Below are 57,671 nucleotides of genomic sequence, written 5' to 3'. Positions count from 1 at the left end.
ATGCTCAAGGGACGCACCCAAAAGCCGTAATCGCCATACAGGGCTTGATAGAAGACCACTTCCTCTTCGGTTTCCGAATGCTGCGCAACAGCGAATACGCGGTACTGCGGACCTTTGTAATGTTCATAGAGCCCAGGTTGTATCGGCATGGTTTGGCCCTCACTCAAATCTTTTCAAAATAAAAACAAAAATAAATTCAGAAAAACAAAAACCGGGGCACTTGGCCCCGGCTTCCGTCAACGGAACGCTTAAACGCGTTCGAAGACGGTGGAGATGCCTTGGCCGAGACCAATGCACATGGTAGCCACCCCGAAGGTGCCGCCATTTTGCTTCATCACGTTCAACAGCGTGCCGGAGATACGGGCACCGGAGCAACCGAACGGGTGACCCAGGGCGATTGCGCCGCCGTGCAGGTTAACCTTCTCGTTCATCTTGTCGAGCACTTTCAGATCTTTCAGCACTGGCAGGGCCTGTGCAGCGAAAGCTTCGTTGAGCTCAAAGAAGTCGATATCGTTAATACCAAGACCCGCGCGCTTCAGTGCTTTTTGTGTAGCCGGTACTGGACCATAGCCCATGATTGCCGGATCCACACCTGCCACTGCCATCGAACGAATCACGGCCATAGGCTGGATACCCAGATCCTGTGCACGCTGCGCCGACATCACGATCATGCACGAAGCACCGTCGGTGATCTGCGACGAGGTACCGGCTGTCACGGTGCCGCCCTTCGGGTTAAACGCTGGCTTAAGAGCCGCCAGGCTTTCCAGGGTGGTTTCCGGACGAATGGTCTCGTCGTAGTCGAACAGTTTCAGGAAACCGTTCTCGTCGTAGCCCTGCATCGGGATGATTTCGTCTTTGAACTTGCCCTCCAGCGTCGCTTTATGAGCGAGCTGGTGGGAGCGCACGCCGAAAGCGTCTTGTTGTTCGCGAGTGATGCCGTGCATTTTGCCCAGCATTTCAGCGGTCAGGCCCATCATGCCCGAGGCTTTCGCCGCGTACAGGGACATGTGCGGGTTCGGATCGACACCGTGCATCATGCTCACGTGGCCCATGTGCTCGACGCCGCCGACGACGAACACGTCACCGTTGCCGGTCATGATCGCTTGCGCAGCAGTGTGCAGTGCGCTCATCGACGAGCCACACAGACGGCTGACGGTCTGACCGGCTGCCGTGTGCGGGATCTGAGTCATCAGGGACGCCATGCGAGCGATGTTCCAGCCCTGCTCCAGGGTCTGGTTTACACAGCCCCAGATCACGTCTTCGACTTCGTTCGGGTCGACCTTGACGTTGCGTTCCAGCAATTTGCTGATCAGGTGCGCCGACATGTCTTCGGCGCGGGTGTTGCGGTGCATGCCGCCCTTGGAGCGGCCCATCGGAGTACGACCGAAGTCGACAATCACGACGTCTCTAGGATTCAAGCTCATAAGTTCACTCTCACTCTAGTTGGGGGCGCTTAACCGAAGAAGCTCTGGCCGTTTTTGGCCATTTCACGCAGCTTCGCGGTCGGGTGGTACAGCGCGCCCAAATCAGCGTACTGGTCAGCCAGGGCAACGAACTCGGCAACACCGATCGAATCGATGTAGCGCAGTGCACCGCCACGGAATGGAGGGAAACCAATACCGTAGACCAGACCCATGTCGGCTTCGGCAGCGGTTTCAACAATGCCGTCTTCCAGGCAACGCACGGTTTCCAGGCACAACGGGATCATCATCCAGTTGATGATGTCTTCGTCGGAGACTTCGCGCTGCTCGTAAACGATCGGCTTGAGCACTTCCAGTACCGAAGGGTCGGCGACTTTCTTCTGCTTGCCGCGCTTGTCGGTCTCGTAAGCGTAGAAGCCCTTGCCATTCTTCTGGCCCAGGCGCTTGGCTTCGTAGAGCACGTCGACAGCGGAACGGCGGTCGTCTTTCATGCGGTCCGGGAAGCCTTCAGCCATGACGTCACGACCGTGGTGACCGGTGTCGATGCCGACCACGTCCATCAGGTATGCCGGGCCCATCGGCCAGCCGAATTTTTCCATGATCTTGTCGATACGGACGAAGTCCACACCGGCGCTGACCAGCTTGGCGAAACCGCCGAAGTACGGGAAGAGTACGCGGTTGACCAGGAAGCCCGGGCAGTCATTGACGACGATCGGGTTCTTGCCCATTTTCTTGGCGTAGGCAACGGTGGTGGCAACGGCCACTTCGCTGGACTTCTCGCCACGAATCACTTCAACCAGCGGCATCATGTGCACCGGGTTGAAGAAGTGCATGCCGACGAAGTTTTCCGGACGCTTGAGGGCTTTGGCCAGCAAGGTGATGGAAATGGTCGAGGTGTTGGACGCGAGGATGGTGTCCTCTTTGACCTTGTCTTCCACTTCGGCCAGAACAGCTTGCTTGACCTTAGGGTTTTCGACGACGGCTTCAACCACCAGATCCACGTGACCGAAATCACCGTAGGACAGGGTCGGACGAATGCCGTTTAGCACTTCAGCCATTTTCGCGGCGGTCATGCGGCCTTTATCAACGCGACCGACCAGCAGCTTGGCGGCTTCAGCCAGGCCTTGCTCGATACCGTGCTCGTTGATGTCCTTCATCAGGATCGGCGTACCTTTGGAAGCCGACTGATAAGCGATACCGCCACCCATGATGCCAGCGCCCAACACGGCAGCCTGCTTCACGTCTTTAGCGATTTCGTCGTAGGCCTTGGCCTTTTTCTTCAGTTCCTGATCGTTCAGGAACAGACCGATCAAGCTCTGCGCGGCAGAGGTCTTGGCCAGCTTCACGAAACCGGCGGCTTCGACTTCCAGCGCTTTGTCACGACCGAAGTTCGCGGCTTTCTGGATGGTCTTGATCGCTTCAACCGGTGCTGGGTAGTTCGGGCCAGCCTGACCGGCCACGAAACCTTTGGCGGTTTCGAAAGCCATCATCTGTTCAATGGCGTTCAGCTTCAGCTTTTCCAGCTTCGGTTGACGCTTGGCTTTGTAATCAAACTCGCCGGAAATGGCGCGCTTGATCAGTTCCAGAGCGGCTTCCTGCAGCTTTTCAGGAGCAACCACTGCATCGACCGCACCGACTTTCAGCGCGTCTTCAGGACGGTTTTCCTTGCCGGCGGCAATCCACTCGATGGCGTTGTCGGCACCGATGAGGCGCGGCAGACGCACGGTACCGCCGAAGCCCGGGTAGATGCCCAGTTTGACTTCAGGCAGACCAATCTTGGCGTTGGTGGACATGACGCGGTAGTCCGCCGCCAGGCACATTTCCAGACCGCCACCCAGGGCGATGCCGTTGATTGCCGCGACAGTCGGGACGTTGAGATCTTCGAAATCGCTGAAAATCTTGTTGGCTTCCAGATTGCCAGCAACGAGCTCGGCATCAGGCAGCTTGAAGTTCTCGACAAATTCGGTGATGTCGGCGCCGACGATGAACACGTCCTTGCCACTGCTGACGATCACGCCCTTGATCGAAGCATCTGCCTTGATGGTGTCTACAGCCTGACGCAGTTCGTTCAGGGTTAGACGGTTGAACTTGTTGACGGACTCACCCTTGAGGTCGAATTTCAATTCGACGATGTCACTTTCAAGAGCCTTAACCGTGATGGCTTTACCTTCGTAAATCATCAACTGATCTCCACGATATGGAAGCTGAACAGTACACGTCGGACGCAGGCGAATGGTTCGGCAGGACGTTTAACGTCAATGCTACGCCAATCCACCCGGCACACCCTCCAACGCGATAGTCGGGATTCTGTAGGAGCGGTCTGTAATACAAACGCTCAATTCATACGCCCGTTTGATTTGGGTACGCCACCTTCACGGAATTTCCGACAATTGTCAATCGCCCAAAACACGGGTTGAAACGCGACTTTGCGGTCACTTCCGTACTGCGAAGATCTACAACACACGAATGGATCCGAGATCATTCATAGAATCAATTGTTAGAAAATTCGCCCTAATTCGCTGCAGCCCGCGTTTAACAAGCTACGCTGGCACGAACCCGAAGAAAAAATGTGAACGTTTTGGGCGAACGCCCAACGTAAGAACAGACCTACAGCGAATTACCGGCCTGCCTGGCCAACCCCAGCCCGATGATGATGTCGGGCTTTTTATTGCTTGTCTGTCGGACCTATCGCGCCATTGCAGCGCGAAATATCCTCATGTTACGCCAGCGCTTTCAGCACTGCGTCAATGTCTTGCAACACCGTCGCCTCGCCCTTCTCGCCCCAATACAGAGTAATCATCTGCTTGTCCGCCTCAACCTTGTAGACGTTGGCTGGCAACTTTTCGAAATGATTGAGCAGCGTCCGATCCTCGCAAATCTCCTGCCACTGATTCACCCACTCACCCGGCGACTTTTGCCAGTAACTCCAGCACGCAGGCTGATTGCCACGGCGCGGTCGATGGTACTGCGCGCAGGGGCTCGGCGGCTCCTGACTTAACCAATGCGGCCACTCTTGAGGCGCCAATTGCATGGCCAGGCCGATACGTCGTGCCTCCATGCGCAGTGCCATTCGCCCGCTCTGACCACGAGACGGTCGCAACCATGCCAGCGGGCTCAGCACCACCAGCAGGATTGACACCACTATCCAGACCGTCATATCTGTACTCCCGATTCTTGATGAGCGCTTTGGGTCACTTTGAAACCATTGCGCTTGAAACCAGCCATACTTAACAATATTGCAACCCTCAGGAGGAGCACCTCATGCCCTACAACCATATTCTGGTCGCTGTAGATCTAACCGAAGAGTGCGACCCTGTAATCCACCGCGCTCGCGAGCTGTCGGTGAGCAACGGAGCGAAGTTGTCCCTGGTGCACATTGTCGAGCCGATGGCCATGGCCTTTGGCGGCGACGTCCCCATGGATCTGTCACAACTGCAACAACAGCAGTTCGATCAGGCCAAGGAGCGCCTTGACCGGTTGATCGTGAAATATCCGGAACTCTCCAAGGAATACAGTCACCTGACCTACGGCCAGCCCCGCCAGGAGATCCATCACCTGGCCAAGGAACAGACTTGCGACCTGATCGTGGTGGGCAGCCATGGTCGACACGGCCTGGCATTGCTGCTGGGCTCGACCGCCAATGACGTGCTGCACGGCGCGCCTTGCGATGTGCTCGCGGTGCACCTGATCAAACGCTAAACCCTTGAGAGAGCGAGCCTGCTGGCGATGGGGCCCTTTCAGTCGATATCAATGTTGACTGAAAAGCCGCCATCGCGAGCAGGCTCGCTCCCACATTGGATCTATTGCAGCCTTTAGATAGCATTCCATACGAAAAGCCCGGCGTTCATCACTGAACGCCGGGCTTTTTTATAGCAGGATCAATCAGGCATCCAGCTCGGCCCAACGCTCGACCATCACGTCGAGTTCAGCCTGCAACTGCTCCAACTGAGCAATCACTGCAGCCGTCTCGGCAGCAGGACGCTGATAGAAGCCGGCATCAGCCATTTGTGCTTCAACCACAGCAATCTGCTGTTCCATGGCTTCGATCTGACCCGGTAACATTTCCAGCTCACGCTGCAACTTGTAGCTGAGCTTCTTCTTTGCCACTGGCGCTTCGACAGCCGCAGCCACTGGTGCAGCTTCAGCAGTCACCACTGCGGAGGTCAGGTCGGCTTTGCCGGACTTACTCTCGGTCACACCCAGCAGGCGCGGCGAGCCGCCTTGACGCAACCAGTCCTGATAACCACCGACGTATTCGCGAACCTTGCCTTCACCTTCGAAGACCAGAGTGCTGGTGACCACGTTGTCGAGGAATGCCCGGTCGTGGCTGACCATCAGCACGGTGCCGTTGAAAGTCAGCAGAACCTCTTCCAGCAGTTCGAGGGTTTCGACGTCGAGATCGTTGGTCGGTTCGTCGAGGACCAGCAGGTTGGCCGGCTTGCTGAACAGTTTGGCCAGCAACAGGCGGGCACGCTCACCACCGGACAGCGCCTTGACCGGCGTGCGGGCACGTTGCGGGCTGAACAGGAAGTCGCCGAGGTAGCTCAGCACGTGACGGCTCTGACCATCGATATCGATGAAGTCGCGACCTTCGGCGACGTTGTCGATCACGGTCTTTTCCAGGTCCAGCTGATGGCGCAACTGGTCGAAGTAGGCCACGTCGATGCGCGTCCCCTCTTCCACTGTGCCGCTGGTTGGCTGCAGGCCACTGAGCATCAGCTTCAGCAGCGTGGTTTTGCCGGTACCGTTGGCGCCAAGCAGACCGATACGGTCGCCGCGCGTCAGGACCATCGAGAAATCCTTGATCAGGAACGGGCCACCCGGGTGAGCGAAGCTCACGTTCTCGAGAACCATAACCTGTTTGCCGGATTTGTCAGCGGTGTCCAGCTGAATGTTGGCCTTGCCAGTACGCTCACGACGCTCGCTACGCTCAACGCGCAATGCTTTCAATGCACGAACACGGCCTTCGTTACGGGTGCGACGGGCCTTGATGCCTTGGCGGATCCAGACTTCTTCCTGGGCCAGCTTCTTGTCGAACAGCGCGTTGGCGGTTTCTTCAGCGGCCAGCGACGCTTCCTTGTGCACGAGGAAACTGGCGTAGTCGCCGTTCCAGTCGATCAGGCCACCGCGATCCAGTTCGAGGATGCGGGTCGCGAGGTTCTGCAGGAATGAACGGTCGTGCGTGATGAACAGCACGGCGCCCTGGAAATCCTTCAGCGCTTCTTCGAGCCAGGCGATTGCACCGATGTCCAGGTGGTTGGTCGGTTCGTCGAGTAGCAGCAGGTCCGGTTCGGAAACCAGCGCCTGAGCCAACAGGACGCGACGACGCCAGCCGCCGGACAATTCGGCGAGGGTCTTGTCGGCCGGCAACTGCAGACGGCTCAAGGTGCTGTCGACCAGTTGTTGCAAACGCCAGCCATCGCGGGCTTCGAGGTCGTGCTGGACGTGCATCAGCTTGTCCAGGTCGGCGTCGGTGACGATGTTCTGGCTCAGGTGGTGATATTGCGCGAGCAACTCGCCCACACCGTCCAGGCCTTCGGCAACCACGTCGAACACGGTCCGCTCGTCGGCTACCGGCAATTCTTGCGGCAATTCGCCAATCTTGAGGCCGGGTGCGCGCCAAACGGAGCCTTCATCGGGCTTCTGGTCGCCCTTGACGAGCTTCATCATGCTGGACTTGCCAGTGCCATTGCGGCCGATGATGCACACCCGCTCACCACGGGCGATCTGCCAGGACACCTTGTCCAACAACGGCATAGCGCCGAAAGCAAGGGACACATCGCTGAATTTGAGCAGGGTCATGAGCTTCTCCAAAAACCGGGCGCGCATTCTACCTGACTTGAGGCTTCAGAAGGCCGGCAATTTCACTCTCGAAGCACTCTGCATAACAAATGTTGCGAACTTATGCCGGAGGGCCTGCAAAGCTTTCGCCCGTTGCTGGCAAAAGGCTAAGCTACAGATTATTCAGTGCGGGCATTGCCCTGCTTTTCATGATTTCTCTGCCCGGATGTCTCATGCGCAGTCGCCTTTTCAGTCTTTTATCTTGTCTGCTTCTTACTGCCACAGCCGTGCAATCAGCCCAGGCGGTGGACCTGTCCACCCAACGCCAGTATTACGATGAAGCCAAGCGTGCCTTGGCCAAGGGCGATTCCGGTCCTTATTTTCGCTATAGCCAGGCCCTCAGTGACTACCCGCTGGAACCGTACCTGGCCTATGACGAGTTGACCGCTCGCCTGAAAACCGCCAGCAATGCCGAAATCGAGAAGTTCCTCGCCGAACACGGTGACCTGCCGCAAGCCAACTGGATGAAATTGCGCTGGCTGCGCTGGCTGTCCGAGCGAGGCGACTGGGCGACCTTCGTCAGGTATTACGACCCCAAGCTCAATTTCACCGAACTGGACTGCCTGAATGCGCAGTACCAGATCACCCACAACCAGAAAGCCGAGGGTTATGCCAACGCCAACAAATTGTGGCTGACCGGCAAATCCCAGCCGGAAGCGTGCGACGCGTTGTTCGGACTGTGGGCTGCCGAAGGTCAACTGACCGAGCAAAAACGTTGGGAGCGCACCAAGCTCGCCGCCCAGGCGCGCAATTATCCGCTGGCCAACAGCCTCGTGAACGGCCTGACCACCCTCGCGCCGCGCGGCCGGTTGCTGATTGATGTGGCGCAAAAACCGGAATTGCTTAACCAGCCTTCGCGCTTCACTCCGGCTGACGAACCGATGTCCGACGTGGTCAGCCTCGGCCTGCGCCGCCTGGCCAAACAGGACCCGGACAAGGCCATGGCCCTGCTCGACGGCTATGCCAGCAGCATGCACTTCTCCCGCGATGAAAAAGTGGCGATCGCCCGGGAAATCGGCCTGACCCTCGCACGACGCTTCGACAGCCGCGCACTGGATGTGATGACCAAGTACGACCCGGAACTGCGCGACAACACGGTGTCCGAATGGCGTCTGCGGTTGTTGTTGCGCCTGGGCCGTTGGGACGATGCCAATCAGCTGACCCGGCGCGTGCCGCAGGAACTCGCGACTACCAATCGCTGGCGGTATTGGCAGGCCCGCAGCCTTGAACTGGCCCAGCCACAGAACGCGGAAGTGCAAACACTTTATAAAAACCTTGCTCGCGAGCGTGACTTCTATGGTTTCCTCGCGGCTGATCGTTCGCAGTCCCCGTATTCGCTGAACAATAAACCGTTGGTGTTGAGCCAGGCGCTGATCAACAAAGTGCGCAACACACCGGGCGTTCGTCGCGCCCTGGAATTCCACGCACGAGGGCAGGTCGTCGATGGTCGCCGTGAGTGGTATCACGTCAGTCGACACTTCAGCCGTGACGAAATGGTTGCCCAGGCAAAACTGGCGTATGACCTGAGATGGTATTTCCCGGCGATCCGCACCATCAGCCAGGCACAATACTGGGACGATCTGGACATCCGCTTCCCGATGGCCTACCGCGAACCGCTGGTCCGTGAAGCCAAAATCCGCGGCCTGCATCCAAGCTGGGTGTTCGCCATCACTCGCCAGGAAAGCGCCTTCATGGCCGACGCACGCTCCGGCGTCGGCGCCACCGGCCTGATGCAATTGATGCCCGCCACCGCCAAGGAAACCGCGCGCAAGTTCAGTATTCCGCTGGCCTCGCCGCAGCAAGTGCTGGATCCGGAAAAAAACATTCAGCTTGGCGCCGCGTACCTGAGCCAGGTCCACGCCCAGTTCAACGGCAACCGCGTCCTCGCCTCCGCCGCCTACAACGCCGGCCCGGGCCGCGTACGCCAGTGGCTGCGTGGCGCGGACCACCTGAGCTTCGATGTCTGGGTGGAAAGCATCCCGTTCGACGAAACCCGTCAGTATGTGCAGAACGTGCTGTCTTATTCGGTGATTTACGGACAGAAGCTCAATTCGCCACAGCCGCTGGTGGATTGGCATGAGCGGTATTTTGATGATCAGTGATCGGTAATGTCGGGTAGGAGATGTCGGACGAGGTCGCATTTAAAATATCGCAGCCTCGTTTCACTCGACAGCTCCTACATAGCGTTTACAAATGGAGACCGAGTTCGGCCTTGCCATCACTAAACTGCAATGCCGCCAGCCTCGCGTACAGCGCATTGCTCGCAATCAATGCCTGATGCGTCCCCACTGCCACTAACTTTCCCTGATCCATCACCGCGATCCGGTCCGCGTTTTTCACAGTGGCCAATCGGTGGGCGATGACCAGTGTGGTGCGGTTTTTCATCAGGCTTGGCAGGGCTTGCTGGATCAGATGTTCGCTCTGTGCGTCGAGGGCGCTGGTGGCTTCGTCGAGTAACAGGATCGGTGCGTCCACCAACAACGCCCGGGCGATGGCCAGGCGTTGGCGCTGACCGCCGGACAGACCGAGGCCACCGTCGCCCAGATGCGTCTGGTAACCGTTGGGCATTTGCTCGATGAAGTCGTGGGCGTAGGCGATTTTTGCGGCGTCTTGAACCTGGGCCAAGGTAGCGCTCGGGTTGCCGTAACGGATGTTCTCTTCAATGCTGCCGAAAAACAGCGCCGGGTTTTGCGAGACCAATGCGAAGCAGCGGCGCAGATCAAGCGGATCAAGCTGAGTCAGCGGCACACCATCCAGCAGAATCTGTCCGGCGGCAGGGTCGTAAAAGCGCAGCAGCAAGTCATAAACGGTGGATTTACCGGCCCCGGACGGTCCCACCAGCGCGAGGGTTTCCCCCGCATTAATGGTCAGACTCAAGCCGTCGACGGCGAAGCTTTCCGGCCGTGAGGGGTAGGAAAAACGTACGTCTTGCAGAACCAGATCGCCCCTCACCCGCTCTGGCAAGGTCACCAGACCGATGGTCGGCGGCTGGATGATGTTTGCCGAGCGCAGCAATTCGGCAATCCGCTCGGCCGCGCCCGCTGCTCGCTGCAACTCGCCGATCACTTCGCTCAGAGTGCCGAAGGCGCTGCCGACGATCAGGCTGTAGAAGACAAACGCCGCCAGTTCACCCGCCGAGATCCGCCCGGCGATCACATCCATGCCACCGACCCACAGCATGACACCCACTGCGCCCAGGACTAGCACGATCACCAGCGTGATCAGCCAGGCGCGCTGGAAGATGCGTTTACGCGCGGTGTTGAACGCGTCTTCCACCGTCACGGCGAAACGCTGCTCGTCCTGAACCTGATGGTTATAGGCCTGCACGGTTTTGATCTGGCTGAGGGTTTCGGAGACGTAGCTGCCGATATCAGCGATCCGGTCCTGACTCAGGCGCGACAGGTTGCGCACCCGGCGCCCGAAAATCAGGATCGGGGCGACGACCAATGGCAAGGCGACGACCACGATGCTGGTGAGCTTCGGATTGGTGATAAACAGCAGCACAATCCCGCCGATAACCATCAGCAAATTGCGCAAAAACAGCGACAACGAAGAGCCTATTACCGATTGCAACAACGTTGTATCGGCGGTCAGTCGCGACTGGATCTCGGAGCTGCGATTGTTTTCGTAGAAGCCAGGATGTAGATAAACCAGGTGGTTGAACACTTTTCGGCGGATGTCTGCGACCACGCGCTCGCCGATCCACGACACTAGATAAAAACGCGCGAAGGTGCCGATCGCCAGCCCCACCACCAGCCCCATGAACAAGCCGATGGACTGATTGAGCAAGTGCGGTGACTGGGTCATGAACCCCTGATCCACCACCAGGCGTATACCCTGCCCCATCGACAAGGTAATGCCGGCGGTGACAATCAGCGCGAGCAAGGCGCCAAAGGCTGGCCAGCGATAGGGCGCAAGAAAACGCAGGGTCATGCGGATCGCGCGGCGGTGACGGGCAGAGAGCATCGCAGTTTTCCAGGTACACCATTGATAGGGCCAGCCTACACCGTCCGACACTGAATCCTGTAAATCACAATGAGTCAGGTTAATTATCACCGCGATGACTAGTCTCTAGACGCTTTTGGTCTAAAGTCCGGGTGGCAAGGTTTATAAATTTCTGTTGGACTGAAGTGGCCGCTTGGGAAAGATCGCAGGGAGTTGTCATAGCCCGGTCACCTGGCGGTTTTAAACTAGGCGCACACCTGATGAGGAGACAGGCCATGTCCTTGCAAAACAGCAGCGAAGACAAGATTCAAGTGATCCGCACACAGCCCAACCAGTCTCTGGGTTGCTCGATTATCGATGCCGAAGGGCGCGAAGTACCGATCACTGAAGATATGATCCAGAAAGCGTGCAGCGAACTGGACAAGCGATTGGTCAAGCCTGCCGAACAAGAGTGATATAGCCAACGTCTTCTTGACCCGGCCCTGGTGGGCCGGGTTTTTTATGGGCGCTTATCCGGAAATTGCGGTGAAGCTATCGCTGGCAATCCAGGCTCCTACAGGGTTTTGAGTCGTCCACCTATTTGGCGGGCGACTCAAAACCTGTGGGAGCCTGGCTTGCCAGCGATTGGGGCCGACTCGGTCTTTATACAGCCGAAGCCCCCAACGCCATCACTATCTGATGCAGCTCAGCCGACTCCCCCTCAATCCGCACCTGCAACCCATCAATCTCCCGCCGCTGCGGATAATGTTTGCGCAGCGCATCAAACGCCGCACGCTGCTCGCTCACATTGCCTACCAGGCTGCGCCGGAAATCGGCATCGTCACGGCGCGGGTCGTACACGCCGCGGCACAACATGGCCAACGCCCACGCCGGATCAGTCTGCGCATGCAGGGTCACGTGCGACAGCCAAGGTGCCGGCAGCAAATCGCTGAGGCTGACCTCGGCCGGACGCCCGAGAAAATCGCAACACGCCTGATAAATTTGCGCCGTTCCACGCTGCCGCCCTTCAAGGCTGTACCCGGCAATGTGCGGCGTCGCCAACACACACAATTCAGCCAGCGCCACGTCGACCTCAGGCTCGCCTTCCCAGACGTCGAGCACCGCTTGCAGGTCTTCGCGCTCAAGCAGCACCTCACGCAAGGCAGAGTTATCCACCACTGGACCACGACTGGCATTGATCAGCCACGAGCCAGGCTTGAGCTGGTTCAAGCGTTTTTTATCGAACAGGTGCCAGGTCGACTGCGCGCCGTGTTTCTTCAACGGGGTGTGCAGACTGATCACGTCGCATTGCTCAATGATCTGTTCGAGACTGACGAAATCACCGCCTTCTGCCGCCTGCCGGGGTGGATCACACACCAGCACTTTCCAGCCCAGACCCTGCAGGACTTTAACCAGACGACCGCCGACTTCGCCGACACCGACCACGCCGTACGTGCGTTGAGTCAGGTCAGTGCCTTCGATTTCAGCCAGGGTCAACAGACTGCCGAGCACGTAATCGACCACACCCCGTGCATTGCAGCCGGGTGCACTGGACCAGGTGATACCGGCCTGTTTGAAGTAATCCAGCTCCAGGTGATCAGTGCCGATGGTGCAAGTGCCGACAAAGCGTACGTTACTGCCTTCGAGCAAGGCACGATTGACATTGGTCACTGAGCGGACCAGCAGCACATCGGCTTGCTCGACGGTGGCGCGGTCGATGGAGCGCCCCGGCACCCGGCGAATTTCGCCGATTCCTGAGAAGAAGGCATCGAGCAGCGGGATATTTTCGTCGGCAACAATCAGCATGGAAGGCTCCTTTGGGGGACCGGCAGTTTAGGCGTAGATGCCTGTAGTGAGCCAGCAAGCATTGCGCATCCTTGTAGCAGCTGGCGAAGCCTGCGTCCGGCTGCGCAGCAGTCGTGAAATCAGACGATGCGGTGTTTCAGGAAGACCATAAACTCAGGTTTTACGACTGCTTCGCAGTCGGACGCAGGCTTCGCCAGCTGCTACAAGGGAATGTCGCAACGTTGGAAATATGATTACAAATCCCTAACACAGGATTTTTCCTGACCACGGCGTCAGCGCGTAGAATGCGTCGCCTTGCGCATTAACACCTTTGGACGTTTCGCCTTTGAATTCCGTGACTGACCGCCCTGCCGCTATCGCCCTCACCCGCCCGGCCCGGCTGCGCCTTGAGCTGAAAAACCTGTTCGCCCTGGCGCTGCCGATCACGATCGCGCAATTGGCCACCACCGCCATGGGCTTCGTCGACGCGGTGATGGCGGGCCGGGTCGGGCCTCGCGATCTGGCCGCGGTCGCGCTGGGCAACTCCATCTGGGTGCCGGTGTTTCTGCTGATGACCGGCACCTTGCTGGCTACCACCCCAAAAGTCGCCCAGCGTTTTGGCGCCGGTACCCACAGTGAAATCGGCCCGATTGTGCGTCAGGCACTGTGGCTGGCCCTGGTGGTGGGGTTGATGGCGACCGGCATGCTGTTTAGCGCCGAGCCAATCCTGCACTTCATGAAAGTCGATCCCGAACTGATCGGACCCTGCATGCAGTACCTGCACGGCATTGCCAGCGGGTTGCCCGCCGTCGCCCTCTACCATGTGTTGCGCTGTTTCAGCGATGGCCTGGGCCGTACCCGCCCGGCGATGGTGCTTGGCCTGTGCGGGCTGGCGCTGAACATCCCACTGAATTACATCTTCATCTATGGCCACTTCGGCGTACCCGCCATGGGCGGTGTTGGCTGCGGCTGGGCCACGGCGATTGTGATGTGGGTGATGGCATTGGGCATGGCCGGCTGGGAACGCTGGGCGCCGGCTTATCAATCGAGCCAGTTGTTCAGCCGTTTTGACTGGCCGCAATGGTCGGTGATCAAACGCTTGCTGGGCATCGGCCTGCCGATCGGCATCGCCGTGTTTGCCGAGTCGAGTATCTTTGCGGTGATCGCCCTGCTGATCGGCAGCCTCGGTGCCACGGTGGTGGCCGGGCATCAGATTGCCCTGAACTTCAGTTCGCTGGTGTTCATGATTCCCTATTCCCTCGGCATGGCTGTGACCGTGCGAGTCGGCCAGGCCCTCGGTCGTCAGGAGCCGCGCGAGGCACGTTTCGCCGCCGGTGTCGGCATGGGCACGGCGCTGGCCTATGCCTGCCTTTCCGCGAGCCTGATGCTGATGCTGCGTGAGCCTATTGCAGCGATCTATACGGCTGACCCGACGGTGATTCGAGTGGCCGCGATGCTGATCGTGTACTCGGCGCTGTTCCAGTTTTCCGATGCCATCCAAGTGACGGCGGCCGGTGCATTGCGCGGTTACCAAGACACACGAGTAACGATGATCCTGACGCTGTTCGCCTACTGGGGGATTGGTTTGCCGGTGGGTTACGCGTTGGGCCTGACCGATTGGTTCGGCGCCCCAAGTGGCCCGAGCGGGCTGTGGCAAGGCTTGATCGTGGGCTTGAGCTGCGCGGCGCTGATGCTGTCGATCCGCCTGGCGCGCAGTGCACGCAAGCGGATCCGCATCAGTCAATCGGCGGGTTAAGCGAGTTTCTTGCGGATCCAGTACAGGTAGGTGCCCGCCTCTTCGTGCTGCGCCACCAGTTCGTGGTCAAGGAATACGCAGAACTTGGGAATGTCGCGACGGGTCGACGGGTCGGTCGCGATCACCTTGAGCAGGCCGCCAGGCACCAGGTCACGGATGTGCTGGTGCAGCATCATCACCGGTTCCGGGCAGTTGAGGCCGGTGGCGTCGAGGGTGCCGTCTACCGGCGTATCAAGCATTTCACTCATGATTAACTCCTGAAACTGGCCGGCAATGCCGGGTGTTCGTTCAACTGTGGCTGATCGTTCCCACGCTCTGCGTGGGAATGCCGCCGGGGACGCTCCGCGTTCCGCCTTTGGATGTGACGCGGAGCGTCACGGGATGCATTCCCACGCAGAGCGTGGGAACGATCAGTAACATTGGTCCGCGCAAGTCAGCGGGATTTCGGTTTTTTCACGTCCAGTCGGCGCAGGTGGCAGGTTACTTCTTCCCGGTCGTGATACAGCTGTTTACAGCCGATCTCAACCCGAATCCCGCGCTCCTTGAAGCCGTCGGCGATGCGCTCCAGCAAACGTTTCACTTCGGCGTAACGCTGTTTCATCGGCAGTTTGAGGTTGACCACCGCTTCTCGACAATGGCCCTCGCCAATCCACTCTTCCAGCATCGCGGCGTTACGCGCTGGCTTTTCGACGATGTCGCAGACCATCCAGTCCACCGGCTGCCGTGGCTTGAAGGTGAAACCGTCAGCCATCAAGTGTTGCACCAAACCGGTGTCCATCAGGCTTTCGGCCATCGGCCCGTTATCAATCGCCGTCACCAGCATGCCGCGATTGACCAGTTGCCAGGTCCAGCCGCCGGGTGCGGCCCCCAAGTCAACGCCGGTCATGTCACTGTGCAGACGCTCATCCCACTGGTCACGCGGGATGAAGTGATGCCAGGCCTCTTCCAGTTTCAGCGTCGAGCGGCTTGGCGCCTCTCGCGGGAACTTCAGGCGTGGAATGCCCATCGGCCACATCGCCGAATTATTCGACTCGGCCAAGCCCATGAACACTTCGCGACCGCTCTTGAAGGTCAACAGCAGACGCGGTTTGTGCGCATCTTCCACCAGTTTGCCGGCGGCCATCAGCGCCTTGCGCAGGTGACCTTCAAACTTCTTGCAGAAGTTCGACAGTTCCTTGCCATCGTTGGTGTCGACCATTTCCAGCCACAGGCTGCCGCACAGCGGAAAATCTGCCATGTGCGCGAGGATTACGCTGATGCGGTCGGTTTCCGGCAGATCGATGAAGATCCCGCGCGCCCATTGGCGCGGGAAGATCAGCTCGGCGAAACGCTGGCCACGCATCAGGCGCTCGGCGCCGTCTTCTTCGGTACAGATGAACTCGGCACAGGCGCTGGCGGTTTTAGCCTTGGCATAACCGGCCACGTTCAGACGGGCAGCGTGTTCGGCGATCTCGGAACAGACTTCGCCTTCGAAGCCCGGCCGGCAATGCATAAAGAGGGTGTTCATTCTTACTCCTGGGCAGATGGCGAGACATTCAACCACTGCGCGATGCCCAGACTTGCGTTGAAGCAAAGCCTGTCACGAAAACCGGCGCATGATAGCCGAGTTCGCAACTTTGGACTTAACCATAGCATCCAGTAATTAGCCTTAACGTCCAAACAGGGCTAGGTTAAATGTTCTGTCTGTCCCGCCAGTCCGTAGCCGTGCGGACCCAAAGGAGTCATTTCAATGCCGTCCCTCGATAGCCTGAAAACCCTTAGAACACTGCAAGTCGACGACAAGACGTACCATTATTTCAGTCTGCCCGAGGCGGCCACGAGCCTCGGTGATCTCGACCCATTGCCCATGTCGTTGAAAGTGCTGCTGGAAAACCTGCTGCGCTGGGAAGACGAAAAAACCGTCACCGGCGCCGACCTCAAGGCCATCGCCGCGTGGCTCAAGGAGCGTCGCTCCGACCGGGAAATCCAGTACCGCCCGGCTCGCGTATTGATGCAGGACTTTACCGGCGTTCCCGCCGTGGTCGACCTGGCCGCCATGCGCGCAGCCATGGCCAAGGCCGGCGGCGACCCGCAACGCATCAACCCGCTCTCCCCGGTGGATTTGGTGATCGACCATTCGGTGATGGTCGATAAATTCGCAAGCAGCCAGGCTTTTGAGCAGAACGTCGACATCGAAATGCAGCGCAACGGTGAGCGTTACGCGTTCTTGCGCTGGGGCCAGAGCGCCTTCCATAACTTCAGCGTAGTGCCGCCGGGCACCGGGATCTGTCATCAGGTCAACCTCGAATACCTGGGCCGCACGGTCTGGACCAAAGACGAGGATGGCCGCACTTATGCGTTCCCCGACACCCTGGTCGGCACCGATTCCCACACCACCATGATCAATGGCCTTGGCGTGCTCGGCTGGGGTGTTGGCGGGATCGAAGCGGAAGCGGCGATGCTCGGCCAGCCGGTGTCGATGCTGATTCCTGAAGTGATCGGCTTCAAACTCACCGGTAAGCTCAAGGAAGGCATCACCGCCACCGACCTGGTGCTGACCGTCACGCAGATGCTGCGCAAGAAAGGCGTGGTCGGAAAATTCGTCGAGTTCTACGGCGATGGCCTCGCCGACCTGCCGCTGGCCGACCGCGCGACCATTGCCAACATGGCCCCGGAATACGGGGCCACCTGCGGTTTCTTCCCGGTGGACGACGTGACGCTGGAGTATTTGCGCCTGTCTGGCCGGCCGGTCGAAGTGGTCAAACTGGTCGAGGCCTATACAAAAGCTCAGGGTCTGTGGCGCTTGCCGGGGCAGGAACCGGTGTTTACCGACAGCCTCGCGCTGGACATGACCTGCGTCGAAGCCTGCCTCGCGGGCCCAAAACGCCCACAGGATCGCGTTTCCCTGCCCAATGTCGCGCAGGCGTTCTCTGACTTCATCGATCTGCAATTCAAACCCACCAGCAAGGAAGAAGGCCGTCTCGAAAGTGAGGGCGGCGGCGGTGTCGCGGTGGGCAATGCCGATCTGGCCGGTGAAGCAGACTACGAACATGGCGGCCAGACCTATCGCCTGAAACACGGCGCAGTGGTGATTGCCGCGATCACATCCTGCACCAACACCTCCAACCCGAGTGTGATGATGGCGGCGGGCTTAGTGGCGAAAAAAGCCGTGGAAAAAGGCCTCACGCGCAAACCCTGGGTCAAGAGTTCACTGGCGCCGGGCTCAAAAGTGGTCACCGACTACTATAAGGCGGCGGGCCTGACCCAATACCTTGATGAGCTGGGTTTTGCATTGGTCGGCTACGGCTGCACCACCTGCATCGGCAACTCCGGACCGTTGCCGGAGCCCATCGAAAAAGCCATCCAGGCCGCCGACCTGACCGTCGCCTCGGTCTTGTCCGGCAACCGCAACTTTGAAGGTCGCGTGCATCCGCTGGTGAAAACCAACTGGCTGGCCTCACCGCCCCTGGTCGTCGCGTATGCCTTGGCCGGCACCGTGCGGATCGACATCAGCAGTGAGCCGCTGGGCAACGACAAGGAAGGCAACCCGGTGTACTTGCGCGACATCTGGCCGAGCAGCAAGGAAATTGCCGACGCCGTGAATCAGGTCAACACCGCGATGTTCCACAAGGAATATGCCGAAGTGTTTGCCGGCGATGAGCAATGGCAAGCCATCCAGGTGCCGCAAGCGGCGACCTATGTGTGGCAGGACGATTCGACCTACATCCAGCACCCGCCGTTCTTCGATGACATCGGCGGCCCGCCGCCCGTGGTCAAGGACGTCGTCGGGGCCAGAGTGCTGGCGCTGCTGGGCGACTCGGTGACGACCGACCACATCTCCCCCGCTGGCAACATCAAGGCCGACAGCCCGGCCGGGCAGTACTTGCGCGACAAAGGCGTGGAACCGCGCGACTTCAACTCCTACGGCTCGCGTCGCGGCAACCATCAAGTGATGATGCGCGGCACTTTCGCCAACATCCGTATCCGCAACGAGATGCTCGGCGGGGAAGAAGGCGGCAACACTTTCTATATGCCCACCATGGAGAAAATGCCGATCTACGACGCCGCCATGCGTTATCAAGCGTCAGGCACGCCGCTGGTGGTGATCGCGGGCCAGGAATATGGCACCGGCTCAAGTCGCGACTGGGCGGCCAAGGGCACTAATCTGTTGGGCGTGAAAGCCGTCATCGCCGAAAGCTTCGAACAGATTCACCGCTCCAACCTGGTCGGCATGGGCGTGTTGCCGCTGCAGTTCAAACTGGATCAGAACCGCAAAAGCCTGAACCTGACCGGCAAGGAAACGCTGGATATTCTCGGCTTGACCGGTGTTGAACTCAGACCTCGGATGAACCTGACGCTGGCGATCAGCCGTGAAGATGGCAGCCAGGAAAAGATCGAAGTGCTGTGCCGGATCGACACGCTCAATGAAGTCGAATACTTCAAGTCCGGGGGGATTTTGCATTACGTGTTGCGACAGTTGATTGCCTCGTAGCTGTTTGCTCACAACGACACCGCCTTCGGGCGGTGTTTTTGATTGTGCCGCGAACGTCCCTGTAACCTTCCCACTTTTGAATGCCAAATCCAAAACCCTGTTGGATCGGGGTACGCCGCAGCATTTCTGCACAACAAGGATGCTCAATGATCGCCCTGCCATGGACCTACCTGGCCCTTCTCTCCATTGGCTACACCTTTGCGCTGTCCTACGGCCAACTCAACTGGCTGGCCTTGATCACCATCGCCTTGCTACTGGTAGCCGGTGTGGCCGCTCGCCAACAAAAACTGCCGATTGCCCGCTACCTCGGCCACGGCGTGTTCATCATCCTCGCCCTGGCACTGGCGCTGCACTGGCTTCCGGGGTTCTTCAACGGTCGCGGGATCGCCCCTCAACACTTCACCGACGACGCGGTGCGTTTTTCAATGTATCTGAATCAGGACAAACCTCTGATCGGCTTCTGGCTTTTATTGGTTTGCCCGTGGATTGTCGGCCGACGCTCGGTGCGCCTCGGCGTTTATGCCACCGCCCTCGCCCTGACACTGAGCGCCGTACTGGCTTTGGGTGGCGCACTCCTGCTGGGTGTGATCAGTTGGGCACCGAAGTGGCCGGATCACGCCTGGTTGTGGGTGCTGAATAATCTGCTGCTGGTCACGCTGGTCGAGGAAGCGCTGTTTCGTGGCTACCTCCAGGGCGGCCTGAGCCGCTGCTTCAAGCACCTGCCTTACGGTGAAAATCTCGCCCTGCTGCTCGCATCGTTGCTGTTCGGCCTGGCGCATCTGGGGGCTGGGTGGGAATGGGGGCTACTGGCGAGCCTGGCCGGCTTCGGTTACGGCCTGGCGTATCGTTTCGGCGGCTTGGGGGCAGCCATCGCCACCCATTTCGGCCTGAATCTGCTGCACTTCACTCTCTTCACTTATCCGATGCTCGCGCGCTGACGGCCCTGTCCGTTTTGCGACGCAGTGCTGATTATTGAAAAATAATTTCAACTAATGCCTGACGCCGCCGAGAACCTTTCAAAGCCTTGCGGATTGAAAAAGCCATGCGTAACAACCAGCCCATTACCCAGCGCGAACGGACCTTCCCGGCTCAGCAACGGTTGATTTCCACCACCGATGCCAAGGGCGTGATCACCTACTGCAACGACGCGTTCGTCGAGATCAGCGGGTTTTCTCGTGAGGAGCTGATCCGTGCACCGCACAACCTGGTCCGTCACCCCGACGTTCCGGCGGCGGTGTTCGCGCACATGTGGGGCATGCTGAAACAAGGCTTGCCATGGATGGGCATCGTCAAGAATCGCTGCAAGAGCGGTGATCACTATTGGGTGAACGCCTATGTCACACCGGTTTTCGATGGCAACCAGGTAATCGGTTACGAATCGGTGCGGATCAAACCCACCGCCGAGCAGATCCAGCGTGCCGAAGCACTCTACCAACGCATCAACCAGGGCAAGTCCGCCATTCCATCGACTGATAAATGGTTGCCGGTGCTTCAGGATTGGCTGCCGTTCATTCTGGTCAGCCAGGTGAGCTTCATGATCGGTGCCTCGCTGTCGTCCCAATGGGGCTTCGCCTTGGCCGCCGGCCTGTCGGTGCCGTTGGGCCTGATGGGTTTGAGCTGGCAGCAACGTGGGCTCAAACGTCTGCTGCGCCTGGCCGAACAAACCACGTCCGACCCGCTGATCGCGCAGATGTACACCGACAGCCGTGGCGCTCAGGCGCAACTGGAAATGTCGATTCTCAGCCAGGAAGCCCGCCTGAAAACCTGCCTGACCCGTCTGCAGGACACCGCCGAGCACCTGACCGCGCAAGCGAAGCAGTCCGACACCCTGGCGCACAACAGCTCCAGCGGCCTGGAACGTCAGCGCGTCGAAACCGAGCAAGTGGCCACCGCTGTCAACCAGATGGCGGCTACCACTCAGGAAGTCGCCAGCCACGTACAGCGCACCGCTGACGCCACCCAGGAAGCCAATCGCCTGACAGGTCGCGGCCGCGATATCGCCGGGGAAACCCGCGAAGCCATTCAGCGCCTGTCGGTGGTGGTGGGTGAAACCGGCCTGACCGTGACCCAACTGGCCAAGGACAGCGATGAAATCGGCGGCGTGGTCGATGTGATCAAAGGCATCGCCGACCAGACCAACCTGCTGGCCTTGAACGCCGCCATCGAAGCGGCCCGTGCCGGTGAGATGGGTCGTGGTTTTGCGGTGGTGGCGGACGAAGTTCGCCAACTGGCGCAACGCACCAGCGAATCAACCGGGCAGATCCACGCCCTGATCGCCAAGCTGCAGCAAACGGCGAGCACGGCGGTACAAACCATGGAAGCCGGGCATCGTCAGGCCGAAGAAGGCGTGGCGCGGGTTCTGGAAGCGGATCAGGCACTGGTGGGGATCAGCGAAGCGGTGGCCAACATCACCGACATGACCACCCAGATCGCGGCGGCGACCGAAGAGCAAAGTGCGGTGGCCGAAGAAATCAGCCGCAACATCAGCAACATTTCACAATTGGCGGATCAGACGTCGGAACAGGCCCAACATTCGGCGTTGTTGAGTGAAGAGCTGACGAAGACCGCGAATACGCAGTATTCGCTGGTGGAGCGGTTTAACCGCTGATCGTTGCTGGAAAGAAAAAACCCGGAAAGTGAAAGCTTCCGGGTTTTTTGTTGCCGATCTGAAAGCTATGTCGCCAGTCAGGCCGCCATCGCGGGCAAGCCCGCTCCCACAATGATTGGTAGCGTTGCTCAATAGTTGGGATCAACACAAAATCCTGTGGGAGCGGGCTTGCCCGCGATGGCGGCCTGACAGGCACTGAAAATCTCACCGAAGAAACACGGCAACCTTCTGCGCCGCAGCCGCCAAATGCTGCTCATGGGTAAACCCCGAAGCCTTCAACGGCTTCAAATCATGATCCCCCGCCACCAGCCACATCATCTCGATGCTCGGCGATAACACATATCGCTCGACCGCCTCGCGATTACCCAAAGCATCCCGTTCGCCCTGCACAATCAACGTCCGCGTCTTCAACCCGGCCAGATGCTCGACCCGAGGCTTTTGCGGTTTGCCGACGGCATAGAACGGATACCCCAGACATACCAGCGCATCAGCGCCCAACTCATCCGCCAGCAAACTCGCCATCCGCCCGCCCATGGACTTGCCGCCGACGGCCAAGCGCCCAGTGACATGGCGTCGCACCTGGGCATACACCTCACGCCAGCATTCCAGCAGTTTCGGGGCTGGATTGGGTGGTCGCTTACTCCCGTCAACGCGCCGTTGCGCCATGTACGCAAACTCGAAGCGCAACACGTTGACGCCTTGATCGGCAAGGCGTGCAGCCATGTCGTTCATCCAGCCGCTGTCCATCGGCGCGCCGGCACCGTGGGCGAGGATCAGCGTTGCCGATGCCGGCGAAACAGCTGCATTCCACAACCATCCGTGATCCCGTACGCACTGCGCCCATTGATCCCCGTCAATACTGGCCTTGTGCTGCTTGTCCATGCTTGCCTCGCTTTTAGTCTGCCAATAACTCCAGACGAAGGGAGCGTTTGCCCTGAGCGAACGCCTTCACTTCGGCTGAACCGTGGATGGGGAACCATGAACACTTCTATCAGTACCGCCTACAACTACAAGGTGGTCCGCCAATTCGCCATTATGACGGTGGTGTGGGGCATCGTCGGTATGGGGCTCGGGGTTTTTCTCGCGGCCCAGTTGGTTTGGCCCGAACTCAACTTCAATTTGCCGTGGACCAGTTTCGGCCGGTTGCGCCCCTTGCACACCAACGCTGTGATTTTCGCGTTCGGCGGTTGCGCCCTGTTCGCCAGTTCGTTCTATTCGGTGCAACGCACCTGTCAGACCCAATTGTTTGCGCCGAAAATCGCCGCGTTCTGCTTCTGGGGCTGGCAGTTGGTGATCCTCCTGGCGGCCATCACCTTACCCCTGGGTTACACCAGTTCCAAGGAATACGCCGAGCTGGAATGGCCGATAGACATTCTGATCACCATCGTCTGGGTGGCCTATGCCGTCGTGTTCTTCGGCACGATCATGCAGCGCAAGACTAAGCACATCTACGTTGGCAACTGGTTCTTCGGTGCGTTCATCGTCACGGTGGCGATTCTGCACATCGTCAACAACATTGAGTTGCCGGTGAGTTTCACCAAGTCCTACTCGGTGTATGCCGGTGCAACCGATGCCATGGTGCAGTGGTGGTATGGCCACAACGCCGTGGGCTTTTTCCTCACCGCCGGTTTCCTCGGGATGATGTACTACTTCGTGCCGAAGCAAGCCGAACGGCCGGTGTATTCCTATCGCCTGTCCATCGTGCACTTCTGGGCGCTGATCACCCTGTACATCTGGGCCGGTCCGCACCATTTGCACTACACCGCGCTACCGGACTGGGCACAGTCGCTGGGCATGGTGATGTCATTGATCCTGTTGGCGCCGAGCTGGGGCGGGATGATCAACGGCATGATGACGCTCTCGGGTGCCTGGCATAAGTTGCGCAGCGACCCGATCCTGCGCTTTCTCGTGGTGTCGCTGGCGTTCTACGGCATGTCGACCTTCGAAGGTCCGATGATGGCCATCAAAACGGTCAATGCCCTCTCCCACTACACCGACTGGACCATCGGCCACGTTCACGCCGGAGCGCTCGGCTGGGTGGCAATGATTTCCATCGGCGCGCTGTATCACATGATCCCGAAAGTCTTTGGCCGCGAGCAGATGCACAGCGTCGGCCTGATCAACGCGCACTTCTGGCTCGCGACCATCGGCACCGTGCTGTACATCGCCTCGATGTGGGTCAACGGCATCGCCCAGGGCCTGATGTGGCGTGCGGTCAACGCAGACGGCACGCTGACCTACTCCTTCGTCGAAACCCTGGTGGCCAGCCACCCAGGCTTCATCGTGCGGCTGGTGGGCGGGGCGATCTTCCTCAGCGGCATGTTCCTGATGGCCTACAACACCTGGCGCACCGTGCAGGCTTCGCAGCCTGCCGACGTTGCCGCTGCCGCGCAGATGGCTTGAGGAGTCCGCCATGAAACACGAATCAATCGAAAAAAACGTCGGCCTGTTGTTGCTGTTGATGGTGCTGGCCGTGAGCATCGGCGGTCTGACGCAGATCGTCCCGCTGTTCTTCCAGGATGTGACCAATAAACCGGTGGAAGGCATGAAGCCCTACACCGCGCTGCAACTGGAAGGTCGCGATATTTACATCCGCGAAGGGTGCGTTGGCTGCCACTCGCAAATGATCCGCCCATTCCGTGCCGAGACCGAACGCTACGGCCACTACTCGGTCGCCGGGGAAAGCGTCTGGGATCACCCGTTCCTCTGGGGCTCGAAACGTACCGGGCCGGACCTGGCACGGGTCGGCGGTCGCTATTCGGAAGACTGGCACCGCGCGCACTTGTACAACCCGCGCAACGTAGTGCCGGAATCGAAAATGCCTGCCTACCCATGGCTGGTGGCCAACCCGCTCGACAGCAGCCACACCGAAACCAAGATCCGCGCCATGCGCACCCTCGGCGTGCCGTACACCGAGGATGACATCGCTGGCGCAGTCGCCTCGCTCAAGGGCAAGACCGAAATGGACGCCTTGGTTGCCTACCTGCAGGTGCTCGGCACTGCCATCAAGAGCAAGAGGTGAAGAATGGTCTTTGAAATAAGCAGTGGACTGATCCGCGGCCTGGGCACGGTCGTGGTGTTTGTGGCCTTCATCGGCCTGACCCTGTGGGTGTTCAACAGCAAGCGCACGCCGCAATTCGCCGAAGCACGCTTGCTGCCGTTCGCCGACGAGCCCCAACCCGACGCCACCCAAGAACCTGCAACAAGGAGTACCCGGCCATGACCACCTTCTGGAGTACGTGGATCTGCGTACTGACCATTGGCAGCCTGATCTTCCTGACCTGGCTGCTGATCGCCACCCGCAAGGGCGAAACCAAGGGCAGCGTCGACCAGACCATGGGCCACAGCTTCGATGGCATCGAGGAATACGACAACCCGTTGCCGCGGTGGTGGTTCCTGCTGTTTATCGGCACGCTGGTGTTTGGCGCGGGTTATCTGATCCTTTATCCGGGCCTGGGCAACTGGAAGGGCATTTTGCCGGGCTATGAAAACGGCTGGACCGGCGCGCATGAATGGGAAAAGGAGATGGCAAAGGCCGACGCGAAGTTCGGGCCGATCTTCGCCAAATTCGCCGCGATGCCGCTGGAGGAAGTGGCCAAGGACCCGCAAGCGCTGAAAATGGGCGGCCGCCTGTTTGCGTCCAACTGCTCGGTCTGCCACGGCTCGGATGCCAAGGGCGCGTTTGGCTTCCCGAATCTGACGGACAGCGACTGGCGCTGGGGCGGCGACGCCCAAATGATCAAGACCACGATTATGGGGGGGCGCATGGCGGCGATGCCGGCCTGGGGTGAAATCCTCGGCGAGGCCGGCGTGAAAAATGTTGCGGCGTACGTACGACATGACTTGGCCGGCCTGCCGTTGCCCGCCGACAGCGGCGCCGACCTGCAAGCCGGACAGCAACTGTTCAGCACCACCTGCGTAGCCTGTCATGGGGCAAACGGCCAAGGCACTGAAGCCATGGGCGCGCCGAAGCTGACCCACCCGGCCGGCTTTATTTACGGTACGAGCCTGGCGCAGTTGCAGCAGACCATTCGCCATGGTCGCCAGGGCCATATGCCGGCGCAGAACGAACTGCTCGGCAACGATAAAGTGCAACTGCTTGCGGCTTATGTTTATAGCCTTTCGAAAGGTGATGAGCAGTTGAGCGACAAGTTTCAAGCTACAGGCGGCAAGTAAAGACAAAAGCAAAAGCTGCAAGCGACGAGATCCCCTCTTGAAGCTTGCAGCTTGAAGCTTGCCGCTGCTTCTTTGCGACCCATTGTCGCACCCCTCCCCTTTGCTCTTTCTTTCGGTTCACCAGATTCGGGTCTAAGCTTGCTCGATGCGGACTGGCATGAGCCGGTTCCAGTCGTTTTTAGCCGATGTGTTCGACGAATCAATTCGATGACAAGCTGCAAAGGCTGGTAATTACCGGCTGTCGCGCCAATTGCCGTCGGTCCCTCGATCGTTGCGTTTGAACACGTTCCGTTACAACTGACCGGACCCCCTCTCCATTTTCATCCGCTGCGACATTTTGCCCTCGGGCGATTTTATCCTTACGCGGCGCATGGAAAGGCCGCAGAATCAGCTCTGGAAAGCCTTGACCGGGGTCATGGCGCGTTGCAATGACCCCCTGCTTTCTCCATACTTGCGGCCGATTTTTACTCCTAATAAAACACCCAAACCGTGGAACCTTAGAATGAGCACAGCAATCAGTCCGACTGCTTATAACTATAAGGTAGTCCGCCAGTTCGCCATCATGACGGTGGTCTGGGGGATACTTGGCATGGGGGTCGGTGTCTTCATCGCCTCACAGCTTGTATGGCCGGAATTGAATTTCGGTCTGCCGTGGACGACTTTTGGACGCTTACGCCCGTTGCACACCAACCTGGTGATTTTCGCCTTCGGTGGTTGTGCGCTGTTTGCCACTTCTTATTACGTCGTGCAGCGAACCTGCCAAACGCGACTGATTTCCGACAGCCTCGCAGCCTTCCACTTCTGGGGATGGCAAGCGGTGATCGTCGGTGCCGGTATTACTTTGCCGCTGGGTTACACCACCAGCAAGGAATACGCGGAGCTGGAATGGCCTCTCGCGATTTTGCTGGCCATCGTCTGGGTCGTTTACGCACTGGTGTTCTTCGGCACCATCATGAAGCGCAAGACCAAGCACATTTATGTCGGTAACTGGTTCTTCGGTGCCTTCATCCTCGTGACCGCGATGCTGCACATCGTCAACCACATGTCGCTGCCGGTCAGCCTGTTCAAGTCCTACTCGGCCTACTCCGGTGCGACTGACGCCATGGTCCAGTGGTGGTACGGTCACAACGCGGTCGGTTTCTTCCTGACCACCGGCTTCCTGGGGATGATGTATTACTTCGTTCCGAAGCAGGCCGAGCGTCCGATCTACTCCTATCGCCTGTCTATCGTGCACTTCTGGGCGCTGATCACCCTGTACATCTGGGCCGGTCCGCACCACCTGCACTACACCGCGCTGCCGGACTGGGCGCAGTCGCTGGGCATGGCAATGTCGATCATCCTGCTGGCACCAAGCTGGGGCGGCATGATCAACGGCATGATGACCCTGTCGGGCGCCTGGCATAAGCTGCGTACCGACCCGATCCTGCGCTTCCTGGTCGTGTCGCTGGCGTTCTACGGCATGTCGACCTTCGAAGGCCCGATGATGGCCATCAAGACCGTCAACGCGCTGTCTCACTACACCGACTGGACCATCGGCCACGTACACGCCGGCGCTCTGGGCTGGGTAGCGATGATCTCGATCGGCGCGGTTTACCACATGATCCCGAAACTGTTCGGTCGCCCGCAAATGCACAGCGTCGGCCTGATCAACGCACACTTCTGGCTTGCAACCATCGGTACCGTTCTGTACATCGCTTCGATGTGGGTCAACGGCATCACCCAAGGCCTGATGTGGCGTGCAATCAACGATGACGGCACCCTCACCTACTCGTTCGTCGAAGCGCTGCAAGCCAGCCACCCTGGTTTCATCGTTCGCGCCCTGGGCGGTGCGTTCTTTGCCAGCGGCATGCTGTTCATGGCCTACAACGTATGGCGCACCGTACGCGCCTCGAACCCGGTAGAAGCCAAAGCCGCCGAACAGATCGCTGTAGTTGGAGCTCACTGATGAAGCATGAAGCAGTCGAGAAGAATATTGGCCTGCTGGCCTTCTTCATGGTTATCGCCGTCAGCATCGGCGGCCTGACCCAGATAGTTCCGCTGTTTTTCCAGGACGTCACCAACAAGCCGGTCGAAGGCATGAAGCCGCGCCCTGCCCTTGAACTGGAAGGCCGCGATATTTACATCGCCAACGGCTGTGTCGGCTGCCACTCGCAGATGATCCGCCCGTTCCGTGCTGAAACCGAACGTTACGGCCACTACTCGGTCGCCGGTGAAAGCGTCTGGGACCACCCGTTCCTGTGGGGTTCCAAGCGCACCGGTCCAGACCTGGCCCGTGTCGGCGGTCGTTACTCCGATGACTGGCAGCGTGCGCACTTGTACAACCCGCGCAACGTAGTGCCTGAGTCGGTAATGCCGGCTTACCCGTTCCTCGTGGAAAACAAGCTCGACGGCAAAGACACCGCCAAGAAAATGGAAGTCTTGCGCACGCTCGGCGTCCCTTACACCGACGAAGACATCGCCGGTGCCCAGGATGCCGTGAAGGGCAAAACCGAAATGGACGCGCTGGTGGCCTACCTGCAAGGCCTGGGCACCATCATCAAAAGCAAACGGTGATTTAGATGGATATCGGGATGATTCGTGGCCTGGGCACCGTTGTTGTGATGGTGGCCTTCATCGGTCTGGCGTTGTGGGTGTTCAGCCCCAAGCGCAAGTCGGAGTTTGAAGACGCGACCTTGCTGCCTTTCGCGGATGATCCCGAAGCCATCAAGCACGTCGAGCAAGCTTCTAGGAGTAACAAAGAATGACAACGTTCTGGAGTCTGTACGTCACAGTCCTCACTCTCGGCACCATTTTCGCCCTGACCTGGCTGCTGCTGAACACCCGCAAGGGGCAGCGCACCGAGCAGACGGAAGATACGGTCGGACACTCCTTCGACGGGATCGAGGAGTACGACAACCCACTGCCAAAATGGTGGTTCATGCTGTTTGTGGGCACCATCATTTTTGCCTTGGGTTACCTGGTGCTGTACCCGGGCCTGGGCAACTGGAAAGGCCTGCTGCCGGGTTACAACTACCTCGATACCGAGAAGCAGACGCCGTTTGCCAACGGCCAGGCTGGCTGGACCGGTCCTCACGAGTGGGAAAAGGAAATGGCCAAGTCGGACGCCAAGTTCGGTCCGATCTTCGCCAAGTTCGCGTCCATGCCTATCGAGGAAGTCGCCAAAGACCCGCAAGCCCTGAAGATGGGTGGCCGTCTGTTTGCCTCCAACTGCTCGGTCTGCCACGGTTCCGACGCCAAGGGCGCTTACGGTTTCCCTAACCTGACTGACGCCGACTGGCGTTGGGGCGGCGATGCGCAAACCATCAAGACCACCATCATGGGCGGCCGTCACGCGGTCATGCCAGCGTGGGCTGAAGTGATCGGCGAGCAAGGCGTTTCGGACGTTGCGGCGTTTGTACTGACCAACCTCGATGGCCGCAAACTGCCGGAAGGCACCAAGGCTGACCCGGCTGCCGGCGGAAAACTGTTCGCCGCCAACTGCGTGGCCTGCCACGGTCCGCAAGGCAAAGGTACGCCAGCGATGGGCGCACCTGACCTGACCCACCCGGGCGCGTTCATCTACGGTTCGAGCTTCGCTCAACTGCAGCAGACCATCCGTTATGGACGTCAGGGCCAGATGCCTGCGCAAGAACAGCTGCAAGGCAACGACAAGGTTCACCTGCTGGCCGCTTACGTCTACAGCCTCTCTCAAGGTGAGAAGGCTCCGGTGACAGACGCTCAGTAAGGCAAACGCCTGAGGCAACAATAAACGGCCCCGCCAATGAAGATTGGCGGGGCCGTTTTGTTTACACCACATTGATACAGCGACCGATGGTAGCGCAGTCTGCACGTCCCGGACCGCAGCAACGAAAGCGATGCCTTGATTGCGGCGACCGCGCTGGTGCAAGGGCTGACAGTGGTCACACGTAACACCAGCGACTTTCAATCCTGCGGTGTTGCACTGCTCAATCCATGGGATGAATGAACTCGCCACCCCTCAAAACCGTCCATAATTCACAAGTCAATTGATACAAGTCATTACACCGTCCGTTGATTTCCACCAACGTGACCAAAGGTCGCACCCGCGAGCTAGAGCGACAGGCGTATCATTGCGCCACCGCAACACCCCTTTTTGACCTCGGTTGGCATGTACTGACCGGGGCATTTGTCCACTGCCGTGGGATGCAACGATGAGCAACCAGATTCCGGTACACGACGTCACTCCGCCCGCCAAAGACGCAAACAAAAGCGTCGACCTCTATGCCTCTCGCGAAAAGATCTACACCCGCGCTTTCACAGGCCTGTTCCGCAATCTGCGGATGATGGGCGGCGCCTTTTTGTTTCTGTTGTATTTCGGTACGGTCTGGCTGAACTGGGGCGGTCATCAAGCCGTCTGGTGGAACCTGCCGGAGCGTAAATTCTTTATTTTTGGTGCAACCTTCTGGCCTCAGGATTTCATCCTGCTGTCGGGGATTTTGATTATCAGTGCCTTCGGCCTGTTCTTCATCACCGTCTACGCCGGTCGTGTCTGGTGCGGTTATACCTGCCCGCAAAGCGTCTGGACGTGGATTTTCATGTGGTGCGAAAAGGTCACCGAAGGCGACCGTAACCAGCGCATCAAGCTCGATAAAGCGCCGATGAGCGCCAACAAATTCCTGCGCAAATTCAGCAAGCATTCGATGTGGCTGCTGATCGGTTTTGTTACCGGGCTGACCTTCGTCGGTTATTTCTCGCCGATCCGCGAACTGGTGTTCGACTTTTTCACCGGCGAAGCGGATGGCTGGTCGTATTTCTGGGTCGGTTTCTTCACCCTTGCCACCTACGGCAACGCCGGCTGGCTGCGCGAGCAGGTGTGCATTTACATGTGCCCGTACGCACGTTTCCAGAGCGTGATGTTCGACAAGGACACGCTGATCGTCTCCTACGATCCACGTCGTGGCGAGTCCCGTGGCCCGCGCAAGAAAGGTATCGACTACAAGGCACAAGGCCTGGGCGATTGCATCGATTGCACCATGTGCGTCCAGGTCTGCCCGACTGGCATCGACATCCGCGACGGCCTGCAAATCGAGTGCATCGGTTGCGCCGCCTGTATCGACGCCTGCGATGCCATCATGGACAAGATGGACTACCCGCGCGGTCTGATCAGCTACACCACCGAGCACAACCTGTCCGGGCAAAAAACCCATAAACTGCGTCCGCGCCTGATCGGCTATGCCGTGGTGCTGCTGGCGATGATTTCGCTGTTGATCACCGCGTTCTTCATGCGTTCGCTGGTCGGTTTCGACGTCAGCAAAGACCGCGTGCTGTACCGCGAGAATGCCGAAGGCCGGATCGAAAACGTCTACAGCCTGAAAATCATGAACAAAGACCAGCGAGACCACACCTACGTGCTGGAGGCCACCGGTTTGCCGGACCTCAAGCTACAAGGCAAGCGCGAGATCAAAGTCGCCGCGGGGGAAATTTTCACCCAGCCAGTGGAGCTGTCCAGCGCACCGGAAAAACTGCCATCGAGCACCAACGAGGTTAAATTCATCCTCAAGGATGCCGATGACAACAGCGTTCACGTTGAAGCCAAGAGCCGATTCATCGGCCCACAAATTCGTTGAGAGAAGTCATCATGCCCGCAGCAGCTACAAGTCCCTGGTACAAGCACCTTTGGCCGTGGATCATCATCGGGATTCTGGCTTGTTCGGTGACCCTGACCTTGTCCATGGTGACCATCGCGGTGAATCACCCGATCGACCTGGTGAACGATAATTACTACGAGGCTGGCAAAGGCATCAATCGCTCACTCGACCGTGAACGGTTGGCCCAGACACTGCAACTGCGCGCCAAAATTCATCTGGATAGCGTGACCGGCGAAGTCGACCTGCACCTGAGTGGCAATAGCCAACCGAAAACCCTTGAGCTGAACCTGATGTCGCCGACACAGCCCGAGAAGGATCGCAAAATCACCCTCGCCCACAGCGACACAGAACAGGGCCGTTACATTGGTCAACTGAGCGACAAGGTCGAAGGCCGTCGCTTTGTAGAACTGCTGGGGATCGAGGGCGACAAGACCTGGCGCCTGTTCGAAGAAGAACCGGTCAGCCACGACAAGGACTTGTTGCTGGGCGATGAACCGCTGCAAGGCGCTGAAGACCTTAAAAAGTAAGCCTTACCCTGATCGTTCCCACGCTCTGCGTGGGAACGCAGCCAGGGACGCTCCGCGTCCCAGCCGAAGCGGACGCGGAGCGTCCGGGGAGGCATTCCCACGCAAAGCCCGGGAACGATCATCGGACTTCACTTCATGACCACTCCAACCCCCTGCTACCACTGCGCCCTGCCCGTCCCGGCCGGCAGCCGCTTCACCGCTGCGGTCCTGGGTGAAACCCGCGAGTTTTGCTGCCCGGGTTGCCAGGCGGTGGCTGAAGCTATCGTGGCGGGTGGACTGGAAAGCTATTACCAGCATCGCAGCGAGTCATCGGCCAACCCCGAAGCCTTGCCGGTGCAGTTGGTGGACGAACTGGCGCTGTACGATCGCGCCGACGTGCAAGCCCCCTTCGTACGCCACGACGGCGACCTCGCCGAGACCACCCTGTTGATGGAAGGCATCAGCTGCGCCGCTTGCGGCTGGTTGATCGAGAAACACCTGCGCGGCTTGCCGGCAGTGGCCGAAGCGCGCCTCAACCTGTCCAATCACCGCTTGCACGTACGCTGGGCCGACGCGCAACTGCCGTTGAGCCAAGTCCTCAGTGAATTGCGCCACATCGGCTATGCCGCTCACCCGTATCAGGCCGACCGCGCCAGCGAACAACTGGCCAGCGAAAACCGTCTGGCCTTGCGACAACTGGGTGTCGCCGGACTGCTTTGGTTCCAGGCGATGATGGCGACCATGGCCACCTGGCCGGAATTCAATATCGACCTCAGCCCCGAAATGCACACCATTCTGCGCTGGGTCGCGCTGTTTCTGACCACACCGATTGTGTTCTACAGTTGCGCACCTTTTTTCAAAGGCGCTATGCGTGATCTGCGCACCCGTCACTTGACCATGGACATTTCGGTCTCACTGGCGATTGGCAGCGCCTACCTCGCCGGGATCTGGACTTCGATCACCGGCGTCGGTGAGTTGTATTTCGATGCGGTCGGGATGTTTGCGCTGTTCCTGCTGGCCGGCCGTTATCTGGAACGCCGGGCCCGAGAGCGCACTGCTGCCGCTACCGCACAACTGGTCAACCTGCTGCCCGCTTCATGCCTGCGCCTGAGTGCTGATGGCCAGAGCGAGCGAATCCTGCTCAGCGAATTGCGCGTGGGTGATCAGGTGCTGGTCCATCCTGGGGCGATCCTGCCGGCTGATGGCAAGATCCTCGATGGCCAATCGAGCATCGATGAATCGCTGCTGACCGGCGAATACCTGCCGCAACCGCGAACGCCCGGCGATGCAGTGACCGCCGGCACGCTGAACGTCGAAGGGGCGTTGACCGTGCAAGTGTTGGCTCTGGGCCAGGACACGCGACTGTCCGCCATTGTCCGCCTGCTGGACCGCGCGCAAGCGGAAAAGCCGCGCCTGGCGGAAATCGCCGACCGTGCCGCGCAGTGGTTTTTGCTGCTGTCGCTGATTGCCGCTGCTGTCATTGGCGTGTTGTGGTGGGAACTGGATTCATCGCGGGCCTTCTGGATTGTGCTGGCCATGCTCGTCGCCACCTGTCCCTGTGCTTTGTCCCTCGCGACACCCACTGCGTTGACCGCCGCCACCGGCACGCTGCACAAACTCGGCCTGTTGCTGACGCGCGGCCATGTGCTGGAAGGCATGAACCAGATCGACACGGTGATCTTCGACAAGACCGGCACCCTCACTGAAGGGCGTCTGGCGTTGCGTTCAATCCGTCCCCTTGGCGCACTCGACAGTGACCAGTGCCTGAGCCTCGCCGCCGCCCTGGAAAACCGCTCCGAGCACCCGATCGCTCGCGCCTTTGGCCGCGCGCCACTGGCCGCCGATGAAGTCCACAGCACGCCGGGGCTGGGTCTTGAAGGCCTGGTCGGCGTCCAGCGATTGCGCATTGGCCAGCCTGGTTTCGTCTGCGAACTCAGCGGTGCAGCCGTGCCCTTGATGCCAGATGAAGCAGGCCAATGGTTGCTGCTCGGCGACACTCAGGGGCCTCTGGCGTGGTTTGTCCTCGACGACCGTTTGCGCGCCGATGCTCCGGCCTTGCTGCAAGCCTGCAAGGCGCGGGGCTGGCGCACCTTGTTGCTGTCCGGCGACAGTTCGCCGATGGTCGCCAGCGTCGCCGCCGAGCTGGGCATCGACGAGGCCCGTGGCGGTTTACGGCCGGACGACAAACTGCAGGTCCTGCAACAACTGCACAAGGAAGGCCGCAAGGTGTTGATGCTCGGTGACGGGGTCAACGACGTGCCGGTGCTGGCCGCCGCCGACATCAGCGTGGCGATGGGTTCGGCCACCGATCTGGCAAAAACCAGCGCCGATGCCGTGTTACTGTCCAACCGTCTCGACGCGCTGGTGCAAGCCTTCAGTTTGGCGCGGCGAACCCGTCGGATTATCATCGAGAACCTCCTGTGGGCCGGGTTGTACAATGGCCTCATGTTGCCGTTCGCTGCCTTGGGCTGGATCACGCCCGTCTGGGCGGCCGTCGGCATGTCGATCAGTTCGTTGACCGTGGTGCTGAACGCCCTGCGCCTGACTCGCCTGCCGAGTGCGCCTGCTGCCAGCACCACGCCAGAAACCCGCCCGCTGCCGGCCTGAGCCAGCGCGGGCATGGAGTCCACCCATGCCAGCTCTATACGTGATGATCCCGGCCGCATTGGTGCTCGTGGCCATCGCTGTCTACATCTTCTTCTGGGCGGTCGACAGCGGTCAGTACGACGACCTCGACGGCCCGGCCCACAGCATTCTGTTCGACGACCAGGACCCGGCCCACAAAGCAGCGGTCGAAGAAGCCAGCGGCCATCCGGCCAAGCCGGACGACAAGGCGCCGCCTCATGCTTGAATTGGCGCCATTGCTGGTGTCTGCGGTAATTCTCGGTTTGCTCGGGGGTGGCCATTGCCTGGGCATGTGCGGCGGCTTGATGGGCGCGCTGACCCTGGCGATTCCCAAAGAGCAACGCAGCCGTCGCTTTCGGCTGCTGCTGGCCTACAACCTGGGACGAATCCTCAGTTATGCCACGGCCGGCCTGCTGATCGGCCTGGCGGGCTGGGCCGTGGCCAACAGTCCGGCTGCGATGTTTATGCGGGTCATCGCCGGGTTGCTGCTGATCGCCATGGGCCTGTACCTCGCCGGCTGGTGGAGCGGCCTGACCCGCATCGAAAGCCTGGGTCGCGGCCTGTGGCGGCATATCCAGCCGGTTGCCAACAAACTGTTGCCAGTGTCGAGCCTGCCCCGCGCCCTGCTGCTGGGGGCGCTTTGGGGCTGGCTGCCGTGCGGGTTGGTTTACAGCACGTTGCTGTGGTCGGCCAGCCAGGGCAATGCGCTGGACAGTGCCTTGTTGATGCTCGCGTTCGGACTCGGCACCTGGCCGGTGCTGCTTGCCACGGGCCTGGCCGCTGAGCGGGTGACGGCGCTGTTGCGCAAACGCAGTGTGCGTATGGCCGGTGGATTGCTGGTGATGGTGTTTGGCATTTGGACCTTGCCAGGGCCGCATCAGCATTGGCTGATGGGCCACTAGATCAACACCACAGCTCTGTAGCAGCTGCCGAGCCTGCGAGGCTGCGTTCGGCTGCGAAGCAGGCGTGAAATCAGGCAATGCGGTGCTTCAGGAAAACCTCGCGTTCAGGGTTTACGACTGCTTCGCAGCCGAACGCAGCCTCGCAGGCTCGGCAGCTGCTACAGGTCCGTGCTCACCGTTGATGCAAATCAAGATACCCAACCGCCCCACGCCCTAGACTCGCAGACACTGCCAGCCTATCCGGGGGAATGCCCGCATGATGCTCGACGCCATTAGTTGGGACACCGATCTGATCCGCCGTTATGACTTGGCGGGACCGCGTTACACCTCTTACCCGACTGCGGTGCAATTCAACAGTCAGGTCGGCTCGTTCGACCTGTTCCACGCGCTGCGCGACAGCCGCAAGACGATGCGTCCGTTGTCGCTGTACGTGCACGTGCCGTTTTGCGCGAACATTTGCTACTACTGCGCCTGCAACAAAGTCATCACCAAAGACCGTGGCCGCGCCCTGCCCTACTTGCAGCGCCTTGAGCAGGAAATCCAGCTGATCGCCTGTCACCTCGACCCGGCGCAGAAGGTCGAACAGCTGCACTTTGGCGGTGGCACCCCGACTTTTCTCAGTCATGATGAACTGCGCCAGTTGATGGCCCAGTTACGCAAACACTTCAACTTGTTGGATGACGATTCCGGCGACTATGGCATCGAAATCGACCCTCGCGAAGCCGACTGGTCGACCATGGGCCTGCTGCGCGAACTGGGCTTCAACCGCGTCAGCATTGGCCTGCAAGACCTCGACCCGGCGGTGCAACGGGCGGTCAATCGCCTGCAAAGCCTGGAAGAAACCCGCGCAGTAATCGACGCCGCCCGGACCCTGCAATTTCGTTCGATCAACATTGACCTGATTTATGGCTTGCCCAGGCAGACGCCCGAAAACTTCGCCCACACCGTCGATGAAGTGATCAACCTGCAACCAGATCGGCTCTCGGTATTCAACTATGCGCACCTGCCAGAACGCTTCATGCCACAGCGGCGCATCAACAGCGACGAGCTGCCCACGCCAGCGCAGAAGCTGGAAATGCTCCAGCGCACCATTGAACAACTGACCGCTGCCGGCTACCGCTACATCGGCATGGACCACTTTGCCCTGCCCGACGACGAATTGGCTATTGCCCAGGAAGATTCGACCCTGCAACGCAACTTTCAGGGCTACACCACCCACGGCCATTGCGATCTGATCGGTTTGGGGGTGTCCGCCATCAGCCAGATCGGCGACCTGTACTGCCAGAACACCAGCGACCTGGCGCAATACCAGAACACCCTGGCCACCGCTCAACTGGCCACCTGCCGTGGCCTGGTGTGCAACGCCGATGACCGGTTGCGACGGGCGGTGATACAGCAGCTAATCTGCAATTTCAGCCTGGAATTCGTCGAAATCGAGGAGGTCTTCAACATCGACTTTCGCGGTTACTTCGGCCAATTGTGGCCGCAGCTTCAGACCATGGCCGATGACGGCTTGATCACCCTCGACAACGAACGAATCACCGTTCTGCCGGCCGGTCGTTTGCTGGTGCGGTCGGTGTGCATGGTGTTTGATGCCTATCTGCAAGAGCTCAACCACCAACGGTTTTCCAGGGTGATCTAGCCACCCCCAAACATCGCCCTATATCGTCTCAGGACAATATCTGCGCAAACTGGCCGGAACGCCCTCCTGTGGGTTACCCTTACGTCTTATGTGTGTTTCCCACAAGGATTGAAGAAATGTCCGAGCCAGTCAAACTGCGTGCTCATAACCAGGCCCATTGCAAGGATTGCAGCCTCGCCCCCCTGTGTTTACCGCTGTCTCTGAACCTGGAAGACATGGATGCACTGGACGACATCGTCAAACGCGGCCGCCCGCTGAAAAAAGGCGAGTTCCTGTATCGCCAGGGCGACACTTTCGATTGCGTTTACGCAGTACGCTCCGGCGCCCTCAAGACGTTCAGCCTGAGCGACAGTGGTGAGGAGCAACTCACCGGCTTCCACCTGCCGAGTGAACTGGTCGGCCTGTCGGGCATGGACACCGAAAAGCATCCCGTGTCCGCGCAAGCGCTGGAAACGACTTCGGTGTGCGAAATCCCTTTCGACCGCCTCGACGAACTGGCCCTGCAACTGCCGCAATTGCGCCGTCAGTTGATGCGCGTCATGAGCCGCGAGATTCGTGAAGATCAACAAATGATGTTGCTGCTGTCGAAAAAAACCGCCGACGAGCGCATCGCAACGTTCCTGGTCAACCTGTCGGCACGTTTTCGCGCCCGCGGCTTCTCGGCCAACCAGTTCCGCCTGAGCATGTCGCGCAACGAAATCGGCAACTACCTGGGGCTGGCGGTCGAAACCGTGTCCCGGGTCTTCACCCGATTCCAGCAGAACGAATTGATCGCGGCCGAAGGCAAAGAAATCCATATCCTTGACCCGATCCAGCTCTGTGCGTTGGCCGGCGGCTCTGTCGAAGGCTGATTACAACCCTTGCGGCTGAGCGAAACCGTTCAGCCGCCGTTATACTGCGACGTTTGCAACCTGCCAGGACACCTTGACGATGGTCTTCGACTCCTTCGACATCAAATCCCTGATCCGCCCCGTGATCGACTTCCCCAAGCCGGGTGTGATCTTTCGTGACATCACACCGTTGTTTCAATCGCCCACGGCCCTGCGCCTGGTGATGGACAGCTTTGCCCATCGCTACGTCGAAGCCGATTTCACCCACATTGGTGCGATGGATGCGCGTGGCTTTCTGATCGGTTCGGTGCTGGCCTATCAGCTGAACAAGCCGCTGGTGTTGTTCCGCAAGCAAGGCAAACTGCCGGCCGACGTGCTGGCCGAAGGTTACGCGACCGAGTACGGCGAAGCGTTCCTCGAAGTGCATGCCGACAGCCTGTGCGAGGGCGATTCGGTCGTGATGTTCGATGACCTGATCGCCACGGGCGGTACACTCATCGCCGCGGCGAACCTGATTCAACGCATGGGCGCGAGGGTCCATGAAGCGGCGGCGATTATTGATCTGCCGGAGCTGGGCGGGTCGCAGCGGTTGGAGGATATGGGGATTCCTACTTTCTGCCTGACGCAGTTTGCGTTGACTGACAAGTAAGCGGTGCCTTCAAAATTCGCGAGCAGGCTCGCTCCCACTAGGGTTTTGTGAACACCACAAATCCAGTGTGGGAGCGAGCCTGCTCGCGAAGGCGTCAGTGGCAACACTTCAGGCATCAAAGCCCCATCTGCTTACTGATAATCTCGTTCATCACTTCCCGCGTCCCGCCTCCAATCGACAAAATCCGGTTATCCCGGTACAGGCGCTCCACCAGGCTTTCGCGCATGTAACCCAAACCACCGAGGATCTGCACCGCGTCGGTGACGATCCGGTCCGCGGTATCGGTGGCAAAATTCTTCGCCATCGAAATCTCCTTGATCACACTCTTCCCCGTCGCCATCTTCGCCGCCTGGCGATAAGTAAATTCCCGGGACACCTCCAGCGCTGTCGCCATCTCGGCGAGGCGGTGTTTGAGTACCTGGAACTTGCCGATGGGCTTACCGAAAGCTTCGCGCTGGCGTGCCCATTTCAGGCTTTCCTCCAGCGCCAGCTGCGCGGTCATGTTGGCCATCAGCGCCAACGCCAGCCGCTCACTTTGAAAGTTGCCCATGATGCAGGCGAAGCCCATGTTTTCCGCACCGATCAGATTACCCACCGGCACCCTGCAATCGTCGAAGAACAACTCCGCCGTGTCCGACGCCCACCAGCCCATTTTCTTCAGCTGACGGCCAACGGTGAAACCGGGTGTGCCCTTTTCGATCAACAACAGGCTGATACCACCAAAACCCGGCTCGCCAGTGCGCACCGCGACGGTGTAGAAATCGGCACGAACGCCGCTGGTGATAAAGGTTTTGCTGCCGCTTACGCGGTAGAAGTCGCCGTCGTGCACGGCACGGGTTTGCAGGTTGGCGACGTCGGAACCGCCGCCGGGTTCGGTGACGGCCAAGGCGCTGATCTTCTCGCCGGACAATACCTGTGGCACGACGCGATCGCGGACTTCAGGCCTGGCCCACTTGAGGATCGGTGGCAGGCCGATGTCCAGCGAACCGAGACCGGCCACCAGTCCCCCAGAACCGCAGCGCATCAGCTCTTCGCTGGCGGCGACCTTGGCGAACAGATCGCCTTCGTGACTGCCGCCCAGTGCTTCGGGGTAGCCAATGCCCAGAATCCCCGCGCTACCAGCCTTGAGGTAGAGCTCACGGGGGAAGCTTTCCGCTTCCTCCCACTGATTAATGTCCGGGAGAATCTCACGCTCGACGAAACGTCTGACGCTGTCACGGACCAATTGATGGCTGGGATCGAAGTATTCCTGAAAGGCAGGCATCGGCGAACTCCACTGAAGATTCAGCGACGTTAACCGAGCGCTTGCTTGGTTTTCAACAGGAATGTGAATCAGCGGGACCGAGGCGCCTCCATCGCGGGCAAGCCCGCTCCCACAGGTGCAGCGCTGTACCTGCTGGGAGCGGGCTTGCCCGCGAAGGGGCCATTTCAGCCACTACAAGGCAATCGGCTTACGCCCCGCAAACGAATGCGCCAACGTCCCGCCATCCACCAACTCCAGCTCGCCACCCAACGGCACGCCATGGGCGATACGCGAGGCAATCAGGCCTTTATTGCTGAGCAACTGTGCGATGTAGTGCGCCGTCGCCTCACCCTCCACCGTCGGGTTGGTCGCGAGGATCACTTCCGTAAAGCTGCCGGCCTCTTCAATTCGCGCCATCAACTGCGGGATGCCTATCGCCTCTGGCCCGAGGCCGTCGAGCGGGGACAAATGCCCCTTGAGGACAAAGTAGCGACCACGGAACCCGGTCTGCTCCACCGCATAGACATCCATCGGACCTTCCACCACACACAACAAGGTGTCATCGCGCCGGGTATCCGCGCACTGCGGGCACAGGTCGTCTTCGGTCAGCGTGCGGCACAACCGGCAATGGCCCACCCCTTCCATGGCTTGGCTCAAGGCCGACGCCAGCCGCGAACCACCGCTGCGATCACGTTCAAGCAATTGCAGCGCCATGCGCTGGGCGGTTTTCTGACCCACGCCCGGCAAAATTCGCAGGGCATCGATCAGTTGGCGAATCAAAGGGCTGAAGCTCATGGGGAAACGTCCGACAAAACAACGAGACGCGGTTTATACCCGCGCCTCTCTTTAGCGTCAAATACTCAGTCTTGAGATACCCGCACCACCAGTTTGCCGAAGTTGCGCCCTTCCAGCAGACCAATGAACGCTTCGGGCGCCTGCTCCAGGCCATCGACCACGTCTTCGCGGAATTTAACCTTGCCATCACGGACCCACGGCGCCATGGCACTGATGAATTCCGGCTGCCGGTCACCATAGTCATCGAACACGATGAAGCCCTGAATCCGCACACGCTTGGTCAAAATCGTCCGTTGCAATAGCGGCAGGCGATCCGGTCCGGTCGGCGCTTCATGGGCGTTGTAGGAAGCGATCAGGCCACACAGCGGAACCCGCGCTTTGGCGTTGAGCAACGGCACTACCGCGTCGAACACCTTGCCGTCGACGTTCTCATAGTAAATGTCGATACCGCTGGAGCACGCCTGCGCCAACTCATCGGCAAAGTTCGGGCTCTTGTGGTCAACGCACGCATCAAAACCTAACTCGTCGACGACATAACGGCATTTTTCCGCACCACCGGCCACACCGACCACGCGCAGGCCCTTGATCTTCGCCACCTGGCCGACCACTGAACCCACCGCCCCGGACGCCGCCGCGACCACCAGTGTTTCACCGGCCTTCGGCTGACCAATGTCCATCAAGCCCATATAAGCCGTCATGCCCGGCATGCCCAGCACCCCCAAGGCCATCGACGGGTTTGCCAGACCGGACGGCACCGGGATGATATTTCGACCGTCGCTGATGCTGTGGCTTTGCCAGCCGGTGGCACCCACCACCACATCACCTTCCTGGAATTTTGGATTCGACGATCGCTCGACCCGGCTGACAGCCCCACCGGTCATAACCTCGCCGATTTCCACGGGGGCGGCGTAGGACGGAGCATCACTCATGCGACCGCGCATGTACGGGTCCAGCGACAGGTAGAGGGTCTTGAGCAGTACCTGGCCATCAGCGAGGTCCGGAAGTGCCTCCCTCTCCAGACGAAAATTCTCCGGCGTCGGCGCGCCTACCGGGCGGGATGCCAGGACGATACGTTGGTTGAGGGTCAATGCTTGTGGCATGTGAGCGTCTCCTGTTTATCGAGAATCGGGTGGTATAGGGGAGCAGACCGTTTGGGTGGTGTGGCGTTCGAAGTTTCTGACTCCGATCGTTCCCACGCTCTGCGTGGGAATGCAGCCCGGGACGCTCCGCGTCCCAGCAGCGGACGCAGAGCGTCCATTGAGGCATCACCCATCAGCCACAAACAAAAATGCCAGGCGCGATGCCTGGCATTTTTTTGTAGCTCATCCGACGCGCTTTAGCGAATCAGAATGGCAGTTTCATGCCCGGCGGCAGTTGCATGCCAGCGGTCACGCCGGACATTTTGTCCTGGCTATTGGCTTCGATCTTGCGCACGGCATCGTTGACGGCGGCGGCGACGACGGCTTCCAGCATTTCTTTGTCGTCTTCGCTCAAGCCTTCGACCAGGCTCGGGTCAATGGTCACGCTCTTGACGTCGTGACGACCGGTCATCACCACGGTGACCATATCGCCGCCCGCTTTACCGATGACTTCGGCGTTGGCCAGCTCTTCCTGCATCTTGGCCATTTTTTCCTGCATCTGCTGTGCCTGCTTCATCAGGCCGGCCATGCCACCTTTCATCATGGGAATCACCTCAAAAGTACTTGGATTAAACAGCGCCCGATCCTGTTGACCGAACGCCTTCAGTTATTAGCCCTGACTGACCAGAGCGTCGACAGGTTCAATAGTATCGTTACGGATCACCGCACCGAACTGTTGCATCATTTGCTGGATGAACGGATCGCCGTGGATCGACTCTTCGGCCTCGCGCTGACGGTTGGCACGGCGCCGGGATGCCGCCTGTGCCGGGGTTTCCTGTTCAGGCTTGATCAGCTCCATGCTCAGGGTCAGTGTGCGCCCGTGAAACTGGTTCAGCGCATCATTGAGGCGACGCTGCTGGGTCGCGTTGAACAAGGCGCTGTGGGCCGGGTCCAGGTGCATCAGCCAGTGATCACCCTCGACGGAAATCAACGTGCAGTTGGCGGCGATGCTGCCCGTCATGCCGGAGATCGGCAGTTTCGGGAACAGCTCCAGCCATTGCGCCGCCAGACCGGTGGCCGGCATCGCAGCCGGTTCCGGCTCTGGCTCCGGCCCGGGATCGGCGGCATGCTCGCTGGCCAGTTCATCGAGGTAGCTGTAGGCCGAATCCATGTCCGGCTCGATGTAATCCTCGTCCAGCGGCGGCTCGTCGTCCTGATCCATGCCCGGCGTGGCGGCATCGACGTCGGCAACGGACGGTTCCGGGATCGGCGCAGCGGCCCACTCCGGCGCGTCGGGCACCACGCTGTCCGGCGTTGGCAACGGCATGGGCGGCAACTCAGGCTGCTCGCCAGCGGTTTCCAGCACCGGCTCGATGGCGGGTTGCTGCACAACTTCGGGCGTGACCGGGTCATTCCACGGCAGGTCGACGACTTCCTCGACCACAACGGGCTCAACCACCGGTTCAGGCACGACAACGGGCGCAACCGATTCAGGTTCCGGCGCGGGAACTGGAGCAGGTGCAACTGCCGCAGCAACTACCGGCGCGACAACGGGCGCGGTAGCCACTGAATTTGCGGAATCAACTGTGGCCTGGCTGATCCCCACTGGCTTTAGCGGTTGCCTCGGGGCATCCGAGGTGTCTGCCGGGCGGAAAGCGAGCATCCGCAGCAGCACCATTTCAAAACCACCACGCGGGTCCGGCGCCAGCGGTAAATCACGCCGGCCGATCAGGCCCATTTGGTAATAAAACTGCACGTCTTCGGCCGGCAAGGCCTGGGCCAGCGCCAGCACCCGGTCACGGTCGCCGTGACCGTTGTCGACGCCTTCAGGCAAGGCCTGGGCGATGGCGACACGGTGCAGCACGTTGAGAATTTCCGAGAGTACGCCGTTCCAGTCCGGGCCTTGTTCGGCCAGATGACGGACGGCTTCAAGCAACGCCTTGGCGTCACCTTCGATCAACGCATGCAGAACGTCGTAGACCTGGCCGTGATCCAGCGTCCCGAGCATCGCCCGCACGTCAGCGGCCATGACCTTGCCTTCACCGAAGGCGATGGCCTGATCGGTGAGACTCATGGCATCGCGCATCGAGCCATCGGCGGCACGTCCCAGCAGCCACAGCGCGTCATCTTCGAACGGCACGTTCTCGACACCCAGCACGTGGGTCAAATGCTCGACCACACGTTCCGGCGTCATGTTCTTCAGGGAGAATTGCAGGCACCGCGACAGAATGGTTGCTGGAAGTTTCTGCGGATCGGTCGTCGCCAGGATGAACTTGACGTAGGGTGGAGGCTCTTCAAGGGTTTTCAACAGCGCATTAAAGGAATGGCTGGAGAGCATGTGCACTTCGTCGATCAGGTAAACCTTGAAGCGCCCACGACTCGGGGCGTACTGCACGTTGTCGAGCAGTTCGCGGGTGTCCTCGACCTTGGTCCGGCTCGCGGCGTCGATCTCGATCAAGTCGACAAAGCGCCCTTCATCGATTTCGCGGCAGACCGAGCACTCGCCGCACGGCGTCGACGTGATACCTGTTTCACAGTTCAGGCATTTGGCGATGATGCGCGCGATGGTAGTCTTGCCGACCCCGCGGGTACCGGTAAACAGGTAGGCGTGGTGCAACCGCTGGCTGTCCAAGGCATTGATCAGAGCCTTGAGCACATGGGTCTGGCCGACCATTTCGCGGAACGAGCGCGGACGCCATTTACGTGCAAGAACCTGATAACTCATCGAAAACCGTCGCAACGAAGGAACAGAAGCGGCTAATGCTAGCGGAGCAAGGGCAAAATTGCATCCGGTGTGCTCGTCTAATCTGGCTAAGCTGCACTTTGGGGGCTCTAATCAGCCCGGTTTCAGAGGTACCGGAGCGTTTATGCGTTGTGCCTTGGGGGCATTGCTGTGGATAAGCCTGAACGTCGACGCTGCCGAATCGCCGTTGCGCTTTGTCGTGCCTGACAGTTGGGCGATGCCGATGGTGCAACTGGATCACGGTGGCGTGACCCAGGGCATTCTGTATGACGTGATGCTCAGCCTCGCCACTCAGGTCGGTGTGCCAGCCGAATTTCATGTAATGCCCCGGGCGCGGGTGCAAAACGCCATGGAACACGGCGAGGTCGATGTGCGTTGCTATGCCGCACAGTCCTGGCTACCCAATCAGTCCGGCGACTACATCTGGAGCATTCCGATTTGGCATCAGCACGACGTGCTGATCGGCCTGCCAGAATCGCCAGATTCGATAACGCCAGCCAATTTGCCTCGGCAACCGGTCGGCACGGTACTCAGCTATAGCTATCCGACGCTGCAACCCTTGTTCGACACCGACCGCCTGCTCCGCGAAGATGCACGCAATCAGGAGCAAGTACTGGAAAAGCTCCACGCCGGGCGCTATCGCTATGCCGTGAGCAATCAATGGACACTGGACTGGTTCAACCAGCGCCTGTTACCCGACCGGCAACTGAAAGCGCTGGCCGTGTTGCAGGAACAGAATGTCGGCTGTTACGTGCGCAACGATCCCAAGGTGCCGGTGCAGCGTATTCTGCGCACGTTGCTGCGGATGAAAATGTCGGGGGAGATTGATGACATTATTCGCCTGTACATCGGGAGCAAGTCATCCAACGTGGTGGCTAATTGAGGAAAGAGAATGGCCTGAACTGCTTACCATTTAAAAAATAGCAGAGAGCCAGTTCAGGACTTAATCTAATAATAATCTCTCAACAGCGTTAGATTGCTAAACATTTGACCAGGCTGGGCAATGCACTAATGGAAATATAGTGCAGGCGGTTTCACCACGCATTACTTATTAAGACCCAGCATGGCGCGCTGTGCCTCAGTCAAAGATTCGATACTGACCATTGCAGGAGTATTGATGCTCACCTTGGCGACTGGTTTACCCATATCAGCCGAGATTGACTCTGGAAGTTTGTACATCGCACCGGTTACCGGGTCGACGATAAGCAGTCCAATCAAACCTCCGATCAAGAAGTTACCCCAATACCAGCCGCTAATGTCCGAATCCAGGGTCACTGTCTTATCGGAATACCCCTCCTTCTTGAATAGCAAGGTATAGGTCTGCCCGGAAAAATAACCTTTACCAGACTTCAGCGTCACCGTGCTAGGCGCGTTGCCTGTATGGACGATCTGGCCCGACCTGTTCCGGATTTCAAAGGAAGCGCCCTCTGGCGCACTCATGACCGCCACCGGATACTCCGTTTCTCCGACGATGCTGGCACAGCCGTGAAGACTCAATATCGCTGCGAACGCAGCCGTTATTCTTATTATTCGTGTATTCATTGCCAGCCCCATTTGTTCTGCCGTCATTGCGGCGGCCTTTATTGGCCGACGCAGACTGTATAGAACGTTTCAAAACATGTCCGAACGGCTCAGAAGTTTTCATGGCTTTTCATGACTTTTCAGGGGTTTGGCATTTATGCACTGAATCCGCACTATTCGGACATTAGTTGCTCAACATCCAGACTGTGATTCCAATGTCTCATCCGCAGTCGCCTGGAGTTCAACACCACAACTGGTACGGAGAATTCGACCATCGGTTGTCGCCCCCAAGGTAACGCTTGACGTGGATCAAGTAAGACCGATGGCACGATGTTACTTATTAGATAACTGCTCAGGTTCACCTGGCCAGGTCATCAAATCCAATCAGGAGGTAAAATGCTTACAAAAAAGTGGACTGTAGCTGTGGTTTCCACAGTATTAGCCATCACCGCTCAAGCCGGGTTAGCTCAAGGAGTCTTTCTCTCGCCGACTGTGAATGATGCAAAAGTTGTTCAACATGGTGGTGGCTGCCGCAAAGCTTCTCCCCCAGGCCAGTGCTGCCATGCCGGATCGCAGCCGTACCACTGCCACTGATTATGGTGAGAGGACCACAGAGGTATAGGCTTGGAAGGAGAAATCGAGTCGACTAGAACGCCCAGCACGGCGCACCACTTGGGTGTACCTAATTGCTGTCGCACTTCGAGATTTTTTGACTGACAAATCCTTGTAGAACCAAGGATTAGAGATAGGTGGTAACCCCACCAGCCACACCCCGGCACACAATGTCACCGCTGCGGCTGCTCCCTTCCAGGCCTGACCGGGTTCACGGTTGATCGTTGCGGGGGGACCGATGGGGTCACCATAACGACGCTCACCTGACGGCGAGCCGCGCCATTGTACCTATCTGAGACGAAGTTACAACCGTTGGCGCGGATTAAAAAAAATGAGCAGCTTCAAGGACATGCAATACCTCAGAAACCCCGCACTCTGTAGCAGCTGCCGAAGGCTGCGTCCGGCTGCGCAGCAGTCGTAAAATCAGACGACGCGGTTTTTCAGGTAAGCCACCATCACCGAATTGGCGACTGCTGCGCAGCCGAACGCAGCCTCGCGCTGCTCGACAGCTGCTACAAGCGATTGCTGGCGGATGCGGTGTTGGCGATGGTTAGAGGTCCCGCAACACCTCATTCGCCCTGCCGCCCTCTTGCTGGATTACCAGGTGAATGAAGTGCAACTTGGCGATCACCGCTGGCGGCAGGACAAACGGATAGAAATCCGGCTGCCCCATGCTGCGTGACAGTTCATTGAGCATCCCGGCCAGTTCGAGCCACGCCTTGACGAACGCCAGAAACGCCGTGCCGCCCGGATGCTGCGGATCGTAGAGTGTGCTCGACGGAAATGGCGGGTAATCGAAATCCATTTCCCGCGCACTCATGCCAAAACCCAGGGCAGTGTCCACCGCATCCATCATGTGCAGGTAATGCGCCCAGGTTTCCGCCCAGTCTTCCCACGGGTGCATGGTCGCGTAGGCGCTGACGCATTGCTGTTGCCAGTCGAGAGGCGCGCCTTGCTGGTAATGCCGCTCCAGCGCCTCTGCGTAGCTCGCCCGCTCGTCACCGAACAGTCCGCGGAACGGTTCCAGCCATTGGCTGTTGGCGATCAGCCGATCCCAGTAGTAATGCCCGACCTCATGGCGAAAATGCCCGAGCAATGTGCGATAGGGTTCGTGCATCTGCACCCGGAGCTGCTCGCGGTGCGCATCATCGGCTTCTTTGATGTCGAGGGTGATCAGGCCGTTGGCGTGCCCGGTGGTCGGCGGCTTGCCTTCCAGATCGACACCGACGAAATCAAACGCCAGACCGGTGTCTTCGTCGAGAGCTTTGGGAATCACCTGCAAACCCAGACTGATCAACTGCGCGATCAGACGCCGCTTGGCCGTTTCCACCTTGCACCAGCGGTCGTGGTTTTCCGTAATCGACAGGTCAGGGATGGTGTGATTCAGACTACAGGCGATGCACAGCGCATCGTGGTCATTGGCCGGGAGTAGCCAGTTGCACGCGGCCGGGGAATCGAGATTGGCGCAGCGGCGGAACACGCCGGCTTGAGGGTCGGCATCGAGCCGCCAGGTATCAGCCTGCAAATCCGGTTGCAGCGACGACAAGCGACTCTGTTCGGGCTGATAACCCAACGCCGCCGAACAGGCCAGGCACTGGCTGTTGCGAAAGAACAGCGACTGCCCGCAACGGCACTGCCAGACCTTGCTGTTACGCGAGTTTTCACCGATGAAGGGCGCGGCGATGCGCGAGCTGAGCTGTTCGAAGAAGCGGTACATGGCGATCTCTCCCTGGGGGTTGCCAAGACTAGATCATTCTCACGCAGCGATCGTTCCCACGCTCTGCGTGGGAATGCATCTTGTGACGCTCCGCGTCAAAGGGACGCGGAGCGTCCAGGGCGGCATTCCCACGCGGAGCGTGGGAACGATCACTACTCGACAGGGATGCCGTGATGCTTCAGGAATTCAACGAACGCTTCTTCATCGAGTACCTTCAACCCCAGCTCATTAGCCTTGGCCAACTTGGAACCCGCCCCCGGCCCCGCCACCACGCAATGGGTCTTGGCGGACACCGAACCTGCCACCTTGGCGCCAAGGCTTTCAAGTTTGTCCTTGGCAATGTCGCGGCTCATCAACTCCAGCGAACCGGTCAGCACCCAGGTCTGCCCTGCCAGCGGCAAGCCTTCGACGACTTTCTTCTCGCTCTGCCAGTGCATGCCAAAATCGCGCAGCTGCTTCTCGGCAGCCTCAGCGAGCTGTCGATTATCCTCGAGCGCAAAAAACTCGCGAACCGAATTGGCCTGTTTCTCCGGCAACGCCTGGCGCATGTCCAGCCAGTCTGCGCTCATCACCGCTTCCAGCGAGCCAAACTTGTCCGCCAGCTTCTGCGCCCCACCCGGTCCGACCGAAGGAATGTGCAGTTTGTCGAGTAATCCGCCGAGCGTGGTGCTCGCCGCAAACTCGGCGCCCAGCTCGCCTTGATCCTGAATCTGCAGGCCGTGCTTGAGCAGTTCGTCGATCACTTGCTGGTTATGTGCATCTTCAAAGAAGCGGTGGATCTCGTGAGCCACTTCCAGACCAACGTCCGGCAAGTACGTGAGTACGTGCGGCAATGCCTGCTGAACCCGCTCCAGCGAGCCGAGGGAGCGCGCCAGCACCTTGGCCGTCTCTTCGCCGACATCGGGAATCCCAAGGGCGTAGATGAAGCGTGCCAGGCTCGGCTTTTTGCTGTCCTCGATGGCACTCAAAAGCTTGTTGCTCGATACCTCGGCAAACCCCTCAAGATCGACAATGTCGTCGAACTTCAAGGCATACAAATCGGCCGGCGAACCCACCAGGCCTTCGTCGACCAGTTGCTCGACGCTCTTGTCCCCCAAGCCCTCGATGTCCATCGCGCGACGGGAAACGAAGTGAATAATCGCCTGCTTTAGCTGCGCACCGCAGGCCAGACGACCGACGCAACGGTATACCGCGCCCTCGCTGACGGTCTCGCGACCTTTGCTGCGTTTGACCAGTTGCGTGCGCTCGACCTGCGAACCGCACACCGGGCACTGCTCGGGAATCTGTACCGGGCGAGCATCTTCCGGGCGGCGCTCAAGCACCACTTGCACCACTTGGGGAATCACGTCACCCGCACGGCGGATGATCACCGTATCGCCGATCATCAGGCCCAGACGCGCAACCTCATCCATGTTGTGCAAGGTCGCATTGGCCACGGTGACACCGGCCACCTTGACCGGCCTCAAGCGCGCCACCGGCGTGACGGCGCCGGTACGCCCCACCTGGAACTCGACGTCGAGCAGCTCGGTGAGTTCTTCCATGGCCGGAAATTTGTGCGCGATAGCCCAACGCGGTTCGCGCGCGCGGAAACCCAGTTCACGCTGAGAGGCGATGCTGTTGACCTTGAACACCACACCGTCGATTTCATACGCCAGCCCGTTACGGCGCTCGCCGATGTCACGGTAGTAATCCAGGCATTCGTCGATGCCGTGCGCCAGTTTCAGCTCATGACTGATCGGCATGCCCCACACCTGGAGCTGCTTGAGATTACCTATGTGCGTGTCGGCAATGTCCGCCGAAATCTGGCCAATACCGTAGCAGCAGAACTCCAGCGGGCGGTTGGCAGTGATCTTTGAATCCAGCTGTCGCAGGCTACCGGCTGCCGCGTTTCGCGGGTTGGCGAAGGTCTTGCCGCCGACTTCCAGCTGGGTGGCGTTGAGTCGTTCGAAACCGGCCTTGGACATGAACACTTCGCCGCGCACTTCCAGGGTCGCGGGCCAGCCAGTGCCATGCAACTTGAGCGGGATGTTGCGCACCGTGCGCACGTTGACGCTGATGTCTTCACCGGTGGTGCCGTCGCCCCGCGTCGCGCCGCGTACCAGCACGCCGTCCTGATACAGCAAGCTGACCGCCAAGCCATCGAGCTTGGGTTCGCAACTGTATTCCACCGCTGCACCGCCACCGAACAGATCACCCGCCGGCAGGTCCAGGCCTTCTGTCACTCGGCGATCGAACTCGCGCATGTCGGTTTCTTCGAAGGCATTACCGAGGCTGAGCATCGGCACTTCGTGACGCACCTGCGTGAACGCCGACAACGCCGCGCTGCCCACGCGCTGGGTCGGCGAATCGCTGGTGATCAGTTCGGGGTTAGCCGCTTCAAGGGCCTTTAGTTCGTGGAACAACCGGTCGTATTCGGCGTCAGGAATGCTTGGCTCGTCCAGTACGTGATAACGATAGTTGTGCTGATCCAGCTCAGCGCGCAGCTCTAGAATGCGGTTTTTGGCGGCGGTCATGGGTGTTCTCTCATAAAGCAAAAGAGCAGCCGAGGCTGCTCTATCTCATATCATCAAAATCAAGAGATCGCAGCCTCGTTTCACTCGACAGCTCCTACAGGGATAGCGATTTTCTGTAGGAGCTGTCGAGTGAAACGAGGCTGCGATCGTTTGACCTTAGCGCTTCTGGGTCAGGGCGCGACGCTCGAATTCAACGATGCGCTGACGGTAGTGCTCAATCGTCTGGGCGGTCAACACGCTGCGCTGGTCGTCTTTGAGTTCGCCATTCAGCTCCTGGGACAGTTTGCGCGCCGCTGCCACCATCACGTCGAAGGCTTGCTTGGGATGACGCGGGCCTGGCAGACCGAGGAAGAAGCTCACGGCCGGGGTGCTGAAGTGGTCAATGTCATCCAGATCAAAAACACCCGGCTTGACTGCGTTGGCCATTGAGAACAGGACTTCGCCATTACCGGCCATGCTTTCGTGACGGTGGAAGATGTCCATCTCACCGAAACGCAAACCGCTTTCCAGAATGTTCTGCAACAGCGCCGGGCCTTTGAAACCGGCGGCGTCACGGCAGATCACGCTGATCACCAGAACTTCTTCAGCTTGTGGCTGTTCTTTTTCACTGACCGCTGGCGAGGCCTTGGTGTCATCCGGGAAATCGTCGTCACGACTGCTGAAGCTCGGGCCGCCGTCCAGATCCAGGCTGAGGTTCATGTCGCCCTGGGAAGGTTCGCCATGGCCACGCTTACCGCGCTTGGAACCCGATTCGCGCGGTTCACGGGCAGGCATGCTCACCGACGGCAGATCCTGCTCGTCCAGTTGCGGCTCTTTCTGCGTATCCAGCACACGGTGCGGACCCAGCAGCTCTGCACCGGCGTCCTCTTCCGGTAAATTGGACAAACTTCGATCAAGACGGAATTTCAGTTTTCCCTTGCCGCCGCGCATCCGGCGCCAGCCATCAAAAAGAATACCGGCAATGACAATAATGCCGATGACGATCAGCCACTCGCGCAGACCGATTTCCATGTAATCCCGTGCCTCTATAAAAAATGCTGAAAAATAAGGGGTTTACAACCTGTAAACCGCTTTAAAACGTGGCGCCAACTCTATGTTCTGACAGGCGTTTTGCCCACGTATACGAAAAATTGACATTAAACTAGCACGACCAAAGGCAACTTTACACCGTCTGTCAAAATCACTGCGCAAATTGTGTCAATTTGCCATCCTCCTTCAACAGGTAACTCGGTCGTAAGGTCTGCGCAGCTCTAGCGGCAAGTCTCAAGCTTCAAGCCTCAAGCTACCCACTTGCAGCTCACGGCTTGTAGCTTGTGGCTACGCCGCTAGGCGTCCACCATCGCCATTGCTTCCTCGACATCCACCGCCACCAGACGCGAGCAACCCGGTTCATGCATCGTTACACCCATCAGTTGTTCGGCCATTTCCATGGCGATCTTGTTGTGGGTGATATAGATGAATTGCACCGTTTGCGACATCTCTTTGACCAGTCGTGCGTAGCGTCCAACGTTAGCGTCATCCAGTGGTGCGTCAACTTCATCGAGCATGCAGAACGGCGCCGGGTTCAACTTGAAGATCGCAAAAACCAGTGCCAAAGCAGTCAGGGCTTTTTCGCCACCGGAGAGCAAATGGATGGTGCTGTTCTTCTTCCCTGGCGGCTGCGCCATGATCGTTACCCCTGTATCGAGTAGATCTTCGCCCGTCAGTTCCAAATACGCGCGCCCTCCACCGAAAACTTTTGGGAAAAGCGCCTGTAAACCGCCATTGATCTGATCAAAGGTATCTTTGAAGCGGTTACGGGTTTCCTTGTCAATCTTGCGAATCACGTTCTCGAGCGTGTCCAGCGCTTCAACCAGATCATCGTTCTGCGCATCCAGATATCGCTTACGCTCGGATTGCTGCTGGTATTCATCGATGGCCGCCAGGTTGATCGCACCGAGGCGCTGAATGCGCGCGGCGATGCGTTCGAGTTCTTCTTCGGCGTCCTTCTCGCTGACTTCGGCAGTGAGCGTGGCGAGCACGCCATGCAGGTCGTAGCCGTCTTCAAGCAACTGCTCTTCGAGGGCTTTGCGGCGCACGGTCAGGGCTTGCCATTCCATGCGCTGGGTTTCCATCTGGCCGCGTATCAACTGCGACTGCTGCTCGGCCTGGTTACGCCGTTTCTCGGCATCGCGCAGTTCTCGGTCGGCGTCTTCCAAGGCGATCTGCGCGGTCTTGAGCTCTTCGTCGACGGTCATGCGCTTGTCGAGCAATTCTTCAAGTTTCAGCCGCAACTCTTCCAGTGGCGCCTCGCCCTCTTCCAGATTGAGGCTGAGCTGTTCGCGTTTTTCGGTCAGACGCTCGGACTGCATTTCCAGCCGTTCCAGCGCCTGGCGCGTCGAGTCGTGCTGTGCCTTGAGCGAACCGAGACGCACGGCCAATTGATGCGCGTGGTCCTTGTGCTGCCGGGCTTCCTGACGCACCCGATCCAGTCGCTCGCGCAAGCTGTCGCGCTGGGCCAGCAGCAATTCACGCTGCTCGGTGTCCAGCGCCATGGCGTCGAGGGCTTCCTGCAATTGCAGGCGCGCCTCACCGATGTTTTCGTGTTCCAGCGCACGCTGCTCGCTCAGCTCGGCCAACTCTTCGTCGAGACGCGTACGACGCAAGGTCAACTGTTCAGCCTTGGCTTTGCCGGCAGAAAGTTGTGCTTTCAATTCGCCTTGCTGGCGCGCTTCGTCTTGCAGCAGACGGCGCAGATGTTCGCGACCATTTTCCTGCTGACGCTGTTGCGCCCTGAGGTTTTGAAGTTGGGTTTCCAGGGTTTCGACCGTGGCTTCGCGCTCTTCGCGCTCCTCGGTCAAGCGCTGGATTTCCTGACCGCGCGCGAGCACACCGCTTTCGGCTTCGCTGGCCCGACGCACGCGCAAAAAGTGCCGACCGACCCAGTAACCATCTCGACTGATCAGGCTCTGCCCGGCCGTCAATTGACCGCGCAGCGCCAATGCCTGTTCGAGCTTGTCCACCGGTTTGACCTGCCCCAGCCACGGCGACAAATCGATCTGCGCCTCAACCTTGTCGAGCAGGCTGCCCGGCACGCGCTCACCATCGCTGGCGGGGCTGAGCAAGCGCAAATCGCCCTGGGCAAAACCGGCCAGATCGAAGTCGCCGAAGTCGTCTACCAGCACCGCTTGCAGATCGGCACCGAGCACGGTTTCCACCGCCAGCTCCCAACCCGCTTCAACCTTCAGACCTTCGGCCAGACGCGGACGATCCGCCAGATGTTGCTCACGCAACCATTCGGCGGTGCCGGTGCCCGGATCAAGCGCGGCTTGCTGCAAGGCTTCAAGGGACGCGAGACGACCGTTGAGGCGCTGCAGATCGCCTTGCGCCTGCTGCTGATTGTGCAGAGCCAGTTGCAGTTCCTGACGCAGTTGCTCAAGGCGTTCGACCTGGGCTTCTTCGCTGGCCTGCAAATCTTCAAGCGTTGCCTCGGACGCAGCAAGCTGTTCGCTGAGTTCCATGATCGCCGCGTCTTCCGGGTCTGCCGAAAGCAACGCGCGCTCTTCGCCGAGGCGCTTCTGACGGTCGGCCAAACGCTCCATGCTGGTTTCCAGCTGCTGGATCCGCGACTGTTGTACTTCAGACTGACGACGCGGCTCGGCGGCGGTCAGGTTGAACGTGTCCCACTGTTCCTGCCAACCGTGCATGGTGGTTTCGGATTCTTCCAGCGCAGCGGCGGCTTCTTCGGCGGCGGCGCTGGTGACTTCCTGCTCCGGCGTCAGCATGTCGAGCTCTTCGCCGAGGGTCAGCAACAGCGTGCGGTCGTGGCCCAGATGAGACTCGGTTTCCAGACGGGCGCGCTCGGCTTCTTTCAAATCGTCCTGCAACTGACGCAAGCGCTGCTGGCCGTGCTGGATGCTCTGCTCGACCCGGGCGATGTCGCCGCCGACCGAATAGAAGCGTCCTTGCACCAGATTGAAGCGTTCGGACAGGTCATGGTGCCCGTCCCGGAAGCGTTCGATGCTCGCATCGGCATTGCGTTGCTCGGCGACCAAGGCCTCGAAGGTGACTTCCTGGTTACCGATCACCGCTTCGCGCTGACCGACCTGTTCGTTCAACGCCTGCCAACGCAAGGCCGACAATTGGGCCTTGAGCTGCCGCTCTTCGCCTTTGAATTCCTGATACTTCTTCGCGGCTTCGGCCTGGCGGTGCAGACGCTCAAGCTGACGCTCCAGCTCTTCACGCAGGTCGGTCAGGCGCGCCAGGTTTTCGTGGGTGCGGCGGATGCGGTTTTCAGTCTCGCGCCGGCGCTCCTTGTACTTGGAGATACCCGCCGCTTCTTCAATAAAGTTGCGCAGGTCTTCGGGCTTGGACTCGATCAGCTTGGAGATCATCCCCTGCTCGATGATCGAGTAGCTGCGCGGGCCCAGGCCCGTACCCAGAAAGATATCGGTGATATCGCGACGGCGGCATTTGGTGCCGTTGAGGTAATAGGTGGTCTGGCTGTCGCGGGTCACTTTGCGGCGAATGGAGATTTCCGCATAGGCGGCGTATTCACCGAGCAGGGTGCCGTCGGAGTTGTCGAACACCAGCTCGATACTGGCCTGGCTCACCGGTTTACGGCTGGTCGAGCCGTTGAAAATGACGTCGGTCATAGACTCGCCGCGCAAGTTCTTGGCCGAGCTTTCGCCCATCACCCAGCGCACGGCGTCGATGATGTTCGACTTGCCGCAACCATTGGGCCCGACCACGGCCGCCATGTTGCTGGGGAAGTTCACGGTGGTCGGATCGACGAAGGATTTGAACCCCGCCAGCTTGATGCATTTAAGCCGCACGCTTAAACGTCCGTCAGGGCGGAAACCACCAGATCGCAACTGCGCTGGCCGTAAGCCGTCAGCACTTCGCGGATCTGCGGAAAGTCACGGCCCAGGACCGCGGCGAGCAGGCGTTCGAACAATTCGAGGAATTCGCTCATCGAGGCCTTGCGCTGGTCCAGGGCGAGAAAATACGCGCGGCTCATGGCCGGCTGCAGATTCTCGACGGTTTCCTGCAAGTACGGGTTGTTGGCGAAGGGGTACGCGGCGCGCATCACATTGAAGCTGTCGTCGACGAAGGTGCGGATGTCCTGACGCTCGTAACTGGCGGCCAGGCGCTGCTGGATTTGCACGAACGGCGCCATGTCGGCCTGGGTTTTCCAGCCGCTGGCCACGGCATTGCCGAGCAGAATGTACAGCTCGCTCATCAGCGCGCACAGGCTCTGCACCTTGTGCGCCGTGAGTTCGGTGACATGGGCACCCCGTCGCGGCAGGATCGCGATCAGGTGACGACGTTCAAGGATCAGCAAGGCCTCACGGACCGAGCCGCGGCTGACATTGAGTGCCAGCGTGACCTTCTGTTCCTGAATGCGCTCCCCGGGCTTCATTTCGCCGCGAATGATGCGTTCGGCGAGGTGGTGAGCAATTTGCTCGGCGAGGCTGTCCGGCGCCTTGAACGTCATGGTTGTCCTTCAAACTCTTCGATCTGCACAAGCGGCGCAGTGTAGCGCACTTGATCGGTCATGGCAGAGGGCCCGCTGGGTGGTTTTGGCACGATTCAAGCAAAAAGCAGGCAAGTGCGCGAGGGTCAATAATGAAGGAATGAAGGGTTGACCGACAAAACGCTGCTTCCTGACCTTAAAGTCAGAAAATCATTGACCGAAAAGTCAGACCTGCTAAATTCGGTCTTAGTCGGTTAACAACAATAATGAGTCTGCGAGGCCTTCCGTGATCCAGTTTTTACTTAACCAGGAACTCCGTAGCGAGCACGCCCTGGACCCAAACCTGACCGTGCTTAACTATCTGCGCGACCATGTGGGCAAACCCGGCACCAAAGAAGGCTGCGCCAGCGGTGACTGTGGCGCCTGCACCGTGGTGGTCGGCGAGTTGCAAACGGATAACGATGGTCGCGAACACATTCGCTATCGCAGCCTCAACTCGTGCCTGACGTTTGTCTCGTCACTGCACGGCAAACAACTGATCAGCGTTGAAGACCTCAAACACCAGGGCGAACTGCACAGCGTGCAAAAAGCCATGGTCGAGTGCCACGGTTCGCAATGCGGCTTCTGCACCCCGGGCTTCGTCATGTCGCTGTTCGCCCTGCAAAAGAACAGTGATGCACCGGACCCGCACAAAGCCCACGAAGCGCTGGCCGGCAATCTTTGCCGTTGCACCGGCTATCGGCCGATTCTGCAAGCCGCAGAGCAGTCCTGCTGCGGCAAGCAACCAGACCAGTTCGATGCGCGCGAAGCCGATACCATCGCGCGCCTGAAAGCCATCGCCCCCACGTCCATCGGTGAACTCAACAGTGGCGACAAGCGCTGCCTGGTGCCGCTGACCGTCGCTGACCTGGCCGACCTCTATGACGCTTATCCACAAGCCCGCCTGTTGGCCGGTGGTACGGACCTGGCGCTGGAAGTCACGCAGTTCCACCGCACCTTGCCGGTGATGATTTACGTCGGCAACGTGGCCGAGATGAAGCGCATCGAGCGTTTTGACGATCGCCTGGAAATCGGCGCTGCAACCGCCCTCTCCGATTGCTACGAAGCGTTGAATGCCGAGTATCCGGACTTCGGTGAATTGCTGCACCGTTTTGCGTCGCTGCAGATCCGCAACCAGGGCACCCTCGGCGGCAATATTGGCAACGCCTCGCCCATCGGCGACTCGCCTCCCCTGCTGATCGCTCTGGGCGC

The 57,671-nt window shown here is 59.4% G+C and carries 46 protein-coding genes, 1 other RNA gene and 1 pseudogene (1 of these 48 running past the window's edge); 26 read left to right on the top strand and 22 right to left on the bottom strand.

Annotation, left to right across the window (positions count from 1 at the left end):
* From J2Y56_RS14255 to J2Y56_RS14240, 4 genes are all read right to left on the bottom strand, one after another.
* A protein-coding gene (locus J2Y56_RS14255) for a DUF1653 domain-containing protein (RefSeq protein ID WP_007944142.1) crosses the window boundary here: on the bottom strand, positions 1-149 show its 5' portion. It extends 88 nt beyond the left edge of the window; only the first 149 of its 237 coding nucleotides appear in the window; its start codon is at positions 147-149; its stop codon lies off the left edge, out of view.
* Between the two features lie 99 nt (positions 150-248).
* The gene (fadA, locus tag J2Y56_RS14250; RefSeq protein WP_007944141.1) at positions 249-1,424 is read right to left on the bottom strand and encodes an acetyl-CoA C-acyltransferase FadA; all 1,176 of its coding nucleotides are present in this window, start codon (positions 1,422-1,424) and stop codon (positions 249-251) included.
* 29 nt (positions 1,425-1,453) lie between these two features.
* A complete protein-coding gene (gene fadB, locus J2Y56_RS14245; protein ID WP_310350806.1) occupies positions 1,454-3,601 on the bottom strand; it encodes a fatty acid oxidation complex subunit alpha FadB in 2,148 nt (715 codons plus the stop codon).
* Positions 3,602-4,140: 539 nt separating this feature from the next.
* A complete protein-coding gene (locus J2Y56_RS14240; protein ID WP_007944137.1) occupies positions 4,141-4,578 on the bottom strand; it encodes a hypothetical protein in 438 nt (145 codons plus the stop codon).
* 104 nt (positions 4,579-4,682) lie between these two features.
* On the opposite strand from J2Y56_RS14240, the gene J2Y56_RS14235 reads away from it, so the two are divergent.
* Complete coding sequence (locus tag J2Y56_RS14235) at positions 4,683-5,120, top strand: universal stress protein (protein ID WP_007944136.1); 438 nt, start codon at positions 4,683-4,685, stop codon at positions 5,118-5,120.
* A gap of 183 nt (positions 5,121-5,303) precedes the next feature.
* On the opposite strand, the gene J2Y56_RS14230 is transcribed toward J2Y56_RS14235, so the two are convergent.
* Positions 5,304-7,223, bottom strand: a complete 1,920-nt coding sequence (locus tag J2Y56_RS14230; RefSeq protein ID WP_007944135.1) for an ATP-binding cassette domain-containing protein — start codon at positions 7,221-7,223, stop codon at positions 5,304-5,306.
* A 212-nt stretch (positions 7,224-7,435) separates the two neighbouring features.
* Here J2Y56_RS14230 and J2Y56_RS14225 point away from each other — a divergent pair, with 212 nt between their 5' ends.
* Positions 7,436-9,364, top strand: a complete 1,929-nt coding sequence (locus J2Y56_RS14225; RefSeq protein WP_310350803.1) for a transglycosylase SLT domain-containing protein — start codon at positions 7,436-7,438, stop codon at positions 9,362-9,364.
* An 85-nt stretch (positions 9,365-9,449) separates the two neighbouring features.
* Here the strand turns inward: J2Y56_RS14225 and J2Y56_RS14220 are convergent, their stop codons facing one another.
* On the bottom strand, positions 9,450-11,228 hold the full coding sequence (locus J2Y56_RS14220; RefSeq protein WP_310350801.1) for an ABC transporter transmembrane domain-containing protein: 1,779 nt from the start codon (positions 11,226-11,228) through the stop codon (positions 9,450-9,452).
* 254 nt (positions 11,229-11,482) lie between these two features.
* Between J2Y56_RS14220 and J2Y56_RS14215 the strand changes: the two genes are divergently transcribed.
* Positions 11,483-11,662: a PA1571 family protein gene (locus J2Y56_RS14215; protein WP_007944132.1), complete on the top strand. Its 180-nt coding sequence runs from the start codon at positions 11,483-11,485 to the stop codon at positions 11,660-11,662.
* 187 nt (positions 11,663-11,849) lie between these two features.
* Here the strand turns inward: J2Y56_RS14215 and pdxB are convergent, their stop codons facing one another.
* On the bottom strand, positions 11,850-12,992 hold the full coding sequence (pdxB, locus tag J2Y56_RS14210; protein ID WP_310350799.1) for a 4-phosphoerythronate dehydrogenase PdxB: 1,143 nt from the start codon (positions 12,990-12,992) through the stop codon (positions 11,850-11,852).
* Positions 12,993-13,317: 325 nt separating this feature from the next.
* Here pdxB and J2Y56_RS14205 point away from each other — a divergent pair, with 325 nt between their 5' ends.
* Complete coding sequence (locus J2Y56_RS14205; protein WP_007945069.1) at positions 13,318-14,727, top strand: MATE family efflux transporter; 1,410 nt, start codon at positions 13,318-13,320, stop codon at positions 14,725-14,727.
* Here J2Y56_RS14205 and tusA read toward each other — a convergent pair.
* Positions 14,724-14,975: a sulfurtransferase TusA gene (tusA, locus tag J2Y56_RS14200; protein ID WP_007945068.1), complete on the bottom strand. Its 252-nt coding sequence runs from the start codon at positions 14,973-14,975 to the stop codon at positions 14,724-14,726. The two genes, J2Y56_RS14205 and tusA, sit on opposite strands and share 4 nt — an antisense overlap.
* Positions 14,976-15,160: 185 nt before the next feature.
* On the bottom strand, positions 15,161-16,234 hold the full coding sequence (rlmM, locus tag J2Y56_RS14195; RefSeq protein WP_007945067.1) for a 23S rRNA (cytidine(2498)-2'-O)-methyltransferase RlmM: 1,074 nt from the start codon (positions 16,232-16,234) through the stop codon (positions 15,161-15,163).
* Between the two features lie 222 nt (positions 16,235-16,456).
* Between rlmM and acnA the strand changes: the two genes are divergently transcribed.
* The 3 genes from acnA (at position 16,457) to J2Y56_RS14180 (ending at position 21,806) form a co-directional block, all read left to right on the top strand.
* On the top strand, positions 16,457-19,198 hold the full coding sequence (gene acnA / locus J2Y56_RS14190; protein ID WP_310350795.1) for an aconitate hydratase AcnA: 2,742 nt from the start codon (positions 16,457-16,459) through the stop codon (positions 19,196-19,198).
* Positions 19,199-19,344: 146 nt separating this feature from the next.
* Positions 19,345-20,136, top strand: a complete 792-nt coding sequence (locus J2Y56_RS14185) for a type II CAAX prenyl endopeptidase Rce1 family protein (RefSeq protein ID WP_310350793.1) — start codon at positions 19,345-19,347, stop codon at positions 20,134-20,136.
* A gap of 104 nt (positions 20,137-20,240) precedes the next feature.
* Positions 20,241-21,806 carry a PAS domain-containing methyl-accepting chemotaxis protein gene (locus tag J2Y56_RS14180; RefSeq protein ID WP_007945064.1) on the top strand — a complete coding sequence of 522 codons (1,566 nt, stop codon included), beginning with the start codon at positions 20,241-20,243 and terminating at the stop codon, positions 21,804-21,806.
* Positions 21,807-22,010: 204 nt separating this feature from the next.
* Here J2Y56_RS14180 and J2Y56_RS14175 read toward each other — a convergent pair whose 3' ends face one another.
* Complete coding sequence (locus J2Y56_RS14175; RefSeq protein WP_310350790.1) at positions 22,011-22,688, bottom strand: alpha/beta family hydrolase; 678 nt, start codon at positions 22,686-22,688, stop codon at positions 22,011-22,013.
* Positions 22,689-22,784: 96 nt separating this feature from the next.
* Between J2Y56_RS14175 and ccoN (J2Y56_RS14170) the strand changes: the two genes are divergently transcribed.
* From ccoN (J2Y56_RS14170) to J2Y56_RS14090, 17 genes and pseudogenes are all read left to right on the top strand, one after another.
* A complete protein-coding gene (gene ccoN, locus J2Y56_RS14170; protein ID WP_007945060.1) occupies positions 22,785-24,209 on the top strand; it encodes a cytochrome-c oxidase, cbb3-type subunit I in 1,425 nt (474 codons plus the stop codon).
* Positions 24,210-24,219: 10 nt separating this feature from the next.
* Entirely contained in the window at positions 24,220-24,828 is a 609-nt protein-coding gene (ccoO, locus tag J2Y56_RS14165; RefSeq protein WP_150778731.1) for a cytochrome-c oxidase, cbb3-type subunit II, read from the top strand.
* A gap of 3 nt (positions 24,829-24,831) precedes the next feature.
* Entirely contained in the window at positions 24,832-25,029 is a 198-nt protein-coding gene (locus tag J2Y56_RS14160; protein ID WP_310350788.1) for a CcoQ/FixQ family Cbb3-type cytochrome c oxidase assembly chaperone, read from the top strand.
* A complete protein-coding gene (gene ccoP, locus J2Y56_RS14155; protein ID WP_007945055.1) occupies positions 25,026-25,982 on the top strand; it encodes a cytochrome-c oxidase, cbb3-type subunit III in 957 nt (318 codons plus the stop codon). Before J2Y56_RS14160 ends, ccoP (J2Y56_RS14155) begins: the two co-directional genes overlap by 4 nt.
* Before the next feature lie 502 nt (positions 25,983-26,484).
* Positions 26,485-27,927, top strand: coding sequence for a cytochrome-c oxidase, cbb3-type subunit I (ccoN, locus tag J2Y56_RS14150; protein ID WP_007945054.1), 1,443 nt, complete (start codon positions 26,485-26,487; stop codon positions 27,925-27,927).
* On the top strand, positions 27,927-28,535 hold the full coding sequence (gene ccoO / locus J2Y56_RS14145) for a cytochrome-c oxidase, cbb3-type subunit II (protein ID WP_007945053.1): 609 nt from the start codon (positions 27,927-27,929) through the stop codon (positions 28,533-28,535). The genes ccoN (J2Y56_RS14150) and ccoO (J2Y56_RS14145) overlap by 1 nt, the downstream gene beginning before the upstream one ends.
* Positions 28,536-28,540: 5 nt before the next feature.
* Positions 28,541-28,726, top strand: coding sequence for a CcoQ/FixQ family Cbb3-type cytochrome c oxidase assembly chaperone (locus J2Y56_RS14140; protein ID WP_003175465.1), 186 nt, complete (start codon positions 28,541-28,543; stop codon positions 28,724-28,726).
* Positions 28,723-29,706 carry a cytochrome-c oxidase, cbb3-type subunit III gene (gene ccoP, locus J2Y56_RS14135; protein WP_310350785.1) on the top strand — a complete coding sequence of 328 codons (984 nt, stop codon included), beginning with the start codon at positions 28,723-28,725 and terminating at the stop codon, positions 29,704-29,706. Before J2Y56_RS14140 ends, ccoP (J2Y56_RS14135) begins: the two co-directional genes overlap by 4 nt.
* A gap of 99 nt (positions 29,707-29,805) precedes the next feature.
* Positions 29,806-29,946, top strand: a pseudogene (locus tag J2Y56_RS14130) (VapC toxin family PIN domain ribonuclease); the annotation flags it as partial.
* A gap of 205 nt (positions 29,947-30,151) precedes the next feature.
* Positions 30,152-31,567, top strand: coding sequence for a cytochrome c oxidase accessory protein CcoG (gene ccoG / locus J2Y56_RS14125; protein ID WP_007945051.1), 1,416 nt, complete (start codon positions 30,152-30,154; stop codon positions 31,565-31,567).
* An 11-nt stretch (positions 31,568-31,578) separates the two neighbouring features.
* Positions 31,579-32,115: a FixH family protein gene (locus J2Y56_RS14120; protein ID WP_007945050.1), complete on the top strand. Its 537-nt coding sequence runs from the start codon at positions 31,579-31,581 to the stop codon at positions 32,113-32,115.
* Positions 32,116-32,250: 135 nt separating this feature from the next.
* Positions 32,251-34,701: a heavy metal translocating P-type ATPase gene (locus J2Y56_RS14115; RefSeq protein ID WP_007945048.1), complete on the top strand. Its 2,451-nt coding sequence runs from the start codon at positions 32,251-32,253 to the stop codon at positions 34,699-34,701.
* A 25-nt stretch (positions 34,702-34,726) separates the two neighbouring features.
* A complete protein-coding gene (gene ccoS / locus J2Y56_RS14110) occupies positions 34,727-34,945 on the top strand; it encodes a cbb3-type cytochrome oxidase assembly protein CcoS (RefSeq protein WP_007945047.1) in 219 nt (72 codons plus the stop codon).
* A complete protein-coding gene (locus tag J2Y56_RS14105) occupies positions 34,938-35,621 on the top strand; it encodes a sulfite exporter TauE/SafE family protein (protein ID WP_007945046.1) in 684 nt (227 codons plus the stop codon). Before ccoS ends, J2Y56_RS14105 begins: the two co-directional genes overlap by 8 nt.
* A 259-nt stretch (positions 35,622-35,880) precedes the next feature.
* Entirely contained in the window at positions 35,881-37,263 is a 1,383-nt protein-coding gene (hemN, locus tag J2Y56_RS14100) for an oxygen-independent coproporphyrinogen III oxidase (RefSeq protein ID WP_310350964.1), read from the top strand.
* Between the two features lie 116 nt (positions 37,264-37,379).
* Positions 37,380-38,114 carry a fumarate/nitrate reduction transcriptional regulator Fnr gene (gene fnr, locus J2Y56_RS14095; protein WP_007949482.1) on the top strand — a complete coding sequence of 245 codons (735 nt, stop codon included), beginning with the start codon at positions 37,380-37,382 and terminating at the stop codon, positions 38,112-38,114.
* Between the two features lie 79 nt (positions 38,115-38,193).
* Positions 38,194-38,742 carry an adenine phosphoribosyltransferase gene (locus J2Y56_RS14090; RefSeq protein ID WP_007949480.1) on the top strand — a complete coding sequence of 183 codons (549 nt, stop codon included), beginning with the start codon at positions 38,194-38,196 and terminating at the stop codon, positions 38,740-38,742.
* Between the two features lie 115 nt (positions 38,743-38,857).
* Here J2Y56_RS14090 and J2Y56_RS14085 read toward each other — a convergent pair whose 3' ends face one another.
* From J2Y56_RS14085 to dnaX, 5 genes are all read right to left on the bottom strand, one after another.
* Positions 38,858-40,006: an acyl-CoA dehydrogenase family protein gene (locus tag J2Y56_RS14085; RefSeq protein WP_310350777.1), complete on the bottom strand. Its 1,149-nt coding sequence runs from the start codon at positions 40,004-40,006 to the stop codon at positions 38,858-38,860.
* 171 nt (positions 40,007-40,177) lie between these two features.
* Complete coding sequence (gene recR, locus J2Y56_RS14080) at positions 40,178-40,780, bottom strand: recombination mediator RecR (protein ID WP_007949478.1); 603 nt, start codon at positions 40,778-40,780, stop codon at positions 40,178-40,180.
* Positions 40,781-40,845: 65 nt separating this feature from the next.
* Positions 40,846-41,880 carry an NADP-dependent oxidoreductase gene (locus tag J2Y56_RS14075; RefSeq protein WP_310350774.1) on the bottom strand — a complete coding sequence of 345 codons (1,035 nt, stop codon included), beginning with the start codon at positions 41,878-41,880 and terminating at the stop codon, positions 40,846-40,848.
* 244 nt (positions 41,881-42,124) lie between these two features.
* The gene (locus J2Y56_RS14070; RefSeq protein WP_007949476.1) at positions 42,125-42,463 is read right to left on the bottom strand and encodes a YbaB/EbfC family nucleoid-associated protein; all 339 of its coding nucleotides are present in this window, start codon (positions 42,461-42,463) and stop codon (positions 42,125-42,127) included.
* 66 nt (positions 42,464-42,529) lie between these two features.
* Positions 42,530-44,584 carry a DNA polymerase III subunit gamma/tau gene (gene dnaX, locus J2Y56_RS14065; protein WP_310350771.1) on the bottom strand — a complete coding sequence of 685 codons (2,055 nt, stop codon included), beginning with the start codon at positions 44,582-44,584 and terminating at the stop codon, positions 42,530-42,532.
* A 142-nt stretch (positions 44,585-44,726) separates the two neighbouring features.
* Here dnaX and J2Y56_RS14060 point away from each other — a divergent pair, with 142 nt between their 5' ends.
* Positions 44,727-45,485 (top strand): ABC transporter substrate-binding protein, encoded by a 759-nt coding sequence (locus tag J2Y56_RS14060; protein ID WP_007949473.1) that lies wholly within the window; start codon positions 44,727-44,729, stop codon positions 45,483-45,485.
* Positions 45,486-45,646: 161 nt separating this feature from the next.
* Here J2Y56_RS14060 and J2Y56_RS14055 read toward each other — a convergent pair whose 3' ends face one another.
* From J2Y56_RS14055 to J2Y56_RS14025, 7 genes are all read right to left on the bottom strand, one after another.
* Entirely contained in the window at positions 45,647-46,171 is a 525-nt protein-coding gene (locus J2Y56_RS14055) for a hypothetical protein (protein ID WP_007949472.1), read from the bottom strand.
* 708 nt (positions 46,172-46,879) lie between these two features.
* Positions 46,880-46,976: signal recognition particle sRNA small type (gene ffs, locus J2Y56_RS14050), an RNA gene on the bottom strand.
* A 309-nt stretch (positions 46,977-47,285) separates the two neighbouring features.
* The gene (locus tag J2Y56_RS14045; protein ID WP_310350770.1) at positions 47,286-48,452 is read right to left on the bottom strand and encodes a putative zinc-binding metallopeptidase; all 1,167 of its coding nucleotides are present in this window, start codon (positions 48,450-48,452) and stop codon (positions 47,286-47,288) included.
* Positions 48,453-48,604: 152 nt separating this feature from the next.
* A complete protein-coding gene (ligA, locus tag J2Y56_RS14040) occupies positions 48,605-50,965 on the bottom strand; it encodes an NAD-dependent DNA ligase LigA (protein ID WP_007949470.1) in 2,361 nt (786 codons plus the stop codon).
* Positions 50,966-51,121: 156 nt separating this feature from the next.
* Complete coding sequence (gene zipA, locus J2Y56_RS14035; protein WP_007949469.1) at positions 51,122-51,976, bottom strand: cell division protein ZipA; 855 nt, start codon at positions 51,974-51,976, stop codon at positions 51,122-51,124.
* 314 nt (positions 51,977-52,290) lie between these two features.
* Positions 52,291-55,779, bottom strand: coding sequence for a chromosome segregation protein SMC (gene smc / locus J2Y56_RS14030; protein ID WP_310350765.1), 3,489 nt, complete (start codon positions 55,777-55,779; stop codon positions 52,291-52,293).
* Between the two features lie 2 nt (positions 55,780-55,781).
* Positions 55,782-56,441: a GntR family transcriptional regulator gene (locus tag J2Y56_RS14025; RefSeq protein WP_310350764.1), complete on the bottom strand. Its 660-nt coding sequence runs from the start codon at positions 56,439-56,441 to the stop codon at positions 55,782-55,784.
* 265 nt (positions 56,442-56,706) lie between these two features.
* Here J2Y56_RS14025 and xdhA point away from each other — a divergent pair.
* The coding region (gene xdhA, locus J2Y56_RS14020) for a xanthine dehydrogenase small subunit (protein ID WP_310350762.1) at positions 56,707-57,671 on the top strand (965 nt) is incomplete at its 3' end.

This window comes from Pseudomonas sp. BE134 (assembly GCF_031456105.1).
Lineage (GTDB): Bacteria > Pseudomonadota > Gammaproteobacteria > Pseudomonadales > Pseudomonadaceae > Aquipseudomonas.
The sequence above is the reverse complement of the archived record's forward strand: the minus strand, read 5'-3'. Positions and strand labels throughout refer to the sequence as shown.

Bases quoted from the DNA above. Each gene is read 5' to 3' on its own strand.
- J2Y56_RS14105 (WP_007945046.1), top strand. From the start codon at position 34,938: ATGCTTGAATTGGCGCCATTGCTGGTGTCTGCGGTAATTCTCGGTTTG.
- pdxB (WP_310350799.1), bottom strand. From the start codon at position 12,992: ATGCTGATTGTTGCCGACGAAAATATCCCGCTGCTCGATGCCTTCTTC.
- ccoN (WP_007945054.1), top strand. From the start codon at position 26,485: ATGAGCACAGCAATCAGTCCGACTGCTTATAACTATAAGGTAGTCCGC.
- rlmM (WP_007945067.1), bottom strand. From the start codon at position 16,234: ATGAACACCCTCTTTATGCATTGCCGGCCGGGCTTCGAAGGCGAAGTC.
- fadB (WP_310350806.1), bottom strand. From the start codon at position 3,601: ATGATTTACGAAGGTAAAGCCATCACGGTTAAGGCTCTTGAAAGTGAC.
- ccoO (WP_150778731.1), top strand. From the start codon at position 24,220: ATGAAACACGAATCAATCGAAAAAAACGTCGGCCTGTTGTTGCTGTTG.
- J2Y56_RS14025 (WP_310350764.1), bottom strand. From the start codon at position 56,441: ATGACGTTCAAGGCGCCGGACAGCCTCGCCGAGCAAATTGCTCACCAC.
- ccoG (WP_007945051.1), top strand. From the start codon at position 30,152: ATGAGCAACCAGATTCCGGTACACGACGTCACTCCGCCCGCCAAAGAC.
- ccoS (WP_007945047.1), top strand. From the start codon at position 34,727: ATGCCAGCTCTATACGTGATGATCCCGGCCGCATTGGTGCTCGTGGCC.
- J2Y56_RS14060 (WP_007949473.1), top strand. From the start codon at position 44,727: ATGCGTTGTGCCTTGGGGGCATTGCTGTGGATAAGCCTGAACGTCGAC.
- J2Y56_RS14120 (WP_007945050.1), top strand. From the start codon at position 31,579: ATGCCCGCAGCAGCTACAAGTCCCTGGTACAAGCACCTTTGGCCGTGG.
- J2Y56_RS14230 (WP_007944135.1), bottom strand. From the start codon at position 7,223: ATGACCCTGCTCAAATTCAGCGATGTGTCCCTTGCTTTCGGCGCTATG.
- ccoN (WP_007945060.1), top strand. From the start codon at position 22,785: ATGAACACTTCTATCAGTACCGCCTACAACTACAAGGTGGTCCGCCAA.
- J2Y56_RS14180 (WP_007945064.1), top strand. From the start codon at position 20,241: ATGCGTAACAACCAGCCCATTACCCAGCGCGAACGGACCTTCCCGGCT.
- hemN (WP_310350964.1), top strand. From the start codon at position 35,881: ATGCTCGACGCCATTAGTTGGGACACCGATCTGATCCGCCGTTATGAC.
- zipA (WP_007949469.1), bottom strand. From the start codon at position 51,976: ATGGAAATCGGTCTGCGCGAGTGGCTGATCGTCATCGGCATTATTGTC.
- recR (WP_007949478.1), bottom strand. From the start codon at position 40,780: ATGAGCTTCAGCCCTTTGATTCGCCAACTGATCGATGCCCTGCGAATT.
- J2Y56_RS14160 (WP_310350788.1), top strand. From the start codon at position 24,832: ATGGTCTTTGAAATAAGCAGTGGACTGATCCGCGGCCTGGGCACGGTC.
- J2Y56_RS14225 (WP_310350803.1), top strand. From the start codon at position 7,436: ATGCGCAGTCGCCTTTTCAGTCTTTTATCTTGTCTGCTTCTTACTGCC.
- ccoP (WP_310350785.1), top strand. From the start codon at position 28,723: ATGACAACGTTCTGGAGTCTGTACGTCACAGTCCTCACTCTCGGCACC.
- fadA (WP_007944141.1), bottom strand. From the start codon at position 1,424: ATGAGCTTGAATCCTAGAGACGTCGTGATTGTCGACTTCGGTCGTACT.
- J2Y56_RS14235 (WP_007944136.1), top strand. From the start codon at position 4,683: ATGCCCTACAACCATATTCTGGTCGCTGTAGATCTAACCGAAGAGTGC.
- J2Y56_RS14185 (WP_310350793.1), top strand. From the start codon at position 19,345: ATGATCGCCCTGCCATGGACCTACCTGGCCCTTCTCTCCATTGGCTAC.
- ccoP (WP_007945055.1), top strand. From the start codon at position 25,026: ATGACCACCTTCTGGAGTACGTGGATCTGCGTACTGACCATTGGCAGC.
- J2Y56_RS14115 (WP_007945048.1), top strand. From the start codon at position 32,251: ATGACCACTCCAACCCCCTGCTACCACTGCGCCCTGCCCGTCCCGGCC.
- J2Y56_RS14220 (WP_310350801.1), bottom strand. From the start codon at position 11,228: ATGCTCTCTGCCCGTCACCGCCGCGCGATCCGCATGACCCTGCGTTTT.
- J2Y56_RS14085 (WP_310350777.1), bottom strand. From the start codon at position 40,006: ATGCCTGCCTTTCAGGAATACTTCGATCCCAGCCATCAATTGGTCCGT.
- J2Y56_RS14240 (WP_007944137.1), bottom strand. From the start codon at position 4,578: ATGACGGTCTGGATAGTGGTGTCAATCCTGCTGGTGGTGCTGAGCCCG.
- acnA (WP_310350795.1), top strand. From the start codon at position 16,457: ATGCCGTCCCTCGATAGCCTGAAAACCCTTAGAACACTGCAAGTCGAC.
- J2Y56_RS14075 (WP_310350774.1), bottom strand. From the start codon at position 41,880: ATGCCACAAGCATTGACCCTCAACCAACGTATCGTCCTGGCATCCCGC.
- J2Y56_RS14055 (WP_007949472.1), bottom strand. From the start codon at position 46,171: ATGACGGCAGAACAAATGGGGCTGGCAATGAATACACGAATAATAAGA.
- J2Y56_RS14215 (WP_007944132.1), top strand. From the start codon at position 11,483: ATGTCCTTGCAAAACAGCAGCGAAGACAAGATTCAAGTGATCCGCACA.
- ligA (WP_007949470.1), bottom strand. From the start codon at position 50,965: ATGACCGCCGCCAAAAACCGCATTCTAGAGCTGCGCGCTGAGCTGGAT.
- J2Y56_RS14140 (WP_003175465.1), top strand. From the start codon at position 28,541: ATGGATATCGGGATGATTCGTGGCCTGGGCACCGTTGTTGTGATGGTG.
- J2Y56_RS14045 (WP_310350770.1), bottom strand. From the start codon at position 48,452: ATGTACCGCTTCTTCGAACAGCTCAGCTCGCGCATCGCCGCGCCCTTC.
- J2Y56_RS14175 (WP_310350790.1), bottom strand. From the start codon at position 22,688: ATGGACAAGCAGCACAAGGCCAGTATTGACGGGGATCAATGGGCGCAG.
- ccoO (WP_007945053.1), top strand. From the start codon at position 27,927: ATGAAGCATGAAGCAGTCGAGAAGAATATTGGCCTGCTGGCCTTCTTC.
- J2Y56_RS14090 (WP_007949480.1), top strand. From the start codon at position 38,194: ATGGTCTTCGACTCCTTCGACATCAAATCCCTGATCCGCCCCGTGATC.
- tusA (WP_007945068.1), bottom strand. From the start codon at position 14,975: ATGAGTGAAATGCTTGATACGCCGGTAGACGGCACCCTCGACGCCACC.
- fnr (WP_007949482.1), top strand. From the start codon at position 37,380: ATGTCCGAGCCAGTCAAACTGCGTGCTCATAACCAGGCCCATTGCAAG.
- dnaX (WP_310350771.1), bottom strand. From the start codon at position 44,584: ATGAGTTATCAGGTTCTTGCACGTAAATGGCGTCCGCGCTCGTTCCGC.
- J2Y56_RS14070 (WP_007949476.1), bottom strand. From the start codon at position 42,463: ATGATGAAAGGTGGCATGGCCGGCCTGATGAAGCAGGCACAGCAGATG.